General features: G+C 74.8%; 54 protein-coding genes (2 of these 54 only partly in view). 24 read left to right on the forward strand and 30 right to left on the reverse strand.

The features are described 5' to 3' along the window. The 6 genes from UXQ13_RS15035 to chvE all read right to left on the reverse strand — a co-directional run. Window positions 1-93: the beginning of an L-ribulose-5-phosphate 4-epimerase gene (locus tag UXQ13_RS15035; protein ID WP_225234010.1), read on the reverse strand. 630 nt of this gene lie to the left of the window's left edge; only the first 93 of its 723 coding nucleotides appear in the window; the start codon lies at window positions 91-93; the stop codon falls past the left edge of the window. Continuing rightward, window positions 77-1,843, reverse strand: coding sequence for a ribulokinase (gene araB / locus UXQ13_RS15040; RefSeq protein ID WP_225234009.1), 1,767 nt, complete (start codon window positions 1,841-1,843; stop codon window positions 77-79). The genes UXQ13_RS15035 and araB overlap by 17 nt, the downstream gene beginning before the upstream one ends. A gap of 84 nt (window positions 1,844-1,927) precedes the next feature. Next, window positions 1,928-2,965 (reverse strand): LacI family DNA-binding transcriptional regulator, encoded by a 1,038-nt coding sequence (locus tag UXQ13_RS15045; RefSeq protein WP_336392504.1) that lies wholly within the window; start codon window positions 2,963-2,965, stop codon window positions 1,928-1,930. Between the two features lie 26 nt (window positions 2,966-2,991). Next, window positions 2,992-4,257, reverse strand: a complete 1,266-nt coding sequence (mmsB, locus tag UXQ13_RS15050) for a multiple monosaccharide ABC transporter permease (protein WP_225234007.1) — start codon at window positions 4,255-4,257, stop codon at window positions 2,992-2,994. Further along, window positions 4,254-5,792: a multiple monosaccharide ABC transporter ATP-binding protein gene (gene mmsA, locus UXQ13_RS15055; RefSeq protein WP_225234006.1), complete on the reverse strand. Its 1,539-nt coding sequence runs from the start codon at window positions 5,790-5,792 to the stop codon at window positions 4,254-4,256. The genes mmsB and mmsA overlap by 4 nt, the downstream gene beginning before the upstream one ends. A gap of 155 nt (window positions 5,793-5,947) precedes the next feature. Next, window positions 5,948-7,105, reverse strand: a complete 1,158-nt coding sequence (gene chvE, locus UXQ13_RS15060; RefSeq protein WP_225234005.1) for a multiple monosaccharide ABC transporter substrate-binding protein — start codon at window positions 7,103-7,105, stop codon at window positions 5,948-5,950. 403 nt (window positions 7,106-7,508) lie between these two features. Between chvE and UXQ13_RS15065 the strand changes: the two genes are divergently transcribed. Next, window positions 7,509-8,615 carry a GGDEF domain-containing protein gene (locus UXQ13_RS15065; protein ID WP_225234004.1) on the forward strand — a complete coding sequence of 369 codons (1,107 nt, stop codon included), beginning with the start codon at window positions 7,509-7,511 and terminating at the stop codon, window positions 8,613-8,615. Here the strand turns inward: UXQ13_RS15065 and UXQ13_RS15070 are convergent. Beyond that, window positions 8,602-9,540: a DUF5926 family protein gene (locus UXQ13_RS15070; protein WP_336392505.1), complete on the reverse strand. Its 939-nt coding sequence runs from the start codon at window positions 9,538-9,540 to the stop codon at window positions 8,602-8,604. The two genes, UXQ13_RS15065 and UXQ13_RS15070, sit on opposite strands and share 14 nt — an antisense overlap. Here UXQ13_RS15070 and UXQ13_RS15075 point away from each other — a divergent pair. The 4 genes from UXQ13_RS15075 to UXQ13_RS15090 all read left to right on the forward strand — a co-directional run bounded on the left by UXQ13_RS15075 (window position 9,539) and on the right by UXQ13_RS15090 (window position 13,949). Continuing rightward, window positions 9,539-10,774, forward strand: coding sequence for a cytochrome P450 (locus tag UXQ13_RS15075; protein WP_225234002.1), 1,236 nt, complete (start codon window positions 9,539-9,541; stop codon window positions 10,772-10,774). The two genes, UXQ13_RS15070 and UXQ13_RS15075, sit on opposite strands and share 2 nt — an antisense overlap. A gap of 59 nt (window positions 10,775-10,833) precedes the next feature. Continuing rightward, on the forward strand, window positions 10,834-12,435 hold the full coding sequence (locus UXQ13_RS15080) for a long-chain fatty acid--CoA ligase (protein WP_225234001.1): 1,602 nt from the start codon (window positions 10,834-10,836) through the stop codon (window positions 12,433-12,435). Between the two features lie 110 nt (window positions 12,436-12,545). Then, window positions 12,546-13,709, forward strand: coding sequence for an EAL domain-containing protein (locus tag UXQ13_RS15085; RefSeq protein ID WP_225234000.1), 1,164 nt, complete (start codon window positions 12,546-12,548; stop codon window positions 13,707-13,709). 63 nt (window positions 13,710-13,772) lie between these two features. After that, entirely contained in the window at window positions 13,773-13,949 is a 177-nt protein-coding gene (locus UXQ13_RS15090) for a DUF1059 domain-containing protein (protein ID WP_225233999.1), read from the forward strand. A 60-nt stretch (window positions 13,950-14,009) separates the two neighbouring features. Here UXQ13_RS15090 and UXQ13_RS15095 read toward each other — a convergent pair whose 3' ends face one another. Beyond that, window positions 14,010-14,339: a rhodanese-like domain-containing protein gene (locus tag UXQ13_RS15095; protein ID WP_225236054.1), complete on the reverse strand. Its 330-nt coding sequence runs from the start codon at window positions 14,337-14,339 to the stop codon at window positions 14,010-14,012. Between the two features lie 42 nt (window positions 14,340-14,381). Between UXQ13_RS15095 and UXQ13_RS15100 the strand changes: the two genes are divergently transcribed. Together UXQ13_RS15100 and UXQ13_RS15105 are read left to right on the forward strand one after the other, a co-directional pair. Then, the gene (locus UXQ13_RS15100; protein WP_225233998.1) at window positions 14,382-14,873 is read left to right on the forward strand and encodes a PH domain-containing protein; all 492 of its coding nucleotides are present in this window, start codon (window positions 14,382-14,384) and stop codon (window positions 14,871-14,873) included. Further along, window positions 14,870-16,345 (forward strand): PH domain-containing protein, encoded by a 1,476-nt coding sequence (locus UXQ13_RS15105; protein ID WP_225233997.1) that lies wholly within the window; start codon window positions 14,870-14,872, stop codon window positions 16,343-16,345. The genes UXQ13_RS15100 and UXQ13_RS15105 overlap by 4 nt, the downstream gene beginning before the upstream one ends. Here the strand turns inward: UXQ13_RS15105 and UXQ13_RS15110 are convergent. Together UXQ13_RS15110 and UXQ13_RS15115 are read right to left on the reverse strand one after the other, a co-directional pair. Further along, a complete protein-coding gene (locus tag UXQ13_RS15110) occupies window positions 16,329-16,517 on the reverse strand; it encodes a hypothetical protein (RefSeq protein ID WP_225233996.1) in 189 nt (62 codons plus the stop codon). The genes UXQ13_RS15105 and UXQ13_RS15110 overlap by 17 nt on opposite strands. Window positions 16,518-16,565: 48 nt before the next feature. Continuing rightward, a complete protein-coding gene (locus UXQ13_RS15115; RefSeq protein ID WP_225233995.1) occupies window positions 16,566-17,138 on the reverse strand; it encodes a TetR family transcriptional regulator in 573 nt (190 codons plus the stop codon). 118 nt (window positions 17,139-17,256) lie between these two features. Between UXQ13_RS15115 and UXQ13_RS15120 the strand changes: the two genes are divergently transcribed. After that, the gene (locus UXQ13_RS15120; RefSeq protein WP_225233994.1) at window positions 17,257-18,711 is read left to right on the forward strand and encodes an MFS transporter; all 1,455 of its coding nucleotides are present in this window, start codon (window positions 17,257-17,259) and stop codon (window positions 18,709-18,711) included. A 22-nt stretch (window positions 18,712-18,733) separates the two neighbouring features. Continuing rightward, window positions 18,734-19,369 (forward strand): pentapeptide repeat-containing protein, encoded by a 636-nt coding sequence (locus UXQ13_RS15125; protein ID WP_225233993.1) that lies wholly within the window; start codon window positions 18,734-18,736, stop codon window positions 19,367-19,369. 125 nt (window positions 19,370-19,494) lie between these two features. Here UXQ13_RS15125 and UXQ13_RS15130 read toward each other — a convergent pair whose 3' ends face one another. Genes UXQ13_RS15130 through UXQ13_RS15170 form a run of 9 tightly spaced genes read right to left on the reverse strand, consistent with a single transcriptional unit; the run spans window position 19,495 to window position 31,019 of the window. Beyond that, window positions 19,495-20,739 (reverse strand): glutamate mutase L, encoded by a 1,245-nt coding sequence (locus tag UXQ13_RS15130; RefSeq protein WP_336392506.1) that lies wholly within the window; start codon window positions 20,737-20,739, stop codon window positions 19,495-19,497. Beyond that, window positions 20,736-21,323, reverse strand: a complete 588-nt coding sequence (locus UXQ13_RS15135; RefSeq protein WP_225233991.1) for a TetR/AcrR family transcriptional regulator — start codon at window positions 21,321-21,323, stop codon at window positions 20,736-20,738. Before UXQ13_RS15135 ends, UXQ13_RS15130 begins: the two co-directional genes overlap by 4 nt. A 13-nt stretch (window positions 21,324-21,336) precedes the next feature. Further along, entirely contained in the window at window positions 21,337-23,100 is a 1,764-nt protein-coding gene (locus tag UXQ13_RS15140; protein WP_225233990.1) for an acyclic terpene utilization AtuA family protein, read from the reverse strand. Beyond that, window positions 23,097-23,882, reverse strand: a complete 786-nt coding sequence (locus UXQ13_RS15145; RefSeq protein ID WP_225233989.1) for a TIGR03084 family metal-binding protein — start codon at window positions 23,880-23,882, stop codon at window positions 23,097-23,099. Before UXQ13_RS15145 ends, UXQ13_RS15140 begins: the two co-directional genes overlap by 4 nt. Beyond that, a complete protein-coding gene (locus UXQ13_RS15150; protein ID WP_225233988.1) occupies window positions 23,882-24,646 on the reverse strand; it encodes an enoyl-CoA hydratase/isomerase family protein in 765 nt (254 codons plus the stop codon). Before UXQ13_RS15150 ends, UXQ13_RS15145 begins: the two co-directional genes overlap by 1 nt. Further along, entirely contained in the window at window positions 24,643-26,625 is a 1,983-nt protein-coding gene (locus UXQ13_RS15155) for an ATP-binding protein (protein WP_225233987.1), read from the reverse strand. The genes UXQ13_RS15150 and UXQ13_RS15155 overlap by 4 nt, the downstream gene beginning before the upstream one ends. 5 nt (window positions 26,626-26,630) lie before the next feature. After that, complete coding sequence (locus tag UXQ13_RS15160) at window positions 26,631-28,262, reverse strand: acyl-CoA carboxylase subunit beta (protein ID WP_225233986.1); 1,632 nt, start codon at window positions 28,260-28,262, stop codon at window positions 26,631-26,633. After that, window positions 28,259-29,854 (reverse strand): AMP-binding protein, encoded by a 1,596-nt coding sequence (locus UXQ13_RS15165; RefSeq protein ID WP_225233985.1) that lies wholly within the window; start codon window positions 29,852-29,854, stop codon window positions 28,259-28,261. Before UXQ13_RS15165 ends, UXQ13_RS15160 begins: the two co-directional genes overlap by 4 nt. A 10-nt stretch (window positions 29,855-29,864) precedes the next feature. Continuing rightward, complete coding sequence (locus tag UXQ13_RS15170; RefSeq protein ID WP_225233984.1) at window positions 29,865-31,019, reverse strand: acyl-CoA dehydrogenase family protein; 1,155 nt, start codon at window positions 31,017-31,019, stop codon at window positions 29,865-29,867. A gap of 182 nt (window positions 31,020-31,201) precedes the next feature. Between UXQ13_RS15170 and UXQ13_RS15175 the strand changes: the two genes are divergently transcribed. Beyond that, complete coding sequence (locus UXQ13_RS15175) at window positions 31,202-32,896, forward strand: AMP-binding protein (RefSeq protein WP_336392507.1); 1,695 nt, start codon at window positions 31,202-31,204, stop codon at window positions 32,894-32,896. A gap of 103 nt (window positions 32,897-32,999) precedes the next feature. Here the strand turns inward: UXQ13_RS15175 and UXQ13_RS15180 are convergent, their stop codons facing one another. Next, complete coding sequence (locus UXQ13_RS15180) at window positions 33,000-34,625, reverse strand: solute symporter family protein (protein WP_225233982.1); 1,626 nt, start codon at window positions 34,623-34,625, stop codon at window positions 33,000-33,002. Continuing rightward, on the reverse strand, window positions 34,622-34,978 hold the full coding sequence (locus tag UXQ13_RS15185) for a DUF485 domain-containing protein (RefSeq protein WP_225233981.1): 357 nt from the start codon (window positions 34,976-34,978) through the stop codon (window positions 34,622-34,624). Before UXQ13_RS15185 ends, UXQ13_RS15180 begins: the two co-directional genes overlap by 4 nt. A gap of 144 nt (window positions 34,979-35,122) precedes the next feature. Here UXQ13_RS15185 and UXQ13_RS15190 point away from each other — a divergent pair, with 144 nt between their 5' ends. The 8 genes from UXQ13_RS15190 (at window position 35,123) to UXQ13_RS15225 (ending at window position 40,519) form a co-directional block, all read left to right on the forward strand. Then, window positions 35,123-36,403, forward strand: a complete 1,281-nt coding sequence (locus UXQ13_RS15190; RefSeq protein ID WP_225233980.1) for a Rieske 2Fe-2S domain-containing protein — start codon at window positions 35,123-35,125, stop codon at window positions 36,401-36,403. Then, the gene (locus UXQ13_RS15195; RefSeq protein WP_225233979.1) at window positions 36,387-36,581 is read left to right on the forward strand and encodes a hypothetical protein; all 195 of its coding nucleotides are present in this window, start codon (window positions 36,387-36,389) and stop codon (window positions 36,579-36,581) included. Before UXQ13_RS15190 ends, UXQ13_RS15195 begins: the two co-directional genes overlap by 17 nt. Before the next feature lie 24 nt (window positions 36,582-36,605). Beyond that, window positions 36,606-37,064 carry a universal stress protein gene (locus UXQ13_RS15200; RefSeq protein WP_336392508.1) on the forward strand — a complete coding sequence of 153 codons (459 nt, stop codon included), beginning with the start codon at window positions 36,606-36,608 and terminating at the stop codon, window positions 37,062-37,064. A gap of 106 nt (window positions 37,065-37,170) precedes the next feature. Beyond that, a complete protein-coding gene (locus UXQ13_RS15205) occupies window positions 37,171-37,863 on the forward strand; it encodes an HAD-IA family hydrolase (protein ID WP_225233977.1) in 693 nt (230 codons plus the stop codon). 65 nt (window positions 37,864-37,928) lie between these two features. Further along, on the forward strand, window positions 37,929-38,267 hold the full coding sequence (locus UXQ13_RS15210) for a winged helix-turn-helix transcriptional regulator (RefSeq protein ID WP_225233976.1): 339 nt from the start codon (window positions 37,929-37,931) through the stop codon (window positions 38,265-38,267). A 58-nt stretch (window positions 38,268-38,325) separates the two neighbouring features. Beyond that, window positions 38,326-39,546 carry a sensor histidine kinase gene (locus tag UXQ13_RS15215; RefSeq protein ID WP_225233975.1) on the forward strand — a complete coding sequence of 407 codons (1,221 nt, stop codon included), beginning with the start codon at window positions 38,326-38,328 and terminating at the stop codon, window positions 39,544-39,546. Continuing rightward, window positions 39,543-40,256 carry a response regulator gene (locus UXQ13_RS15220; RefSeq protein WP_225233974.1) on the forward strand — a complete coding sequence of 238 codons (714 nt, stop codon included), beginning with the start codon at window positions 39,543-39,545 and terminating at the stop codon, window positions 40,254-40,256. Before UXQ13_RS15215 ends, UXQ13_RS15220 begins: the two co-directional genes overlap by 4 nt. An 89-nt stretch (window positions 40,257-40,345) precedes the next feature. Further along, window positions 40,346-40,519 (forward strand): hypothetical protein, encoded by a 174-nt coding sequence (locus tag UXQ13_RS15225; protein WP_225233973.1) that lies wholly within the window; start codon window positions 40,346-40,348, stop codon window positions 40,517-40,519. A 139-nt stretch (window positions 40,520-40,658) separates the two neighbouring features. Here the strand turns inward: UXQ13_RS15225 and UXQ13_RS15230 are convergent, their stop codons facing one another. The 7 genes from UXQ13_RS15230 to UXQ13_RS15260 form a co-directional block, all read right to left on the reverse strand. Then, entirely contained in the window at window positions 40,659-40,976 is a 318-nt protein-coding gene (locus UXQ13_RS15230; RefSeq protein WP_225233972.1) for a hypothetical protein, read from the reverse strand. A gap of 35 nt (window positions 40,977-41,011) precedes the next feature. Continuing rightward, window positions 41,012-42,040: a D-alanine--D-alanine ligase family protein gene (locus UXQ13_RS15235; RefSeq protein WP_225233971.1), complete on the reverse strand. Its 1,029-nt coding sequence runs from the start codon at window positions 42,038-42,040 to the stop codon at window positions 41,012-41,014. Then, a complete protein-coding gene (locus tag UXQ13_RS15240) occupies window positions 42,040-43,290 on the reverse strand; it encodes an ATP-grasp domain-containing protein (RefSeq protein WP_225233970.1) in 1,251 nt (416 codons plus the stop codon). The genes UXQ13_RS15235 and UXQ13_RS15240 overlap by 1 nt, the downstream gene beginning before the upstream one ends. A gap of 110 nt (window positions 43,291-43,400) precedes the next feature. Continuing rightward, on the reverse strand, window positions 43,401-44,213 hold the full coding sequence (locus UXQ13_RS15245) for a TauD/TfdA dioxygenase family protein (protein ID WP_225233969.1): 813 nt from the start codon (window positions 44,211-44,213) through the stop codon (window positions 43,401-43,403). Window positions 44,214-44,221: 8 nt separating this feature from the next. Next, a complete protein-coding gene (locus UXQ13_RS15250; RefSeq protein WP_225233968.1) occupies window positions 44,222-45,016 on the reverse strand; it encodes an O-methyltransferase in 795 nt (264 codons plus the stop codon). Further along, a complete protein-coding gene (locus tag UXQ13_RS15255) occupies window positions 45,013-46,245 on the reverse strand; it encodes a sedoheptulose 7-phosphate cyclase (protein ID WP_225233967.1) in 1,233 nt (410 codons plus the stop codon). The genes UXQ13_RS15250 and UXQ13_RS15255 overlap by 4 nt, the downstream gene beginning before the upstream one ends. A gap of 10 nt (window positions 46,246-46,255) precedes the next feature. Then, on the reverse strand, window positions 46,256-46,915 hold the full coding sequence (locus tag UXQ13_RS15260) for an HAD family hydrolase (RefSeq protein ID WP_225233966.1): 660 nt from the start codon (window positions 46,913-46,915) through the stop codon (window positions 46,256-46,258). A 195-nt stretch (window positions 46,916-47,110) separates the two neighbouring features. On the opposite strand from UXQ13_RS15260, the gene UXQ13_RS15265 reads away from it, so the two are divergent. The 4 genes from UXQ13_RS15265 (at window position 47,111) to UXQ13_RS15280 (ending at window position 52,802) form a co-directional block, all read left to right on the forward strand. After that, entirely contained in the window at window positions 47,111-48,718 is a 1,608-nt protein-coding gene (locus UXQ13_RS15265) for a hypothetical protein (protein WP_336392509.1), read from the forward strand. Window positions 48,719-48,832: 114 nt separating this feature from the next. Further along, window positions 48,833-49,429: a TetR-like C-terminal domain-containing protein gene (locus UXQ13_RS15270; RefSeq protein WP_225233964.1), complete on the forward strand. Its 597-nt coding sequence runs from the start codon at window positions 48,833-48,835 to the stop codon at window positions 49,427-49,429. Between the two features lie 149 nt (window positions 49,430-49,578). After that, the gene (locus UXQ13_RS15275; protein WP_225233963.1) at window positions 49,579-50,346 is read left to right on the forward strand and encodes an ABC transporter ATP-binding protein; all 768 of its coding nucleotides are present in this window, start codon (window positions 49,579-49,581) and stop codon (window positions 50,344-50,346) included. Window positions 50,347-50,348: 2 nt separating this feature from the next. Further along, a complete protein-coding gene (locus UXQ13_RS15280; RefSeq protein ID WP_225233962.1) occupies window positions 50,349-52,802 on the forward strand; it encodes an ABC transporter permease in 2,454 nt (817 codons plus the stop codon). A gap of 70 nt (window positions 52,803-52,872) precedes the next feature. Here the strand turns inward: UXQ13_RS15280 and UXQ13_RS15285 are convergent, their stop codons facing one another. Together UXQ13_RS15285 and UXQ13_RS15290 are read right to left on the reverse strand one after the other, a co-directional pair. Next, complete coding sequence (locus UXQ13_RS15285) at window positions 52,873-54,453, reverse strand: cation:proton antiporter family protein (protein WP_225233961.1); 1,581 nt, start codon at window positions 54,451-54,453, stop codon at window positions 52,873-52,875. Between the two features lie 240 nt (window positions 54,454-54,693). After that, complete coding sequence (locus tag UXQ13_RS15290; protein WP_336392510.1) at window positions 54,694-55,497, reverse strand: hypothetical protein; 804 nt, start codon at window positions 55,495-55,497, stop codon at window positions 54,694-54,696. A gap of 63 nt (window positions 55,498-55,560) precedes the next feature. On the opposite strand from UXQ13_RS15290, the gene UXQ13_RS15295 reads away from it, so the two are divergent. Next, on the forward strand, window positions 55,561-56,670 hold the full coding sequence (locus UXQ13_RS15295) for an MBL fold metallo-hydrolase (protein WP_225233958.1): 1,110 nt from the start codon (window positions 55,561-55,563) through the stop codon (window positions 56,668-56,670). 109 nt (window positions 56,671-56,779) lie between these two features. After that, on the forward strand, window positions 56,780-56,877 hold the 5' end (the start) of the coding sequence (locus UXQ13_RS15300; protein ID WP_225233957.1) for a YrzE family protein. It continues 958 nt past the right edge of the window; only the first 98 of its 1,056 coding nucleotides appear in the window; it begins with the start codon at window positions 56,780-56,782; its stop codon lies beyond the right edge, outside the window.

Raw genomic sequence — 56,877 nt, forward strand, 5'->3', positions numbered from 1 at the left:
CTCCCGCAGCTCGCGGTGGGTGCCCTGCTCGGACGCCGCCGCCGCGCGCACGGTCAGCCGGGTGGGGGTGCTGCCGTCACACGCCGAGCACATCGGGCTGCTCCTCGATCGCGGGGGCCTCGACCTCGGGGACGACCGGGGTCGAGGTGGTGGGTGCACCGCCGGTGCGGCGGGCGGCGGCCTCGCGGCGCAGCGCGCGCAGCCGGTGCAGGACGTCGTTGCCCCCGCCCGGCTGGTCCTCGCCGCGGCCGAAGAAGTCGTGCAGCCGGCGGTACTCGGCGAACAGGGCGTCGTAGCGGTCGGCCCGCTCGTCGTCGGGGGTGTAGACCCCGCGCAGCACCTTGCCCATGACCCGCGACGCGGCCGGCACGTCGGGGTAGGCCCCGGCGGCGACGGCGGCGTGGATGGCCGAGCCCAGCGCCGGCCCCTGCTCGGAGTCGATCGTGGACAGCGGTCGGCGGCAGATGTCGGAGTACAGCTGCATCAGGAAGGTGTTCTTGAGCAGCCCGCCGGCGACGACCAGCTCGGTGACCGGGACGCCGGACCCCTCGAAGGCCTCGATGATCGTGCGGGTGCCGAAGGCGGTGGCCTCCAGCAGGGCGCGGTAGGTGTCCTCCGGGCGGGTGGCCAGGGTCTGGCCGAGCACCACGGCCGAGAGCTCCGCGTCGACCAGCACCGAGCGGTTGCCGTTGTGCCAGTCCAGGGCCACCAGGCCGTGCTCGCCGACCTCCTGCTGGGCAGCCAGCTCGGTGAGCAGCTGGTGCACGCTGATCCCGCGCTCGCCGGCGGCCTGCACGTAGGCCGGCGGCACCGAGGTGTCGACGAACCAGCCGAAGATGTCGCCGACGCCGCTCTGGCCGGCCTCGTAGCCGTAGCGCCCGGCGGTGATGCCGCCCTCGACGACCCCGCACATGCCCGGGACCTCGGCGAGGGTCTCGCCGTTCATGACGTGGCAGGTCGAGGTGCCCATGATGGCGACCATCTGGCCCGGGTCGATGGCCTGCGCGGCCGGGGCGGTGACGTGCGCGTCGACGTTGCCGACGGCGACCGCGATGCCCTCGGGCAGGCCGGTCCAGGCCGCCGCCTCGCGGGTCAACCCGCCGGCCCGCTCGCCCAGCTCGCCGATCCGGTGGTCGAGCTTGTCGTCGACGAAGCCGGCGAAGTCGGGGTTCAGCGCGGCCAGGAACTCCCGCGAGGGGTAGGCGCCGTCCTGCCGGATGCCCTTGTAGCCCGCCGTGCAGGCGTTGCGGACGTACTTGCCGCACAGCTGCCAGACGATCCAGTCGGCGGCCTCGACCCAGTGCTCGGTGGCGGCGTAGACCTCGGGGTCCTCCTCCAGCAGCTGCAGGCCCTTGGCGAACTCCCACTCGCTGGAGATCAGCCCGCCGTAGCGCGGCAGCCACGGCTCCCCGCGCTGCGCGGCCAGGGCGTTGATCCGGTCGGCGTGCGGCTGGGCGGCGTGGTGCTTCCACAGCTTGACGAAGGCGTGCTTGCGCCCGGCGAACTCCGGCAGCTCGCACAGCGGGGTGCCGTCGGCCGTGGTCGGGACCATCGTGCAGGCGGTGAAGTCGGTGGCGATGCCGATGACGTCGGCCGGGTCGACGCCGGAGTCGCGCACCGCGAGCGGCACCGCCGTCCGCAGCACGTCGACGTAGTCCGCGGGCACCTGCAGGGCCCAGTCCGGCGGCAGCTGCTCACCGGTGCCGGGCAGCTCCCGGTCGACCACGGCGTGCGGGTAGGGGTGGGTGGCGCTGGCCAGCTCGGCCCCGTCGGACACCCGGACGACGACCGCCCGGCCCGACAGGGTGCCGTAGTCGACGCCCACCACGTACTGCTCGCTCACGACGTTCCTCCTGCGCTCGGTGCGGGTCCGGCGGTCATGTTAGCGCTAACAACAGTGGTTCGGAACACACCCGGCCCCTCCGGGTCAGCGCCGGGGTCCCGCCGTCGACCGGCGGACCAGCAGCAGGGGCTGCACCTGGTCGGGCTCGCAGTCCTCCCCGGCCAGGCGGGCCAGCACCAGCTGCACCCCGCGCCGGCCCAGCTCCGCGAAGTCCTGCCGCACGGTGGTCAGCGGCGGGCTGAAGTACGGCGCCTCGGGGACGTCGTCGAAGCCCACGACGCTGACGTCGCCGGGCACGGTGAGGCCCTGCTCGTGCAGCGCGACCATGAGGCCCAGCGCCATCTGGTCGTTGCCGGCGAACAGCGCCGTGATCGGCTCGCCGGCCCGGATGCGCGCGGCCACCGCCGTCCCGACCTCGTAGCCCGACGACGGCCACCAGTCGCCGTGCCACAGCTCCCCCGGCGGGGCGCCGGCCTCGGCGAGGGCGTCCCGCCAGCCCTCCACGCGCCGGCGGGACTCCATGGAGTGCTCCGGGCCGGACAGGTGGTGCACCGTGGTGTGCCCGAGGGCGAGCAGGTGCCGCACGACCAGCCGGGCCCCGGCCTCCTGGACCACGGTGACGGTCGGGCCGAGCTCCTCACCGCCCATCTGGACGGCGACCAGCGGCACGGGCGGGTCGAGGGCACCCAGCGCGGCCACGGCCTCCAGGTCGGCGGTGTGCACGACGACGGCGTCCACGGACTGGCCGACGAACCGGTCCACCGCCTCGGCGATGGTTCCCACCCCGGCGCCCTCGACGATGGCGACCGACAGCGAGTAGCCGGCCACCCGGGCAGCCTGCTCCAGGCCGATCATGGTCTGCGCCGGGCCGTACTGGTTCACGTTCATGGTGACCAGGCCGATGGTGCGCGAGGAGCCGGTGACCAGCGCCCGCGCGGCGGCGTTGGGCCGGTAGCCGAGCTCCTCGATCGCCCGCTGCACCCGGGCCCGGGTCAGCGGGGCGACGTTCGGGTGCCCGTTGACCACCCGGGACACCGTCTGGTGCGACACCCCCGCGCGGGCGGCGACGTCGCTCATCACCAGCGGGCGGGCCGGGGCGGAGCCGTGCGTCTCGGTGGACACCTGCCGCTCCTCCCCGGCCCGGTCGATCAGCGGCTGGAGCCGGCGCGGCGCTTGTTGTAGACGTCGAAGGCGACGGCCAGCAGCAGCACCAGGCCCTTGACCATCGACTGGATCGACTGGTCGATGCCCATGAGCTGCATGCCGTTGCTCATGACGCCGACGAGCAGACCACCGACCATGGCGCCGACGACCGTGCCCACACCACCGGTGACGGCGGCGCCGCCGATGAAGGCCGCGGCGATGGCGTCCAGCTCGAAGCTGTTGCCGGCGCCGGGCTGGGCACCGTTGGACCGGGACGAGAACACGACACCGGCCACGGCGGCCAGGAAGCCCATGTTCACGAAGATCCAGAAGTTGACCGCCTTGACCTTGACGCCCGAGAGCGTGGCCGCGGCCAGGTTGCCGCCGATGGCGTAGACCTGGCGGCCGAAGACGGTCCGCTTGGTGACCACGCCGTAGACCATGATCAGCACGGCCAGGATGACCAGCACGTAGGGCAGGCCGCGGGCGGTGGCCAGCTGGTAGGCGAAGGCCATGACGACGGCCGCGACGACCACGATCTGGGCGACGAACAGCGGGAACGACGGGACCGGCTGGTTGTAGCGGACCCGGGCGACCCGGGTGCGGAACTGGCTGTAGGCGTAGGCCACCACGGCGACCACGAAGATGAGGATGGTGAAGGCGTCGAAGCCGTTGCCGCCCAGCAGCCCGTTGCTGAAGCCCGAGGCGATCTTGCCGTACTCCGGGGTGAACGGGGAGAGCGAGACGTTGCTGAGCACCTGCAGCGTGAGGCCGCGGAACAGCAGCATGCCGGCCAGGGTGACGATGAAGGCCGGGATGCCGACGAAGGCGACCCAGAACCCGTGCCAGGCACCGATCAGCAGACCGACGCCGAGGGCGGCGAGCACGCCGACCCACCACGGCTGGTCGTGCCGGATGACCAGCACCGCGGACGTCGCCCCGGTGACCGCGACCACCGAGCCGACCGACAGATCGATGTGCCCGGCGATGATCACGATGACCATCCCGATCGCCAGGATCAGGATGTAGGCGTACTGCAGGACGATGTTGGTGATGTTGCCCGGCGACAGCGACGTCCCGCCGGTGAGGATCGCGAACAGCGCGACCACCACGACGAACGCGATGTAGATGCCACTGGTGCGCAGGTTGCGGGTCAGCAGCGTCCGGATGTCGCTGGTGCCGACGCCGAGGGCCGCCGCGGGCGCGACGTCCTTGGGCGCGGTGGCGTCCTCTGCCTGGGGCTCCGAGGTGGGGCCGACACTGCGCGTCATCCGACGAGCTCCTTCTCCTGGGTCATGAGGGTCATGAGGCGTTCCTGGGTGGCCTCGGCCACCGGCACCTGGCCGGTGATCCGGCCGGCGGACAGCGTGAAGACGCGGTCGCAGATGCCGAGCAGCTCGGGCAGCTCGGAGCTGATGACGACGACGGCCTTGCCGGCGGCGACCAGCTTGTTGATGATCGTGTAGATCTCGTACTTGGCGCCGACGTCGATGCCGCGGGTGGGCTCGTCGAGGATCAGCACGTCGGGGTCGGTGAGCAGCCACTTGCTCAGCACGACCTTCTGCTGGTTGCCGCCCGACAGCTTGCCGACGATGGACTTCACGGTGGGCGCCTTGATGTTCATCGACCGGCGCCCCTCCTCGGCCGCCTTCGTCTCCTCGTTCGCGTCGACGAAGCCCCGGCGGGACAGCTTGTCCAGCGCCGCGGCCGAGTTGTTGCGGGCGATGTCGTCGATGAGGTTGAGGCCGTACTTCTTGCGGTCCTCGGTGGCGTAGGCGATGCCGGCGTGGATGGCCTCGGAGACCGACCGCGCCTTGGTCTCCTTGCCGTGCAGGAAGATCCGGCCCTCGACGAAGGTGCCGTACGAGCGGCCGAAGATGCTCATCGCCAGCTCGGTGCGGCCGGCGCCCATCAGGCCCGCGATGCCGACGACCTCGCCGGCCCGCACGTCGAAGGTCGCGTGGTCGACCACGAGGCGGTCCTGGCTGGGGTGCTTGACCGTCCAGCCCTCGACCCGCAGGACCTCGGCGCCCGGGTGCGACTCGCGCTCGGGGTAGTAGGAGTCCAGGGCCCGACCGACCATCAGCCGGATGATCCGGTCGATGTCGACGGTGGGGTCGGCCATGTCCAGGGTCTCGACGGTCTGGCCGTCGCGGATGATCGTGGTGTGGTCGGCGATCGCGTCGATCTCGTTGAGCTTGTGCGAGATGATGATCGAGGTGATGCCGCGGTCCTTCAGACCGCGGATCAGCCCGAGCAGGTGCGCGGAGTCGGTGTCGTTGAGCGCGGCGGTGGGCTCGTCGAGGATCAGCAGCTTGACGTCCTTGGACAGCGCCTTGGCGATCTCCACCAGCTGCTGCTTGCCCACGCCGAGCTGGCCGACCGGGGTGACCGGGTTCTCGTCCAGGCCCACGGAGCGCAGCAGCTCGGCGGCCTCGGCGTTGGCCAGGTTCCAGTCGATGAGGCCCAGGCGGCCGCGCTTCTCGCTGCCCAGGAAGATGTTCTCGGCGATCGAGAGGTAGGGCACCAGCGCGAGCTCCTGGTGGATGATCACGATGCCGGCGTGCTCGGAGTCGCGGATGCCGCCGAAGGAGACGACCTGGCCGTCGAAGACGATCTCGCCGTCGTAGTCACCGGCCGGGTAGACCCCGGACAGGACCTTCATCAGCGTCGACTTGCCGGCACCGTTCTCGCCGCAGATCGCGTGCACCTCGCCGCGCGCGACGGACAGCGTCACGTCGGACAGCGCCTTCACGCCGGGGAAGGTCTTGGTGATGGAGCGCATCTCGAGGATGTTGTCGGCCATGGGACTCCGTCGTCTCACTCGGTGGGTCTGTGGTTCGTGAGGTCGTGCTGGTGGGACTCGGTGGCGCGGGTCGTGCTGGGTCGTGCGGCGCCCTCCGTGGAGCCGGCCGGGCCCGGCAGCATGCGCTGCCAGGCCCGGCCGGGTTCAGGGGAGGGTCAGTCGGCCTGGCCGGACTGGACCTCGGACTCGGTGTAGTAGCCGGAGTCCACGAGCACGGACTGGATGTCGGCCTTGAAGACCGTCTCCACGGGGAGCAGGTACGAGGGGACGACCTTGTTGCCGTTGTCGTAGGTCTCGGTGTCGTTCGCCTCGGGCTCGTCGCCCTCGAGGAACGCCTTGGCAGCCGTGACGGCCTGCTCGGCCAGGTTGCGGGTGTCCTTGAAGATGGTCGAGCTCTGGACACCCTGGTCGATCAGGGCGACCGAGGCGATCTCGGCGTCCTGCCCGGTCACGACCGGCAGCGCACGGGGGGTGGAGTCCAGGTTCGGGCCGTAGCCGGCGTTCTGCAGGGCGGTGATGATGCCGCGCGAGATGCCGTCGTAGGGCGACAGGACGCCGTTGACGACCGTGCCGTCGTTGTAGGACCCGGTGAGCAGGGTCTCCATGCGCGACTGGGCGGTCTCCTGCTGCCAGCGCAGCGTGGCGGCCTGCTCGATGTCGGTCTGGCCCGAGGGGACGACGAGCGTGCCGTCGTCGATCAGGGGCTGGAGGACGTCCATCGCACCGTTGAAGAAGAAGAACGCGTTGTTGTCGTCCAGCGAGCCGGCGAACAGCTCGATGTTGAACGGACCGGTGGCCGAGCCGGCCGAGCCGTCGGCGTTCTGCAGGCCGAGGCCCACGAGGAGGGCGTTGGCCTGCGCCTGGCCCACCGCGAAGTTGTCGAACGTGACGTAGAAGTCGACGTTGTCGGTGTCGCGGATCAGGCGGTCGTAGGAGATGACCGGGATGTTCGCGTCGGCGGCGGCCTGCAGCTGCGAGCTGAGGGCGGTGCCGTCGATGGCGGCGACGATCAGCAGGTCAGCGCCCTGGGTGATCATCTGGTCGATCTGCTGCGACTGGGTGGGGATGTCGTCGTTGGCGAACTGGAGGTCCACCTGGTAGCCGGCGTCCTCGAGCTGGGACTGGACGTTGTCGCCGTCGGCGATCCAGCGCTCGGAGGTCTGGGTCGGCATCGAGACGCCGATCGTGAGGTCCTCGGGGGCCGCGTCCGCGGTGTCGTTCCCGCCGCCGCTGCCGGCGCCACCGCCACCACAGGCGGTCAAGCCGAATGCCAGCGCGGCACCCAGTGCGGTCAACCTGAGCTTGTTGCTCACTGCAATCTCCTCTACGAGACGTCTGCCGCCGTACACATCTCGGCGCTCAGGCCCGCATCTGTGCGAGCGCTCACATTGTGAACGCTAACAACACACCCGCGTCAAGGGTCTGGGCGCGTCCAGCGGTCACGTTCTCGTAACGAAGGGGTCGCCCGCGTGAAACCTCGATGTGGGCCCGGATGGTTCCGTTCGTGGGGATCGGCCCGCTGACCTGCGGATCGGATGCCCGCATGCCCACCGGAACGGATCGAAGCGGGCCCCCCACCCGGCGCACCCGACCCACCCGTCCGGGTGGGCCCCGGCGGCCCCGCTCAACCCGGGCCGCGGGCCGGCCGACAACAGCCCCAGCACCAGGACGGGCCCTGAGACGACCGGACCCCGCCCCGCCGAGACCGGAGACCCTGTGACCACCCCGCCCGTGACCGACGCCGCCCCGGATGCCCGGGCACGCGGCCGCCTGCAACGTTGGTTCGGCACCCGCGACCCCCGCTCGGCCGCCCGCCTGGCCGTCTGGGTGATGCTGCCCGCCGCCGCCGTCCAGGCCGGGTTCGCGCTGCTCGTCGACCAGGGCCTCGTCGCCGACGTCGGGTCCTGGCTGACCGTCGCGGTGCTGCTGGCCGCCAGCGCCGCGCTCGCCCGCGTCGACCCGCAGCAGCTGGACGCCCGCGGCGTCCTCGCGCTCATCCCGCTCGGCGGCGCGGTCATCCTGTCCACGCTGAACTGGGTCACCAGCGACACCTCGGCCGCCGCCCAGGTCTTCGCCGTCCTGCCCACCCTCTGGGCCGCCTCGCAGCTGCGGGCACCCGGGGCCTGGCTGGTCGCCGGGCTGTCCGGCATCTCCAACGCCGTCCTCGTGCTGCACCTGGAGCCGCTGGAGCGGGCGATCCCCGACGCCGCCTTCGTGGCCGCCACCCTCTCGATGGCCACCGCGCTGCTGGTGCACGCCGGGCACCGGCAGGAGCGCCTGGTCGCCGAGCTGCGCGAGCAGGCCACCGTCGACGCACTGACCGGCCTGGTCACCCGGCACGTCCTGGACGCGGCCATGGCCGGCGCGGTCGGCGGCGGCTCCGGGCACGGGACCGCGCTCGTGCTGGTCGACGTCGACCACTTCAAGACCATCAACGACCAGCGCGGCCACCCGGTCGGCGACGACGCGCTGCGGCACCTGGCCGAGGTGCTGCGCCGGGCGGTGCGCGACGGCGACGCCATCGTCAGCCGGCTGGGCGGCGACGAGCTCGCCGTGCTGCTCTCGTCGTGCCCGGTGGACGTCGCCGAGCGCCGCGCGCACGACCTGGTCGCCGCCGTGCGGGCCAACCCGCTGCCGCTGGCCGACGGCGGCTTCCTGCCGATGACGGTCAGCGTGGGCGTGGCGCAGTCGCCCACCCACGCCCGGGACCCCCGGGAGCTCTACAGCACCGCCGACCGCGCGCTCTACGAGGCCAAGCGCGGCGGCCGCGACCGCGCCGTCGCGGCCACGACCACCCCGACGGGCCCGCTCAGCGCAGCGTGATCTGGCGGGACAGCAGCCCGGCGCGCGAGCGCCGCTCGTCGGTCGTCAGCGGGTCGGTCACGGCCAGCGCCGCGGTCAGCCGCTGGTCGAGCTCGGCGGCCGGACCGGTCCAGTCGGTGGCCGGCACGTCGGCCGGGACGTCCCACACCGGGACGACGAGGCCGTGCGCCCGGAAGGCCCCGGCGTACTTCGTGCCCTCCCCCAGGGTCAGCTGCTCGGCCGCCCCCAGCCGGGCCAGCGCGTCCAGCAGCTGCTCCTCGGGCTCGGGCCGCACCCAGCGCAGGTGCGCGCGGTCGACGGCCGGCCGGCACCAGTAGGCGGCGCCCAGGCCCTCGAGCCGGACCGTCGGGATGATCGCCTCGTTGGCCTGCTCGAGGCCGGCCATCGCGGCGGCGTTGGCGCCGGTGCCCTCGAGCCAGAAGCCGAAGTCCGGGTGCACGGTCACCTCGATCTCGGCGGCGGGGTCCAGCAGCTCCTGCAACCGCGGGCCGGCCGAGCCCTCGGCACCGATCGGGCCCGGGTCGACCGGGCTGCCCGCCGGCGCGTCGAGGGCGGCGGCCAGGGCGGTGCCCAGGTCGCGGCTGACGTCGTCGGAGGAGGTCGCGAGCTGCACGCCGACGACCACCTCGCCGCCGGCCCGCACCAGCGCCGGCGCGCCGCCGGGCAGGACGCTGGCCAGGGTCGCCGTCCGGCCGTCGGTGGTGGTCAGCACGGCGGTGGCCGCCGGGACCAGCTCGCGCAGGGCGACCCAGTGCACCTCGCCGGGGAGGCCCTCGAAGGGCCGGGTGACCGCCGGGGCGTAGGCCGAGCCGTGGCAGTGCTTGTACTTGCGGCCCGAGCCGCACGCGCACGGCGCCTTGGGGTTCTGCTCCCCGGCGGGTGCGGCGGGGGCGGCGGGACGGCGCTTGGATGCGGTGCGGGCCATGCCCCGACCCTATGCGGCGACCGGCGGGGTGCAGACTCGTGCGGTGCTCGACCTGACCGACCCCGCCTTCGTCCACGACCCCTACCCCGCCTTCGCCGCGGCCCGCGCGCAGGCGCCGGTGCAGTGGGACGACGGGCTGGGCATGTGGCTGGCCTACGGGCACGCCGAGGCCAACGCGGTGCTGCGCACCCGGGCGCTGGGCCGGATCTGGACCGACCGCGCCCCGGCGGAGCGGTTCGGCCAGTTCAACCTGATCCACCGCAACGCCATCCTGGAGATGGAGCCGCCGGACCACACCCGCCTGCGCCGGCTGATCAGCGCCGCGTTCGCCCGCGGGCACGTGGAGCGGCTGCGGCCCTGGGTCGAGGAGCTGGCCGGGTCGCTGGTCGACGGCATGGTCGAGCGGTCGGTGGCCGGCGAGCCGGTGGACCTGTTCACCGGGATGGCCGAGCAGCTGCCGGTCGAGGTGATCGCCGAGCTGCTGGGTGTGCCGCAGGCCGACCGCCCGCTGCTGCGGCCCTGGTCCAACGCGATCGTGAAGATGTACGAGTACGGCCGGACCAGCGAGACCGAGGACGCCGCCGAGGTCGCCGCCGGCGAGTTCGTGGCCTACCTGCGCGACCTGGCCGAGCAGCGGCGCACCGCGCCCGGGGAGGACCTGCTGACCCACCTGGTCACCGCCCGGGACGCCGACGGCGACCGGCTGACCGAGGACGAGCTGGTCACCACCTGCATCCTGCTGCTCAACGCCGGCCACGAGGCCACCGTCAACGTCACGGGCAACGGCCTGCTCGCCCTGCTGCAGCACCCGGACCAGCTGGCCCGGCTGCGCGCGGACCCCGCGCTGCTGCCGACCGCGATCGAGGAGCTGATGCGCTTCGACTCCCCGCTGCAGCTGTTCGAGCGCACCGCCACCGCCGACGTCGAGCTGGGCGGGGTGACCGTGCAGCAGGGCCAGAAGATCGCCGCCCTGCTGGGGTCGGGCAACCACGACCCGGCGGTGTTCGACGCCCCGGACACCCTGGACGTCGGGCGCACCGACAACCCGCACATCTCCTTCGGCGCCGGGGTGCACTTCTGCATCGGCGCCCCGCTGGCCCGGGTCGAGCTGCAGGCCTCCTTCGGCGCGCTGCTGTCCCGGACGTCGTCGCTGGAGCTGGCCGGGGAGGCCCGTCGCCGTCCCGAGTTCGTCATCCGCGGCCTGGCCGGGCTGCCCCTCGCGCTGACCCCCTAGCTACCCACGGGTAGAAGGTGTCGGTCGTCACTGGTTGGATGCCGCTCATGCGCGGCTTGATGCAGCAGACGCCCCTGACGATCGACTCGATCTTCCGCTACGTGGAGCGACACCACGGCGACAAGACGATCGTCACGAACTCCCCCACCGGTCCGGTGCGGACGACGTACGCCGAGTGGGCGGTGCGCACCCGCAAGCTCGGCGGGGTGCTGGACACCCTCGGGATCAGCGCGGACGGCCGGGTGGGCACCTTCGCCTGGAACTCCGCCCGCCACCTGGAGCTCTACTTCGCCGTCCCCAGCACCGGACGGGTGCTGCACACGCTGAACATCCGGCTGTTCCCCGAGCAGCTGACCTACATCGCCAACCACGCCGAGGACGAGGCGGTCTTCGTCGACCGCACGGTCCTGCCGCTGCTGTGGCCGCTGATCGACACGATGACCACCGTGCGGCACGTCGTGGTGATGGACGACGGCGGCGACAACGAGATCCCCGACGACGAGCGCGTCTCCCTCTACGAGGACCTGATCGCCGCCGCGGAGCCGATCGACTTCCGGGTCGAGGACGAGAACACCGCGGCCAGCATGTGCTACACCTCGGGCACCACCGGCAACCCCAAGGGCGTGCTCTACAGCCACCGCTCGACGGTGCTGCACACCATGGCCGTGGTGCAGCCCAACGTGTTCGGGATGGCCGAGACCGACGTCGTCATGCCGGTCGTTCCGATGTTCCACGCCAACGCGTGGGGCCTGGCCCAGGCCGGCCCCGCCGTCGGTGCGGCCATGGTCTTCCCCGGCCCGATGATGCAGCCCAAGGCGCTGGCCGACCTGATCGTCGACGAGGGCGTCACCTTCACCGCCGGGGTGCCCACCATCTGGCAGGGCGTGCTCCCCGAGCTGGCCGGCCGCGACCACAAGCTGCGCGACATCGGCTGCGGTGGCTCCGCGGTCCCCAAGGCGCTGTCGGAGGCCTACCGGGAGCGGGTCGGCCTGCCGATCCTGCAGGCCTGGGGCATGACCGAGACCCACCCGGTGGCCACCTCGGCCCGGCTGCCCCGCCGCCTGTTCGACGGCTCCGACGAGGACAAGGCGACCTACCGCGCCCGCGCCGGCGTCCCGTTCATGGGCGTCGAGGTGCGGATCGTCGAGGCCGGCACCACCGACGAGCTGCCCTGGGACGACGTCGCCACCGGCGAGCTGCAGGTGCGTGGCTCGACCACCGCGCTGGACTACTACAAGCCCGACGCGGGCGTGGAGCTGGCGACGCCGGACGGCTGGATGAAGACCGGCGACGTCGCCGCGATCGACGCCACCGGCTCGGTGCGCATCGCCGACCGGACCAAGGACCTGATCAAGTCCGGCGGCGAGTGGATCAGCTCGGTGGACCTGGAGAACGCGATCATGAGCCACCCGAAGGTCAAGGAGGCCGCCGTCATCGGCATCCCCGACCCGAAGTGGGACGAGCGGCCGCTGGCCTGCGTCGTGGTCGTCGAGGGCGAGGAGCTCAGCGCCGACGAGGTGATCGCGCACATCACCCCGATGGTGGCCAAGTGGTGGCTGCCCTCGGCCGTGGAGTTCATCGACGAGGTGCCCAAGACCAGCGTCGGCAAGTTCTCCAAGAAGGACCTGCGCACCCGGTTCGCGGACTACCAGCCCAGCTAGACCGGGACGGGGTCGCGGCGCCGCCCCGCGGCGCCGCGACCCCCACCCCTTCCGGGCGATCTCGTCCCGCCCGGCTCCAGCCCCGGTGCCGGGCGGCCGACGTCCGGGGGGTGACATCGCTCGCCCCGCTGCCGCCCCCCGCGCCCGCGATCGACTGGGCCGCCGAGCTCGACCGGCTGGCCACCGACCCGGACACCCTGCGGCTGGTCTTCCAGCCGATCGTCGACGTCGCCCGCGGCGTCGTCGCCGGCTACGAGACGCTGGCCCGCTTCCGGTCCGCTGACGGCTCGCCCAGCCCGGCCACCCCGGACCGCTGGTTCGCCGCGGCCGACGCCGCCGGCATCGGGGCCCGGGTCGAGGCGCTGGTCGTGGCCCGCTGCCTGCAGCTGCGCGCCGACCTGCCCCCGAACTGCTTCCTGACGGTGAACGTCAGCCCGCACCTGCTGACCGATCCCGAGCTCGCCGACCTGCTGCTGGGCGCCGGCGACCTGTCCCCGCTGGTCCTGGAGCTGACCGAGCACCAGGCGGTGGCCGACGTCCGGCCGCTGCTGGCCGTGCAGGACGCCCTGCGCGACCGCGGCGCGCTGGTGGCGCTGGACGACGCCGGGTCGGGGTACTCCGGGCTGCAGCAGCTGACCGCCTTCCGCCCCCAGCTGATCAAGCTCGACCGGGCCCTGGTGGACGGCGCCGACGCCGACCCGGTGAAGCTCGCCCTGGCCACCCTGCTCGGTGAGTTCGGTGCCCGCATCGACGCCTGGCTGCTCGCCGAGGGCGTGGAGACCTGGGGCGAGATGGAGGCGTTCTCGCGGCTGGGCGTCCCGCTGGCCCAGGGCTTCCTGCTGGGCCGACCGGCGCCGCCGTGGTCGTCGCTGGACCCCGCGGTGGCCGACCGGCTGCGCCGGTCGCACGCCCAGGGCCTGCTGCGGGAGAACATCGCGAGCCTGGTCGAGCGGGTGGAGCTGGTGGCCGGCGACGCCGAGCCGTCCGGACCCGGTCCGGCCGTCCGGGTCGACGGGCTCGGCCGCCCGGTCGCCGTCCTGCTGCCGCTGCGGCGCGGGGACGACCGACCGGGGCACCGCGCCGCGCCGGTCTCGCTGCGGGCGGCGGCCTCCACCGGGGTGGCCGAGCTCGCCCGCCGGGTGGTCACCCGGCCCGAGGACACCCGCTTCGACCCCGTCGTGTGCGTCGACGACGTCGGCGCCGTGCTGGGCGTCGTCCTCGTCGAGCACCTGCTGACCCGGCTGGCCGAGCAGGACGACCGCCGGACCGGCTGACCCCCCAGACCCCCTCGTGCAGAGACTCGCGAGGTCGAGCACCACAGAACGAGGAGAGACCTGATGAAGAGCTTCGCCTGCGGGGACGTCGTCCCCGGTTGCGGTCGTGCGTTCACCGCCGACGACGAGGACGGCATCCTGGCCCAGGTGGCCGCGCACGCCGCCGCCGACCACGGGCTCGTCGACGTGCCCCCGGCCCTGGTCGCCCAGGTCCGGGCCCGCATCACCGCGGCCGCCTGACGCGCCCGACGGGGGCGCCGGATCCCCGGCGCCCCCGTCGCCGGCTCAGGCCGGGCCGGCTCAGGCCACCGTCGGCGCGGACCCGGTCTCGCTGACCATGGGCCGACCGGCGTCCTGCCACTCGCCCATGCCGCCGCCGACGTTGACCGCGTCGTAGCCGTTCTGGTTCAGCCACGCGGCCACCCGGGCCGACCGGCCGCCGCCGCGGCAGGTCACGTACAGCGGGTCGCCCTCGGGGAGGTCGTCCAGGCGCGCCGGGACCTGGCCCATCGGGATGTGCGTCGCGCCCTCGATGTGGCCGGCCACCCACTCGTCGTCCTCCCGGACGTCGAGCACGACGGCGTCCTCGGGGACCTCGCGGGCGGGCACGGTCGGGACCTGCTGCGGCATCGTCACGCCGCCCATGGTGTCCCACCCGGGAGGATGGGGTCCATGCACCCCGACCCCGCCCGGACGCCGGCCTGGTCACCGGCCCGCAACGCGATCGGCCTGTGGGCCGTCGAGGGGGTCCTCGGCGCCCTGGTGCTGGCCGCCGTCGTCGTCGGCCTGGAGGTCATGCTGCCCTTGCCGACCTGGCTGGCGGTGCTGCTGCCGGTGCTCGTGCTGGTCGAGGCCGTGGTGACCATCGGGTTCCGGCCCCGGCTGCGGTACCGGGTGCACCGGTGGGAGGTCACCGCCGAGGCGGTGTTCACCCGCACCGGCTGGCTGTCCCGCACCTGGACGCTGGTGCCGATCTCCCGGATCCAGACCGTCGACGTCACCCGCGGGGTGGTGCAGCAGCTGTTCGGGCTGGCCAGCGTGGCGGTGCTGACGGCGTCCTCGCAGGGCACCGTCCGGATCCCGCACCTGGACGCCGACATCGCCGCCCGGGTGGCCGACGACCTGGCCCGCCGCGCCGAGCTCGTCCGCGACGAGGCCACGTGACCCCCGAGTGGCACCTGCCCCCCGAGGTGGTGGCGCGGCGGACGTCGTGGCGGATCGTGCTGGCGCACACGATCACCTTCCGGCAGGCCCGGCAGTGGGTGCCGGCCCTGCTGGCGTTCGGCGCCTTCCGCGGCTTCACCGACGGGCCGTGGGCGGTGGTGGTGATCGTCGCGGTGGTCACCGCGGTCTCGCTGGGCTCGGCGGTCCTGGCGTGGTCGCGGTTCCGGTACGCACCCGGGCCGACGGCGGTCGTGGTGACCCGCGGCCTGCTGTCCCGCTCGGTGCGCACCGTGCCGCTGGACCGGGTCCGCGGGGTGGAGGTCGAGGCGCCGCCGCTGCACCGCCTGCTCGGCCTGGTCCGGGTGCGGATCGACGCCGCGGCCGGCGCCGTGCAGTCCGACGAGGAGGAGCTCGTCGTCGACGGGCTGCCCCGGGCCGAGGCCGACCGGCTGCGCACCCACCTGCTCGCCCGCCGGGGCGCCGAGGTCCCGGCGCCGGACTCCGCCGGCGACCCGGCCGAGGAGGAGTTCGCCCGCTTCGACGACCGCTGGTTGCTGTACGCGCCGCTGGTCGGCAGCTACCTGGCCGTCCCGCTGGCCGCGGTGGGGGCGCTGTTCCGGCTGGCCGACGAGCTGCCTCGGCGCTGGCGCCCGGACCTCGGCCGACCGGACCTGACGGACACCGCCGTGCTGGCCGGGGCGCTCGGGGCCATGGCGGTGCTGCTGGTCGTGGGGTCGATCGTCGGCAGCGCCCTGGTCAACTGGCGGTTCCGGCTGGTCCGGCGCGGTGGCTCCCTCATCGCCGTCCGGGGGCTGCTCAACCGGCGGCACACCGAGCTGGAGATCGACCGCATCCGCGGCGGCACGGTCACCGAGGGCCTCGGCATGCGGTGGGTGCGCGCGGCGCGGGCCACCGCGCTGGTCACCGGGCTGGGCGACGCCGCCCGGCGCGGCCAGCTGCTGCCGCTGGGCCCGCGCACCGAGGCCTGGGCGGTGACCGGCCGGCTGGTCGAGGACCCCGGTCCGCTGCGCCCGCACCCGCCGGCCGCCCGCCGGCGACGCCTGGTGCGCGCGATCCTGCCCGGGGCCGTGGTCGCCGTCGCCGGGGTGGTGCTCACCGCGACGCTGGGGCTCTGGTGGGTGCTGCTGGTCGGCCTCGTGCTGGCCGCGCTCGGCGTGCCGGTCGGCCTGGGCCGGTACGCATCGCTGGGGCACGCGACCGGGCCGCGGACCTTCTCGGTGCGCTCGGGCTGGCTGGTCCGCGAGCAGGCGGTCCTGCAGCGCCGGGCGGTGGTCGGCTGGCAGGTGCAGCAGTCGTTCTCCCAGCGCCGGCAGGGTGTGGCCACGGTGGTGGCGGCCGTGGGCGCCGGTGCCGGCGGCTACCAGGCGCTGGACATCGCGGCCGGGGACGCCGTCCCGTTCGCGGTGGCGGCGTCGGGCCGGTGGGCCGAGGCCCTCAGCGGTCCCGGCTGACCGCTTCCCGCATCGGCATCGCGACCGCGGCCACGAGGATGCCGCCGGAGACGCACCAGAACGGGTTGTCCACCACGTCGAGGCCGAGCAGGACCAGCCCGACGAGCAGCCCCACCGCCGCCCCCGCGAACGCCCAGAGGGTCAGCCGGCTCAGGAACGTCGTCCACTCCATGCCCTCACCGTCTCGGAACCCGGGGCCGGGCGCCACCGGAGGAGACGGTCAGGGCGCGTCGAGCACCTCGGCCAGGTGCTGCAGCGGGTCGTCCACGGCCCCGTCGACCAGGTCGTCCAGCCAGACCCGGAACGCCGCCGTCGCCCGGGCGACGAGCAGGCGAGTGCGCCAGTCGGCCGGGGTGCGGCCGGAGCGGGTGGCCAGCAGCTCGGCCAGCTCGCGCTCGCGGTCGGCCAGGCGCAGGAAGGGGTGCGGCCGGGCGGCGTCGCTGGACCGGACCACCCGCAGCAGCCGGGCGGTGCGGTCGGCGTCGGCCACGACCGCCTCGCCCAGGGCCAGCACCGCCGTGCGCAGCGCGGCAGCGTCGGGCTGGTCGACGGGCACGTCCTGCAGCGCCGCCCGCATCCGCGCCGACATCACCCGGGCGGGCTCGGCCAGCAGGTCGTCCTTGGTCGGGAAGTAGCGGAAGAACGTGCGCGGGGCGATGTCGGCCGCCGCGCAGACCTCGGCCACGGTGACGGCGTCGAAGCCGCGCTCGGCGAAGAGCCCGAACGCGGCGTCCACCACCCGGGCCCGGCTCTCGGCCAGCTTGCGCTCCCGCAGGCCCTCGACCGCCCTCACCCCTCCGGTTGTGGTCCACGTCATGCGGCGGACCGGTGCATCGGGCAACCATCTGGCATACGGTGCCATCTGGCAGTTTGTGCCACTTTATCCGTCCGCATCCCCGTGGAGCATGCCCGTGTCCGCACCCACCGTCCCCGGCGCCACCGAGTCGACCCCGGACACCACCGACGAGGGCTGGACCGCGGCCCAGGTCACCGCGCTCACCGTCGTCGCCGTCCTCGGGGTGATCGTCGCCCTGACCACCTCGCTGCTGGTGCCGATCCTGCCCGAGCTGGCCGCGCAGCTCGGGCAGAGCACGCAGTGGCTGCTGACCTCGACCCTGCTGGTCGGCGCGGTCGCCGTCCCGGTCGTGGGCCGGCTCGCCGACCTGTACGGCAAGCGCCGCATGCTGGTGCTGGCCGCCGCCGCGCTCACCGTCGGCTCGCTGATCTGCGCGCTGTCGGACACGTTGCCGTGGCTCATCGTCGGGCGGGCGGTCACCGGGTTGTCCACGGCGGCGATCCCGCTGGGCATCAGCCTGATCGGCACCGTGCTCCCCGCGAAGCGGGCGGGCACCGGCATCGCGCTGGTCAGCGCCACCCTGGGCATCGGCGGGGCGCTCGGGCTGCCGCTGGCCGCCTTCGTCGCCCAGCACACCGACTACCACGTGCTGTTCTGGATCTGCGTCGCCGGCGGGGCGGTCGCGGTGGCCGGGATCCTGGCCGTGCTCCGCGAGGTGCCCACGGTGGCGAGCGGCCGGATGGACCTGCCCGGCGCGGTCCTGCTGGCCGCCGCGCTGGTCTCGCTGCTGCTGCCCCTGGCCCAGGCCTCCCGCTGGGGCTGGGCGGACCCGTGGACGATCGGGCTGCTGGTGCTCGCCGCCGTCCTGCTGGTCACCTTCGTGCTGGTCGAGCGCCGGACGGCGTCCCCGCTGGTGGACATGGTCACCAACGCCCGGCCGGCGCTGCTGCTCACCAACGTGGCCTCGGTGTGCGTCGGCTTCGCCCTGTTCGCCAGCCTGATCGGGACGGCGTCCTACGTCCAGGCGCCGGCCGCCTCCGGCTACGGCTTCGGCTCGTCGGTGCTGGCCAGCGGGCTGTGCCTGCTGCCCTCGGGCGTGGCCATGATCCTGCTGTCGCCGGTCTCGGCGAAGCTCTCGGCCCGCTTCGGCCCCAAGGTCACCCTCGCCCTGGGGGCAGCGGTCATCGCCGTTGGCTTCCTCGGCCGGATCCTGTTCACCGGGTCGTTCACCGAGGTGGTCGTGTTCACCACCGTCGCCGGGGCCGGCACCGGCATCGCCTACGCCGCGATGCCCAGCCTGGTGCTGCGGGCCGCGCCGGCGTCCGAGCTGGCCGCGGCCAACGGCCTCAACACGCTGGCCCGCTCGGTCGGCAGCTCGCTGGCCAGCGCGGTCGGCGGCACGCTGCTGGCCGCCTCGACGATCACGCTGGGGACGGCGGTGCTGCCGTCGCTGACCGCCTACCGGGTGCTGTTCGCCGTCTGCGCCGGGGCCGCCCTGCTCGGTGCGGTGATCGCGCTGCTCATCCCCGGGGTGCGCGCCACCGCCGAACCCGCGCCGTCCGCCGCCTGACCCCGGCTGGGAGGCTGACCCGGTGGACGTCGCCGCACTGCTCGCACCCCTGCCCGACCTCACCGACGCCGGCCCGCACGAGCTGGCCGGCGGGACGGCGGACGGACTGCGGTTCGCCGAGCTGGAGCTGACCGGCGACGCCACCGGGGCGGCGCTGCTGGAGTGCCTGCTGGAGGACTGCGCGCTCGACGGGCTGGCGCTCACCCGCGCCCGGCTGGCCACGGTCGGCCTGCTGCGCTGCCGGTCCACCGAGCTGCTCGCCGGGGACGGCACCTGGCTGGACACCGTGGTCGAGGGCGGCCGGTTCGGCGCCTTCACCGCGCACGGGGCGCACTGGACCCGGGTCACGCTGACCGGCGTCCGGGCCGACTACGTCAACCTGCGCGGCGCCACCCTGGTCGAGGTCGAGCTGGTCGACTGCGTGCTCGGCGAGCTCGACCTGGGCGGGGCGGACCTGCGGCGGGTGACCGTCCGCGGCGGCGAGCTGGGCACGCTGCACACGTCGGGCACGCGCTGCCGCGACGTCGACCTCACCGACGCCGGCCTGCCCGACCTGGACGGCGTCACCGGCCTGCAGGGCGCCACGATCAGCGCCGCCCAGCTGGCCGGCTGGTCCCCGGGGATGGCCGCCCACCTGGGCATCCGCGTCGCCCGCTGACGCCCGGCTCTCTCGCGGCGTGGATCAGCTGGGTTCACCGGCGTGCGTCCTGGCTCACCGACGCCGGTGAGCCAGGACGGCCTCCGATCAGCTGAGCTGATCCACGCCGGTCAGGGCGCGGCCGGTCAGGGCAGAAGGGTGGCGGCGAGGGCGCGGGCGGCGTCGGGGTGGTCGCGGGCCAGCAGGCCGACGGCGGCCAGCACGTAGGCGCTGTCGACGGCGACCTCGGTGCCGCCCAGCACGCCGCCGGCCCCGCCGCGGTCGGCAGCCAGGCGGGCGACGACGGCGTCCCGGTCGGCGGGCGCGGCGTGCCGGAAGACCCCGCCGGACAGCACGACCAGGCCCACCCCCTGGGCCGAGGACCCGCCCGGGCCGTAGGCCGCCTCGGCGCGCAGGTGCCGGCGCAGCGCGACGGTGGCCGCCGCCTCGCCGAGGGCCAGCGCGTCGTCGGCCAGCGGGGGCAGCCCTTCGGCGTGCGCCGCGGCGCGCAGGTCGGCGACGGCGTGGTGCACGCCGAGGTCGCCCTCGACGGTGCGCCGGTGCGCGGGCACGCCGACGGCCTCCCGGCGCAGCGCGGCCTGCTCGGCGTCCAGGTCGGGCACGCAGTAGACGTCGGTGGTCGCCCCGCCGACGTCCAGCACCACCACGCCGGGCACCTCCGCGGCGGCCCGCAGACCGGCCAGCACCACGACGCCGTCCAGCACGGCGTCCGGGGTGACCGCGCGGACCCATTGCCGCAGCCGGGGGTCGGTGGAGAGCTTGTCCCCGCCGATGACGTGCTCGAGGAAGACCGCCCGGATGCCGGCGCGCGCGGACTCCGGGGCCAGCTCGCCGATGTCGGGCAGCACGTTGGCGCAGACGGTGACCGGCAGGCCGCCGTCCCGCAGCAGCACGGCCACCTCGTCCTGGACCTGCACGTTGCCGGCCAGCACGACGGGGACGGACCGGTCCCACCCGGCCAGCGCGCGGGCGTTGTGCCGCAGGACGGCGGTGTCCCCGCCGTCGGTGCCGCCGACCAGCAACAGGACGTCGGGCCGGGCGTCGGCGAGGGCGGCGAGCCCGGTCGCGTCGAGCCGGCCGGCCGCGATGTGCACGACCCGGGCGCCGGCGGACAGCGCGGCCCGGTGGCCGGCCTCGGCGCTGATCAGCTCCTCGTAGCCGACCACGGCCAACCGCAGCCCGCCGCCGGCCGAGGAGCAGGCGAGCACCGGGACGTCGGGGAAGCCGGCGGTCGCGTTCAGCACCCCGCGGACGACGTCGTCCAGCGTGGTCGGCGCCTGCGCGGTACCCAGCAGCTCGCCGGTGCCGACGCCGACCAGCGCCGCCTTGGTGAAGGTGGACCCGATGTCGACGCAGACGACGGTGCTCACGGCGCGACGCCGAGGCAGGCGTAGGCCGCCCGGGTGAGCAGGTCGACCACGTCGTCCCGGGGCAGGCCGCCGTCGTACGTGGCGACCGACTGGACGGCGCCGATGGCGGCGTGCACGCAGGCGCGGGCGACGCCGTCGGTCAGCTCTGGGCGCAGCTCGAGCAGCACGTGCACCCACTCCTCGACGTAGTGCCGCTGCGAACGGCGCAGCCGACGCCGGTCGGTGTCGGGCAGGCTGTGCACCTCGCGCTGGTAGAGCTGCAGCAGCGCCCGGTCGTCGACGGCGAAGAGCACCTGGCCGCGGACCAGGTCGGCCAGCACCTCGCGCTCGTCCCGGCCCGAGCCGGCGGCGTCCGACGCGGTCCGCAGCAGCCGGTCCATGACCTCGTCCAGCAGCGCGACGAGCACGGCGGACTTGCTGTCGAAGTGCCGGTAGACCCCGGACCCCACGATGCCCGCGGCGCCGCCGATGTCGGCCATCGAGACGCCGTGGAAGCCGCGCTCGGCCAGCAGCGAGGTGGCCGCCCGCAGGATCCGCACCCGCCGGTCCGGGTCGCGGGTGCGCACCCCCTCGCTGCTGCTCATCGCGGGCCCCCGGTCACCGCAGCAGTCTGACCGGCACCTCGAGCGTCCGGGACCGCAGGTACTCCCCCAGGCCCTTGGCCTGCGGGTCCGGTCGGGTCGCCGAGGCCACGCCCTCGCCGAGCAGCCCGACGACGACCAGGTTGAGCGCGCGCAGGTGCGGCAGCTCGAACCGGCGGACGGCGAGCCCCTCGGCCTCGGGCAGCAGCTCCCGGAACCGCTCGACGGTCATCGTCGCGGCCAGCCAGGCCCAGGTCTCGTCGTCGCGGGCCCAGAGGCCGACGTTGGCGTTGCCGCCCTTGTCCCCGGACCGCGCCCCGACCAGCCGGCCCAGCGGCACCCGCTCGGTGGGGCCGTCGGCGGACCAGCCGGGCACGGGGACCTCCGCCGGCGCCGACGGCGGCCCCGCGGGCGGGTGCTCGACGACGCGGGACCCGCCGTCGGGGAGCACGACGACGTGCTCGACGAGGTCACGGGGCACCAGCGCCGGCCAGTAGACGCCGTAGGCGCTCTCCGAGGTCGGCGGCGTGGTGGTGTGGAAGCCGGCGTAGCCGCCCAGGGCCAGTTGCATGGTGGCGTCGGAGAACCGCCGGCCGACCTTCTGCCGGTCGCCGTCCTTGACCGTGATCCGCAGGTGGGCGGTGGCCTGCACGTTGGTCGGCGCATCGGGGGTGTCGAAGCGGAGCAGGGAGACGTCGGTGTCGGCGAAGGAGTCCCGGCCGCCGAGGATGCCGAACAGCTCGGCCTCGGCCCAGGCCGCCTTCTCCGCCAGGTCCAGACCGGTCAGCACCAGGGTCATGGTGTTGCGGTAGCCCCCCAGGTGGTTCAGCGCGACCTTCAGCTGGTCCGAGGGCGCCGACCCGCGGGTGCCCGAGATCAGCACCCGGTCCGGCCCCTGCTGGGTCAGCTCGCAGGTGCCGAAGTCGGCGACGACGTCGGGGTTGGCGTAGACCGGGGAGTCGATCTCGTAGAGCAGCTGGGCGGTGACCGTGCCGACCGAGACCAGCCCACCGGTGTCGGCGTGCTTGGTGATCACGCTGGACCCGTCGGCGGCGACCTCGGCGATCGGGAACCCCGGGTACCGGCGGTCCACGACCTCCTCGAGGAATGCGTAGTTGCCCCCGCACGCCTGCGGACCGCACTCGACGACGTGGCCTGCGGCCACCGCACCCGCCAGGGCGTCCCAGTCGGTGCGCGACCAGCCGTGCCACCACGCCGCCGGCCCGACGACGACCGATGCGTCGGTCACCCGGCCGGTGACCACGACGTCCGCCCCGGCGGTGAGCGCCTCGGCGATGCCCCAGCCGCCGAGGTAGGCGTTCGCCGAGACCGGGTCGACCCCGGCCTCGGCCAGCCGCTGCCCGGTGTCCAGGTGCGCCAGGTCCACGCCGTCGGCCAGCAGTTGCGGCAGCCGCGGCAGCAGGTCGTCGCCGTGCACGTACGCGACCCTCGGGTGCAGCCCGAGCCGCTCGGCGAGCGCGCCGATCTGGGTGGTCAGGCCGGCCGGGTTCAGCCCGCCGGCGTTGCTGACCACCTTGATGCCGCGGTCCAGGCAGGTGCCCAGCACCTCCTCGAGCTGGCCGAGGAAGGTACGGGCGAAGCCGGCGTCGGGGTCCTTCTGCCGGGCCTTGTAGAGGATGAGCATGGTCAGCTCGGCCAGGTAGTCCCCGGTGAGGACGTCGATCGGCCCGCCCTCGACCATCTCCCGGGCGGCGGCGAGCCGGTCGCCGTAGAAGCCGGAGCAGTTGGCGATCCGGACGGGTCGGCGGGGCGCGGTCATGCGGGTGCCCTCCCGGGGCCGGGCGGGCCGGCGAAGGCCTGCGCGAGGTCCAGCCAGTGGTCGGCGACCGGGCCGGTGGCGGTCAGGTCGAGGTCGGCGCGGTGCCGGCGCTGGGTGACGAGGAGGCAGAAGTCCAGCGCCGGTCCGGTGACCCGGTCGGCGGCGTCGTCCGGGCCCCAGGTCCAGACGGTGCCGTCGGGGGCGGTGAGCTCGACCCGGACCGGTACGGACGACGGCTCCTCGCCGTGCACCCGGGAGCTCCAGCCGCGGGTGGCGACGCCGAGGTGCGCGACGTTCCGCAGCCGTGACGTGGGCTCGCGGCGGGCACCGACGGCGTCGACGACGTCCTGGCCGTGCGCCCAGGTCTCCATCAGCCGGGCGGTCACCGAGGAGGCCGCGCTCATCGGCGGGCCGTACCAGGGCAGCGTCGTCCCGGGCTCCAGGGCGGCGAAGACCCGCAGGTACTCCGCCCGCGCCGAGCGCAGCCAGCCCAGCAGGTCCGCGGGCGACCGGCCGCGGTTGGCCCGGGCCACCACCTCGGTGAAGTCGTCGCCGTGCGCCATCAGCGCCGCGGCCTCGGCGCGGAACCGGTCGGGGTCGACGGCGGCCGCGGTGGCGGTCTCGTCGAAGTGGGCCAGGTGCACCACCTGGTCGGCGACCGACCAGCCGGCGGCCGGGGTGGCGGTGGACCAGGCGTCGTCCGGCAGGGCGGCCAGCACCCGGTCCAGGTCGGCGGACTCGGCGGCCAGGTCCGCGGTCAACGCGGCCATGTCGGCGGCCATCAGCGGCCGGTCCAGACCGGGGTGCGCTTGTCCCGGAACGCGGCCGGGCCCTCCTGGGCGTCCGCGGAGAGGTAGACCGGGCCCCACAGGGCCTCCGCCGCGGCGTAGGCCTCGGCGAACCGGTCGGCCGCCATCAGCCGCACGGTCTGCTTGGCCGCGGCGACCGACAGCGGCGCGTTGGCCGCGATCCGCTCCCCCAGCGCCTGTGCGGCGTCGTGCAGCTCCGCGGCGGGGTGGACCTCGTTGACCAGGCCGACCTCCCTGGCCCGCTGGGCGGAGATCGGGTCACCGGTGACCAGCAGCTGCATGGCGACCCGCGGCGGCACCAGCCAGGACAGCGGCGCGGCCCACGGCGCCCCACGGCCGACCTTGGCCTCGCTGACGGCGAACCGGGCGTGCTCGGCGGCCAGCACCAGGTCGCACTGCTGGGCCAGCAGGAACCCCCCGCCGTAGGCGATCCCGTTCACCGCGGCGACCACCGGCTTGGTGAGCTCGATGGTCCGGCCGGGCTGGGGCACGAAGTCCGGCGGCGGCACGGTCAGCGCCGTGTCGGCCATCTCCCGCAGGTCGCCGCCGGCGCAGAACGCCTTGTCCCCGGTGCCGGTGAGCACCAGGACCGCGGCGTCCTCGTCGGCGGCGAACCGCTCGAAGCCCTCGGTCAGCAGGCGGCGGACCTCGGCGGACAGCGCGTTGCGGGCCTCGGGCCGGTCGATGGTCAGCCAGGCGACCCGGCGCACCACCTCGTAGGTGACCACCCCGCTCATGCCTCCACCGCCGTCACGACGGCCAGCACGGCTCCGGTGTCCACGGTGTCGCCGACGACGGCCTGCAGCTCGCCGACCACGCCGTCGGTGGGTGCGGCCACCACGTGCTCCATCTTCATCGCCTCCAGCACCAGCACGGTCTGCCCCGCGGTCACGGACTCGCCCTCGGCCACCGCGACCCGGACGACGGTGCCGGGCATGGGTGCCAGCAGCGACCCCTCCCCGGCCTGGCTGCCCGGCTCAGGGAAGCGCGGCCGCTCGGTGAACGACGTCGAGCCGCCCGGCCCGTCCACGAAGACGTCGTCCCCGACCCGGTGCACGGCCAGCGACCGGCGGACCCCGTCCACGGTGAGCACGACCCGCTCCGGTGTCGCGTCCACCGCCTCGACGGCGAGCCGGGTGTCCCCGACCGCCACCCGCCAGCCGTCCCGGGTGCGCCGGTAGCGGACCTCCAGCTCGTCGTCCCCGTGCGCGAGGACCGCGACCTGGTCGCCGCTGGGCACGTTCCGCCAGCCGGTGGGCACCGGGCGCTGCACCCGGGCGGCGTCCCGGCGGGCCGCCTGGTCGGCCAGCACCGCGGCCGCGGCGTGCCGGGCGAGGACGTCGGCGTCCACGGCAGGGGACGTCAGCTCGGGGTGCCGGCCCAGGTAGCCGGTGTCGATCTCGCCGGCCCGGAACTCGGGCTCGCGCAGCACGGCGACCAGCAGGTCCCGGTTGGTGGTGAGGCCGTGCACCCGGGTCTCGGCCAGCGCGCGGGCCAGCCGGCGGCAGGCCTCGTCCCGGGTGGCGCCGTGCGCGATCACCTTGGCCAGCATCGAGTCGTAGTGCACGCCGACCACCGAGCCGTCGGCAACGCCGCTGTCGACCCGGACCCCGGGCAGGGCGGGGACGGCGAACCGGTGCACGGTGCCGGTGACCGGCAGGTACCCGGCCGGGACGTCCTCGGCGTTGAGCCGGGCCTCGATCGCGTGCCCGGTGACCCGGGCGTCGAGCACCTCCGGGGGCAGCGGTAGCCCCTCGGCGACCTGCAGCTGGACCCGGACCAGGTCCAGGCCGGTCACCAGCTCCGTCACCGGGTGCTCGACCTGCAGCCGGGTGTTGACCTCGAGGAAGAAGAAGTCGCCGTCGGGGGCGAGCACGAACTCGACCGTGCCCGCGCCGACGTACCCGATGGCCTGGGCGGCGGCGATCGCGGCCGCGCCCAGCTGGGCGCGCAGCGCGTCGTCCACCGCCGGGGACGGCGCCTCCTCCAGCACCTTCTGGTAGCGGCGCTGGATCGAGCACTCGCGCTCGAACAGGTGCACCACCGTGCCGTGGGTGTCCCCGACGACCTGGACCTCGACGTGCCGGGGCCGCTCGACGTAGCGCTCCAGGAACACCGTCCCGTCGCCGAACGCCGAGACCGCCTCCCGGCGGGCGCTGTCGACGGCGTCCAGGAGCTCGTCCGGGCCGGCGACGATCCGCATGCCCCGGCCACCCCCGCCGAACGCGGCCTTGACCAGCACCGGGTAGCCGATGCCGGCGGCCTGCGCGGGCAGGTCGGTGACGTCCTCGCCCACGACGACGCCGGGCAGCACCGGCACCCCCGCGGCGGCCATCAGCTCCTTGGCCGCGGTCTTGGAGCCCATCGCGTCGATCGCCTCGGGGGTCGGGCCGACGAAGACCAGACCGGCGGCCGCGCAGTCCCGGGCGAACCCGGCGTTCTCGGACAGGAACCCGTAGCCGGGGTGCACCGCCTGGGCGCCGGTGGCCAGCGCCGCGGCGATGACCAGGTCCCCGCGCAGGTAGGTGTCGGCCGGGCTCGCCCCCGGCAGCCGGACGGCCTCGTCGGCGGCGTGCACGAACGGGGCGTCGGCGTCGGGGTCGGAGAAGACCGCGACGGTGGCGACGTCCATCTCGCGGGCGGTGCGCATGACCCGCAGCGCGATCTCCCCGCGGTTGGCCACGAGCAGCTTGGTGATCGGCGGACGGTTCGGCATCGCGCTCACATCCGGAAGACGCCGTAGCCGTGGCGTCCCTCGATCGGGCCCGAGTGGGCGGCGGACAGGGCGATGCCCAGGACGGTGCGGGTGTCCCGCGGGTCGAGCAGGCCGTCGTCGTAGATCCGGGAGGTGACGAAGAAGGAGTGCGACTCGGCCTCGATCTGGGCCTCGATCCCCCGTCGTCGCTCGTCGTCGGCGGCCTGGTCGAAGGGCCGCCCGGACGCCGCGGCCGACGCCTTGCCGACGATGGACATGACCCCGGCCAGCTGGGCGGCGCCCATCACGGCCAGCTTGGCGCCGGCCCAGGCGAACATCAGCCGGGGGTCGTAGGCCCGTCCGCTCATCCCGTAGTTGCCGGCACCGAAGGACGCGGCCGTGTTGATCGTGATGTGCGGGACCGTCGAGTTGGTGACGGCGTTGATCATCTTCGCGCCGTCCTTGATGATCCCGCCCTGCTCGTAGGACTTCCCGACCATGAAGCCGGTGGTGTTCTGCAGGAAGACCAGCGGGGTGTCGACCTGGTTGGCCAGCTGGATGAACTCCGCGGCCTTCTTGGCCTCCTCGCTGAACAGCACGCCGCGGGCGTTGGCGAGCACGCCGACCGGGAAGCCGTGCACCGAGGCGAACCCGGTGACCAGGCTGGTCCCGTACTCCGGCTTGTACTCACCGAACCGGCTGCCGTCGACGACCCGGGCGAGCACCTCGCGGGGGTCGAAGGGCACCCGGATGTCGGCCGGGGCGATGCCCAGCAGCTCGTCGGGGTCGTACCGCGGCTCGTCGGCCGGCAGCGAGGCGCCGGGACCCTGCTTGCGCCAGTTCAGCTCGGACAGGATGCGACGGCCCAGCCGGATCGCGTCCCGCTCGTCCACGGCGAAGTGGTCGGCCACGCCGGAGACCCGGGCGTGCATCGCGGCGCCGCCGAGCTCCTCGTCGTCGGCGTCCTCGCCGGTGGCCATCTTGACCAGCGGCGGGCCACCGAGGAAGACCTTGGCCTGCCGGTCGACCAGCACCGAGTAGTCGCACATGCCGGGCACGTAGGCGCCGCCGGCGGTGGAGTTGCCGAAGACCAGCGCGATGGTCGGCACGCCCATCGCGGACAGCTCGGTGAGGTCGTGGAAGATCTGCCCGGCGTTGACGAACAGGTCGGCCTGGCTGGGCAGGTCGGCCCCGCCGGACTCGACCAGGTTGACCACCGGCAGCCGGTTGCGCCGGGCGATCTCCAGCGCGCGCAGCGTCTTCTTCAGCGAGACCGGGTTCATCGCCCCGCCGCGGACCGTGGGGTCGTGCGCGATGAGCACGCACTCCACGCCGGAGACGACGCCGATGCCGGTGACGATGCTGGCCCCGACGGTGAACGCGGTGCCCCAGGCCGCCAGCGCGGACAGCTCCAGGAAGGCCGCGTCCCGGTCCAGCAGCAGCTCGATCCGCTCCCGGGCCAGCAGCCGGCCGCGGTCGCGGTGCCGGGCTGCGTACCGCTCGCCACCCCCGGCGCGGGCCAGGTCCAGCTGCTCCTCCAGCTGGTCCAGCACGGCGAGGGAGGCGGTCCGGTTGGTCCGGTACTGCTCGCCCCGGGTGTCCAGCCGGGAGGACAGGACCGTGCCCTCGGTGACCCGCGGGTCGGTGACGGCGGTCATCGGGTCCCCTCGGCGTAGTGGTCGGCCAGCCGCTGGCGGAGCACGTTCTTCTGCACCTTCCCGGTGGAGGTCCGGGGCAGGTCGGGCAGCACGACGACGGCCTTGGGCACCTTGTAGCCGTCCAGCCGGGTGCGGACGGCGGCGAGCAGCTCGGCCTCGTCGATGACCGCCCCGGGCTGGGCGACGACCACGGCGGTGATCGCCTCGGTCCAGCGCTCGTGCGGCAGGCCGACGGCGACGACCTCGGCGATCCGGGGGTCCGCGGCGTACAGCGCCCTCTCCACCTCGATCGAGGCGACGTTCTCCCCGCCGGTCTTGATCACGTCCTTGGAGCGGTCGGCGAACCAGAGCACACCGTCGTCGTCGAAGCGGCCGATGTCCCCGGAGTGGAACCAGCCCCCGGCGAACGCGGCCTCGGTGGCGGCCTCGTCGTGCAGGTAGCCGGTGAGCGCCTGCGGGCTGCGGTAGACGATCTCGCCCTCCTCGCCGGGGGCCACCCGCTCGCCGTCCGGGCCCATCAGCGCCACCCGGACGCTGACGGTGGGGGTGCCGACCGCGCCGGCGTGGGTGAGCTGGTGCTCGGGCCGGAAGAGGGTGGTGGTGGGGCTCATCTCGGTCTGCCCGAAGAGCAGGAAGAGCTCGCAGCCGAGGACCTCGATCGCCCGGCGCAGCTGCGACTCGGGCATCGGCGCCATCGCGTAGCAGGCCCGGCGCAGCGTGGACAGGTCGCGGTCGGCGATGTCGGGGCGCTCGGTGAGGGCCCGGAGCATCATCGGCAGCCCGAACACCTGGGTGATCCGCTCGGACTCGATGGTGTCCAGCAGCCGGTCGGCGTCGAAGCCGCGGTGCACGACCAGCGTCGCGCCCAGGATCACCGCGGGGGTGCAGAAGCAGTTGAGCTGGGCGGTGTGGAACATCGGCATCATCGCGACGAACCGGTCGTCGTCGGTCCAGCGCGCCTCCAGCGCCATGGTCAGCGACTCCACGACGACGGCCACGTGGTTGCCCACCACGCCCTTGGGCGCCGACGTCGTGCCCGACGTGTAGAGGTAGGTGACCGGCGCCCGGTCCTCGACCAGCTCCTCGACCGGACCGGCGGCGCCCTCGAACGCGGCCGTCGTCACGGTGGTCCGCCCGGCGAGGGTCTCCGGCACCGGTCCTCCCGTGCCGGGGGCGACGACGACGTCGGTGACGCCGTCCAGACCGTCGAGGGCCTGACCCACCCAGTCGGCGAGCTGGGTCTCGACCACGACCCCGCGGACGCCGGCGTGCCCGAGGACGTAGCCCGCCTCGTCGGGGCGCCAGCCCAGGTTGAGCGGCACGCAGACGACGCCGGCCTTGGCGCAGGCGTAGTAGACGGCGAGGAACTCGGCGCTGTTGCCCGAGGCCAGGGCCAGCGAGTCGCCGGGGGCGTAGCCGCGGTCGACCAGCCCGCGGGCCAGCCGGTCGGTCCAGTCGTCCAGCTCGCGGTAGGTGATCCGCCGGTCCCCGTCGACGACCGCGACCTTGTCCGGCAGCCGGTCGGCGGTGCGGGTGAGGGTGTCGCCGACGTTGACCCGGTGCACCAGGTTGTCCTGCAGGGGGGTGGGCATCGCGGGCTCCTCAGTACGAGCGGGGCAGGCCGAGGGTGTGCTGGGCGACGAAGTTGAGGACCATCTCCCGGTTCACCGGGGCGATCCGCAGCAACCGGGCCAGCCCCCAGTAGGGCACCAGGCCGTACTCGGTGGACAGACCGTTGCCGCCGTGGGTCTGGATCGCGGCGTCCACGGCACCGAGCGCGGCCTCGGCGGCGGCGTACTTGGCCATGTTCGAGGCCTCCCCCGCCGGGACGCCGGAGTCGTGCGCCCAGGCGGCCTTGCGGGTCATCAGCGCGGCCAGCTCGGTCTCGATGGCGGCCTTGGCGAGGGGGTGGGACACGCCCTGGTGGCTGCCGATCGGGGCCTTCCAGACGGTGCGCTGGTTGGCGTAGTCCGCAGCCTTGGCCAGCGCGAACCGCGCGATGCCCACGCAGAGGGCCGCACCGGTGATCCGCTCGGGGTTGAGCCCGTGGAACACCTGCGCGAACCCGGCCCCCACCTCGCCGACCACCATCTCCGGGCCGACCCGGACGTCGTCGAAGAACAGGGTGAACTGCCGCTCGGGCAGCATCGCGTCCACCGGCAACGGCTGGGCCACCAGCCCCGGGGCGTCGGTGGGCACCAGGAACAGCGACATCTGCGCCTTGCCGGTCACCTCGTCGGTGCCGGTGCGGGCCACCACCATGAGCGCCTGCGCCTCGTCGACGCCGGAGATGTAGTACTTCGTGCCCGAGATCAGCCAGTCGTCGCCGTCGCGGCGGGCGCTGGTGGCGAGCTGGTGGCTGTTGGATCCGGCGCCGGGCTCGGTGATCGCGAAGACCACCTTGGACGTGCCGTCGGCCAGGCCGGGCAGCCAGCGCTGCTTCTGCTCGTCGTCGCCGAACCGGGTGATGACCTCGGCCGAGATGGCCGCGGACACCAGGAGCAGCAGCATCGGGCAGCCCTGGGCGGCGATCTCCTCGCAGACGATCGCCAGCTCGACCAGGCCGCCGCCCCCGCCGCCGTACTCCTCGGGCACGTTGATCCCGATGAAGCCGGCCTTGGCCAGGTCCGCCCAGAGCTCGGTGAGCGGCTCGTGCTTCGCAGCGCGCTCCACGTAGTAGGTGCTGCCGTAGCGGGCGGCGATCTGCCCCACGGTCTCGCGCAGGGCCTGCAGCTCCGGCTTCTCGGCGAACTCCACGTGGCCACTCCGATGTGATCGACGGTTCACTAACACCGCCACCGTAGCGCGGTGTGGTCGCCTGCACCACCGCCTGCGGCGACCCAGCTCACATCCGGGGCTTGACGGCAGCCCCTCCAGTGGTCGACGGTTCACTCCCAACGACGCCGCGCGACGACGCCGGCGCGGGACGAGGAGCGCGCGTGGTCATCGACGTGGACAGCCTGTACGACCGCCGGGCCGACGACCGGTGGAACCGGACCAGCGTGGGCGACGTGCTCGAGCGGCTGACCCACAGCCGGCCCGACCGGGTGGCGATCACCGGCTGGGCGGGCGCGTTCGGCGACCCGGGGTACGAGCGGCTGACCTACCGGCAGGCGGCGACGGTCGTGGAGCAGGTGGCCAACGGCCTGCTGGCGGCGGGCCTGCAGCGCGGCGACCGGGTGCTGCTGGTCTGCGAGAACTCCGTCGAGGCCTACCTGACCAAGCTCGGCGCGGCCCGGGCCGGGCTGGTGTCGGTGCCGCTGAACCCGTCCCTGGCCCCCGACGTCGTCAGCCGGTTGGTCGAGCTGGCCCAGCCGCGCTTCGCCGTCGTCGACGCCGAGCTCTGGGCGCACGTGCAGCCGGCGTTCGCCGAGCAGGGGCTGGCGGTCGACGTGACGATCACCATCGGCGGCGGTCCGGCCGCCGGCAGCGTCTCCTTCGCCGACTTCGTCGCCGGTCAGCCGACCACCGACGCCGGTGCCACCGTCCACGGCGACGACATCTGGGAGATCCTCTTCACCTCGGGGACCACGGCCCTGCCCAAGGGCGTGATGCTGTCGCACCACTACGCGTACTTCGGTGCCTACTCCTTCGCCGTGTCCCTGACCCGCGGTCTCGCCCTGGAGGCCGACCTGGTGCAGGTCGCCTTCCTGCCGATCGTCTACCACGTGGCCGACCAGTGCCTGTCCCTGTCGGTGTTCCTGGCCGGGGGCCGCCTGGTCATCGGCCGGCGGCCCGTCCCGGCCGAGATGGCGGCCGCCGTGCAGCGCGAGCGGGCGACCTCGATCTGGGGTGGCTCACCCCAGCTGGTCAAGGCGTTCGCGGCCGAGCTCGCGGCCGCGGTGGGCTCCGGCCCACCCAGCTCGCTGCGCGTCCTGGTCTACGGCTGGGGGGCGGTCGAGGCCGGCGTGACGGCGTCCCTGCGGTCCAGCTGCGGGGGCGACCTGTCGCTGATGGGCATCTTCGGCCAGACGGAGGCGATCAGCTGCCACCGGTTCTGGCCGGCCACCGAGGAGGCGAAGGTCGCCGCGGCCGGGACATCGCTCAACTACGTCGGGATCCCCAACCCGCTGCTGGCCTCGATCGTGATGGACGTCGACGGCAGCTCGTTGATGGACGCCCCCGGCGTCCCCGGCGAGGCGGTCTACCGATCGCCGGCCGTCACGGCGGGCTACTACCGGGACCGGGCCGCCACCGAGGAGGCCTTCCGGTACGGCTGGTTCCACTCCGGCGACAGCTGCGTGGTGGACGAGGACGGCCTGCGGATCATGGTCGACCGCTACAAGGACATCATCAAGAGCGGCGGGGAGAACGTGTCCAGCATCCGGGTCGAGGCCCTGCTGCACGAGCACCCGCAGGTCACCAAGGCCGCCGTCGTCGGGCTGCGGCACGACCGGTGGGGCGAGGCGGTGACCGCGGTCGTCGTCCGCGCGCCCGGGGCGACGATCACCGAGACCGAGCTGGTCGACTGGTGCCGCACCCGGCTGGCGGGCTTCGAGACGCCCAAGGCGGTGCTCTTCAGCGAGGCGCTGCCGGAGACCGTCGGCGGCAAGGTGCTCAAGTACAAGCTCCGCCAGGCGATGTCCGACCTCTACGACGACGCCGCGGCCGACCTGTCCGCAGCCCCCCGCTGACGCAGCAGGGCCCGGCGTCCGAGGACGTCGGGCCCTGCTGTACCGGCCCTCTCGCAGGGTCCCGGGCCGGGCGGAGCGTGGGTCGGGGGGCGAGAGGGTCCTTCTAGTGCGGGGTGGCCTTCTCGGCGCCGATGCCGGTCAGGCTGCGCACCTCGAGCTCGGCGTACTTGTCGACGTCCGGCTTCTCCTTGCTCAGCATGGTGCCGAGCCAGCCGAGGAAGAACGCCAGCGGGATCGACACCAGGCCCGGGTTGTTCAGCGGGAACCAGGAGAAGTCGACGTCCTGGATGAGCGACGTGGACTTGCCGGTCAACGGGTTGACCGGCGCGCCCGAGACCACCGGGGAGAACAGGATCAGCACCAGGCAGGAGATCAGCCCGCCGTAGATCGACCACAGCGCGCCCTGGGTGGTGAACCGCTTCCAGAACAGCGTGTAGAGGATCGTCGGCAGGTTCGCCGAGGCCGCGACGGCGAAGGCCAGCGCCACCAGGAAGGCGATGTTCAGCCCGGCCTGCAGCGCCAGGATGCCCAGCCCGATGGCGACGGCACCGATGACGCAGGAGGTGATCCGGGCGACCCGGACCTCCTGGGTGCCGCTCGCGGTCCCCTTCTTGATCACCGAGTTGTAGATGTCGTGCGCGAAGGACGCCGACGCGGTGATCGTCAGCCCGGCCACGACGGCCAGGATGGTGGCGAACGCGACGCCGGCGATGATGCCCAGCAGCACGGTGCCGCCCAGCTCGAAGGCCAGCAGCGGGGCCGCGGAGTTGACCGCACCGGGGGCGGCGAGGATCTCGTCGGCCCCGACCAGGGCACCGGCGCCGTAGCCGATGACCAGGCTGAACAGGTAGAAGAACCCGATCAGCCAGATCGCCCAGACCACGGACTTCCGGGCGTCCTTGGCCGTCGGCACCGTGTAGAAGCGCATGAGCACGTGCGGCAGGCCTGCCGTCCCCAGCACGAGCGCGAGCCCGAGGGAGACGAAGTCGAGCTTGGAGGTCCCGGTGGCGCCGTACTGGCCCATCGGGGAGAGCACGTCGCGCGGGGTGGCCTGCTGGGCCGCGGTGTCGGCGGCCCCGCCGAGCAGCGAGGACAGGTTGAACCCGTACTTGCCCAGCACCCAGATCGTCATGACGAACGCGCCGATGATCAGCAGCGTGGCCTTGATCAGCTGCACGTAGGTGGTGCCGCGCATGCCGCCGACCAGCACGTAGAAGATCATCAGCGCGCCGACCACGACCACCGTGGCGGCCTGCGCCCCGGCACCGCTGATCCCCAGCAGCAGGGTGACCAGACCACCGGCGCCGGCCATCTGGGCCAGCAGGTAGAACAACGAGACGGCCAGCGTCGACAGCGCCGCCGCCGTCCGGACCGGGCCCTGCCGCATCCGGAAGGCCAGGACGTCGGCCATGGTGAACCGGGCGGTGTTGCGCAGCAGCTCGGCGACCAGCAGCAGCGCCACCAGCCAGGCGACCAGGAAGCCGATCGAGTACAGGAAGCCGTCGTAGCCGTAGACCGCGATGGCGCCGGCGATGCCCAGGAACGAGGCGGCCGACAGGTAGTCCCCGGCGATGGCCAGGCCGTTCTGGGTGCCGGAGATGTTGCGGCCGGCCGCGTAGTAGTCCGCCGCGCTGGCGTTGCTGCGGCTGGCCCGGAAGGTGATGACCAGCGTGATGAGGACGAAGACGCCGAAGATCGAGATGTTGACGGCGGGGTTCCCGATGGTCACTGCTGGCCCTCCGCGCGGTACTCGTGGGCCTCGAGCCGGCCGCGCATCTCGTCGGCGATCGGGTCGGTGTTCTTCGCGGAGTACGCGACGTAGAGCTGGGTGATGAGGAACGTCGTCACGAACTGGCCCAGGCCGAGCAGGACGCCGAGGTTGACGTTGCCGAACACGTGGGTGTTCATCAGGTCCACCGCGTAGGTGGAGAGCAGGACGAAGAGCAGGTACCAGGCCAGGAAGGCCACGGTCATCGGGACGGCGAAGCGCCGGAAGCGGCGCTTGAGCTCGGTGAACTCCGGGGAGTCCTGGGCCTGCCGGTACTCCTCGGGGGTCAGCAGGCGGCGTTCGGGTTCGGTCACGGGGGTGGCACCTCACTGTGGATCCGCTGTGTGATCGCCGACACTAGCGATCGGGCACCGGCGTAGGACCGGTCCTGCCCGGATCGACCCGAACTCGTGATGTGCGGGCAACGCGACGGGAACGCGGAGGCGGTCCACTGGGTCATGGCCCTCTCGAGGACTCCCCCCTCCCCCGGCGGCACCGGCTGGTTCCCGGTCGCCCGGTCCGCCGACGTCGGCACCGCCCCGGTCGCGGTGGGCGCCGGGGACCGGCCGTGGGTCGTCGTCCGGCTGCGGCCCGGCGGGGAGGTCACCGCGCTGTCCCCGCGCTGCCCGCACCGGCTGGCCCCGCTGACGGACGGGACCGTCGTCGATGGCCTGCTGCAGTGCTCGCGGCACGGCTGGCGGTTCACCGCCGACGGCCGCTGCCGGGACATCCCCGCCCTCGGCCCCGACGCCGCACCGCCACCGCGGGCCGACCTGTCGGCGCCGTGGGCGGTCGAGGAGCGCGACGGCTGGGTCTGGATCGCCCCCGACCGCACCCTGCACCACCGCCCGCCGCGGGCGGCGGCCGCGACCACCGCCGAACCGGTGCCCGAGCTGCCCGCCCCGGCCGGTCCGGTGGTGGGCAACCTGGAGCCGGCGCTCGCCCACGCCTGGCACCCCGTAGCCCTGGCGGACCAGCTGGACGACGGCGGCTGGCTCGCCGTCCGCCTGCTCGGCCGCACCTGGACCGTCGAGCGCCGGGAGGGCCGGCTGGACGCCGGGCCCGCCGCCTGGGGGGTGCGCGAGCACCTCGGGGTGGTCTGGCTGGCACCGGACCGGCCGGTCGGCGAGGAGGTGGAGGTCCCCTCCGCCCCGGGCATCCGCTCCCGCTGGCTGTCCCCGGTGCGCACCAGCGCCCCGGCCGCGGTGGTCGTCGACGCCTTCCTCGACCCCGCCCGCGGTGGACGGGTGCCCTCCGTGCCGGCTGTCACCACCGGCCGGGGCGGGTTCACCGCCCGCTGGACGGACGCCGACGCCGCGGTGTCCGTGCAGCTGGGCGCCCCGTTGCAGCTGGTCCGGCGGGAGGACCTCCCGGACGGGTCGGTCCGCTGGGCGGTGCTGCTGGTCCAGCCCGAGGACGCCGACGCCACCCGGATCCACCTCGGCGCCTTCGTCCAGGGCGCCGCCGCACCGGCGTCGCGGGCGGCGCTGGCCGCCGAGGTCGACCGGCTGGGCGCCGAGCTGGCCGACGTCGTCACCGACCGGCGCTGGACGGGCACCGCCGGGTTGCCGCTGACCCTCCGCGAGGAGGTGCACGTCGCGACCGACGCCCCCGGGGTCGCGCTGCGCCGGGTGCTGGCCGACTTCCTGGTCGCCGCCCGACGGGCCGAGGGATCCACCACCGTCCAGGACACCACCGTGCGCACGACCGAGGAGGACACCGATGTGGCCGCTGCCTGAACCCACCCGACCCGAGGCACTGCCCGACGGCGAGGCGCGCTGGGACCCGCCGGTGCTGGTCCGCCTCTCGCTGGACCACGGGCTGGACGCCGGACCCGCGTCCCGCACGACGTCGGCCGGCCGGCGGTCGGCGGACCCGGGCAGCCGCCGACCCGGCGGGGGCACCCGCACCCGGTAGCGGTCCTGGGGGCAGGATCGGGGCGTGGCAGGCGTCGAGGGGGTCTTCGAGCGCGGCACCGACGGACCGAAGGTCGTGCTGGTCGGCGTCGACGGCTCCGACACGTCCCTGCGGGCCGCCGCGTACGCCGCCGGTCTCGCCCGCCGGCAGCACTCCCGCCTGGTGGTCGTGCACGTGCGCTCGCCGTTCACCCCGCTGGCCGGACTGGTGCCCGGGTCGGCGGCGGTCGCGTCGGGCACGGCCGGCGAGATCGCCGACGAGGTGAGGGCGCTGGTGGACCGCGGTGCCGCGCACGTGGGCATCCCGGTGGAGTACGTGGTGGCCGCCGGGGACCCGGCGGTGGAGATCACCCGGGTCGCCGACGAGCTCCTGGCCGACGCCGTGGTGGTCGGCACCTCCGAGCAGGCCGGTCACCGGTGGGTCGGCTCGATCGCCGTCCGGCTGGTGCGGGCCGGGCGCTGGCCGGTCACCGTCGTCCCCTGACCGGTCAACGGTACGAATCGGTCCGGTACATCCTGTCAACCCTTGGTCATCCCCACGCCCCCGCTCGGACACCGACGCACAGGTCGGTGGTGCGACCATTGATCCCGTGCAACACATCTCCGCGCCCCCCGGCGCCTTCCTCGACATCGACGCGCTGACCGGTCGCACCTTCGACGGCGTCCTGTTCGACATGGACGGCACGCTCATCGACTCGATGGGCAGCTCGCTGGCGGCCTGGCGCACCTGGGCCGACGAGCTGGGCGTCGACCCCGCCGCGCTCGGCGCGCTCGGCGGCCTGCCGGCGTCCCGGATCGTGGCCGAGCTGGTCGCCGAGGACCGACAGGTCTCCGCGCTGGCCCGCATCCACGAGCTCGAGGTCGCCGCGGCCGGCGAGGGCATCGAGGTGCTCCCCGGCGTGGTCGAGGCCTTCGGCGCGCTGCCGGCCAACCGGGTCGCCGTCGTAACCTCCTGCACCGGCCCGCTGCTCGCCGCCCGGCTGGCCGCCTCCGGCATGCGCCCGCCGCGCGAGGTGGTCTGCGTCGACGACATCGCCAACGGCAAGCCCTCCCCGGACCCGTTCCTGCTGGCCGCGCACCGGATCGGCGTCGACCCGCACCGCTGCCTGGTCGTCGAGGACGCCCCGGCCGGGCTGGCCGCCGGGCGGGCCGCCGGCTGCGCGACCCTCGCCGTGGGCGCAACCCACCACCACAGCGAGCTGGAGGCCGACGCCTACGCGCCCGACCTCGGGCACGTCCGGTTCAGCAGCACCCCGGCCGGGATCACCGTCACCCTCGCCTGACCGGCCGGCCGGCCCACCGCGGTGGCGGTGGGTCGGTTGGACGTGCAAACCTTGTCGGTGTGGTCGTGCTGTCGCAGCTCCCCGGGCGTCCCTGCCCCGCCGCCGCTGCCCTCGAGGTGGTCGGCGACCGGTGGGCGCTGCTCGCCGTCCGCGAGATCCACCTGGGCGCGCACCGGTTCTCCGACATCCTCGCCGGCACCGGTGCCCCCCGGGACCGGCTGGCCGCCCGACTCAAGGACCTGGTCGCCGCCGGCGTCCTGGAGCGGCGGCCGTACTCCGACAGCCCGCCCCGGTCGGACTACCACCTGACCGAGGCCGGCCAGGAGCTGGTGCCGGTGATCGGGGCGCTGAAGCAGTGGGGCCGGAAGTGGGCCGTCGAGGCCGAGCCTGCCCCTGCGGGCTGACCCCGGCTCATCCCCCAGGGCGACGACGGCGCCCCGCGCACTCCCTACCGTCGGACCCGTGGAGCCCGCCCCGCCGCTGAGCCGGTTCGCCGACCGGCTGCGCGCGCGGCCGTTCGAGGTCGACATCGCCCTGGCGGCACTGCTCGGGCTGGCCCTCCTCGTGCTGTTCGGCTCCACCGCGAGCTACGGACCCGCGGACTGGCTGCTGACCGCGGGCCTGCTGGGTCCGCTGGCCTGGCGGCGGCGGGCCCCGGTCCCGGCCGCCGCCGTCGTGGTGGTCACCGGGCTGGCCGAGCTCCTGCTCACCGACCAGTTCCTCGCCGCGAACGTGGCTGCCCCGGCGATGGTCTACGCGTTGGCCGCCTACGCACCGCGCTGGGCCGAGCGGGCCGGGCTGGCCACCGGCCTGCTCGGGGCCGTGCTGGCCACGGTGCGCTACTACGGCCCGTACTACCGCGACGACTCGGGCGTCTGGATCTCGACCGGGATCGACCCGTTCCAGCTCGCCTTCGTGGCCGGCGCGATCGGTGTGCTGGTCGTCGCCAGCTGGGCGATGGGCCTGGTCAAGCGCGGTCGCCTGCAGCGGGAGGCGGCGATGCGCGAGCGCGCGGTGCTCCTGGAGCTCGAGCGCGACCAGGAGCTGCGGCTGGCCGCCTCCACCGAGCGGGCGCGGATCGCCCGCGAGATGCACGACGTCGTGGCCCACTCCCTGTCGGTGGTCATCGCCCAGGCCGACGGCGGCCGGTACGCCGGCCGCGCCGACCCCGAGGCCGCCGTGGGCGCGCTGGAGCAGATCTCGGCCACCGGCCGGCAGGCGCTGGCCGACATGCGCTCGCTGCTGGGCGTGCTGCGCGAGGGGGACGCCCAGGAGTTCGCCCCGCAGCCCGACGTCGCCGCCATCGGTGCGCTGGTCGAGGACGTGCGGCGCAGCGGGCTGGACGTCGACCTGGTCCAGGACGGCGAGCCCGTCGACCTGCCCTCGGGCCCGCAGCTGGCCGCCTACCGGATCGTGCAGGAGTCGCTGACCAACGTGCTCAAGCACGCCGGCCCGGCCAGCCGGGCGTGGGTCCGGCTGCAGTGGCGGCCCGAGGCGCTGGAGGTCTCCGTGCTGGACGACGGCCGGGGTGCGGCCGCGATGCTGGCCCCCGACGGCGACGGGCAGGGGGTGCTCGGCATGCGGGAGCGGGCCCAGCTGCACGGCGGACGGCTGGCGGTCGGGCCGCGGCACGGCGGCGGGTTCGGCGTGCACGCGGTCCTGCCCTACGGTCGACGGCGATGACCACCCCGCCGTCGAGCCCGGTCCGCGTCGTGCTCGTGGACGACCAGCAGATGGTCCGCGCCGGCTTCCGCATGGTCATCGACTCCCAGCCCGACCTGACCGTCGTCGGGGAGGCCGGGGACGGCGCCGCGGCGGTCGAGCTGCTCCGGCGCACGGCCGCCGACGTCGTCCTGATGGACATCCGCATGCCCGGGACCGACGGGATCGAGGCCACCCGGCAGGTCACCGCGCTGCCCGCCCCGCCCCGGGTCGTCGTCCTCACGACGTTCGACCTCGACGAGTACGTGGTGGCCGCCATCGGGGCCGGGGCCAGCGGATTCCTGCTCAAGGACGCCGCCCCGGAGGAGATGCTGGCCGCGCTGCGCACGGTGCACGCCGGCGACTCGGTGATCGCGGCCAGCTCCACCCGCCGGCTGCTGCAGCACGTCGCCCCGATGCTGCGCGGCGGTGCGTCGACCGCACCCGGCCAGCCCGACCCGGCCCTGGCCGAGCTCACCCCGCGCGAGACCGAGGTGCTGGTGCAGATGGCCTACGGCGCCTCCAACACCGAGATCGCCCGCGGCCTGTTCGTCAGCGAGGCGACGGTGAAGACCCACGTCGGCCGGGTGCTGGCCAAGACCGGCAGCCGGGACCGGGTGCAGGCCGTCGTGCTGGCCTTCCGCTCGGGTCTCGTGCACCCCGGCGACCTGCTCCGCGACGCCGCGGGCTGACCGTCCTGCGGGTCCGCCCGCCGGGGGATCCGAGAACGCACGAATCCGACATCGGCCTGCTCGGCGGGCTGATCGGCGCCGCGGTGGGCGTGTTCGCCGTCCTGGGCATCTCGGTGGTGCGCGGCTGGACGCCGGTGGTGGACCCGTGGATCGCACTGGGCGGCACCTTGCTGGGCGTGGTGCTCGGCCTGCTCGCCGGGGGCATCCCGGCCCGCCGCGCGGCCCGGATCGAGCCGGTCGACGCCCTCCGCGGCGGCACCTGACCGCACCGCCGCCCGCCCCGCCCGGCGTGGATCAGGTGGGACGACGACTGTGCGTCCTCCCTACCCGACGTCGGTGGCGGGGGACGCACACTGCTCGTCCCACCTGATCCACGCCGGGCCCGTGCCGGGGACCCGCCGGTCAGGTGCCGGGGAGCATCCCGCTGGTGCGGGCGGCCCGGCGAAGGGCGCCCAGCTGCTCACCGGTCACCCGCAGCCGGCCGGTGATGACGGCGTCCTCGACGTCGGCCCACTCGACCTCGGCCCACAGCCCGCCGCCGAGCTCGTCGACGTCGGGCTGGACCCGCAGCAGCCCGGCCGACAGCAGCGCGAAGACCCCGGGGCCGTCGTGGACGGCCATGTCCAGGGCGGTCTCCAGCTGCGGGTCGCCGCAGGCGGTCCGGACCAGCGCGACCTCCAGCTCGTCGGCCGTCCAGATCCCGAGGAGCGAGGGCCTCACCGGCGTCGCGGGGTGTGGAGGTGCACCCCGACACCCTACGAGCGGCCCGGCCCGCCCGGACGACGGGCCAGTGCGGCGGCGACCCCGGCGGCGAACAGCTCGGGCAGCTCGACCCCGGCCGCGCGGGCCATCGTCGGGACCACGCTCTGCCGGGCGAAGGAGTTGTAGAGCCCGGCCTCGAGGAACCAGGGGACGCCGTCGGGGTCGACCCGGAAGTCGAACAGCGAGTAGTCCCGGCAGCCCAGGGCGGTGTGGCAGGCCAGCGCCGCCTCCTGCACCACGGCGGTGACCGGGTCGGCGGGGTCGACGATCCACACGGTCGGCGTGTCCTTGGCCATGAGCCCCAGCCGGCCGTCGTCCGCCCGCTGGATCTTGTCCGCGGCCGTGCGGACGGCGGCGCCCTCGGCGAAGCCGTACTCCTCCAGCGGCAGCGCCACGAGCTCCCCGTCCCGGACGACGACGCCGCAGCGCACCTCCCGGCCCAGCGGCACGAACGCCTCCACCAGCACGTCGGTGGACTCCGCGCGGGCGGTGGCCAGCGCGGCGGCGAACTCCCCGGCCGACCGGACGAGGGAGACCCCGGCGGAGTTGTCGGCGTCCACCGGCTTGACCACCACCGGCGGGGCGAGCGTCGGCTGCGCACCCGGGGTCAGCACCTCGCCGGCCGGGACGCGGACGCCGGCCGCGGCGACCACCGCGCGGGCGCGGGCCTTGTGCGCGCCCAGCGCCATGACGTCGGCCGGGTTGCCGACGAAGGGGATGCCGAGCACGTCGAGCAGGGCCCGGTAGGAGGTCATGCCGGGGATGCAGAACATCTGCGGGAGCGCCACGTCGACGTCCAGCGCGGTGAGCCGGGCCAGCGCCGGGCCCAGGGCCAGCGGCTCCGCGTCGGCCAGCGCGTCCAGCGACGCCGGGAACCGCCACGAGCCGTCGGGCGACACGTGCGCCACGACGTGCTCGTGCTCCCCGCCCACGTTGGCCAGGCAGTCCGCGGCGTACAGCCGGGACAGGTCGTCCATGAACGTCGTGGTGGGCGAGCCGACCAGGTGCAGCACCCGGGCCATCAGTCGCCCGCCGGCTGCACGAGCTTGCCGATGTTGAAGTCGATCTTGCGCCAGGCGCCCCCCGCGAGCAGGTTCCCCCACAGCAGCAGCGGGATCTGCACGTGGTGCAGCACGAGGTAGGGCAGCGGGTCGGCCCGGTCGAAGACGGCTTCCTTGCCCGCCCGGACCACCCGCCAGCGGTCCGCCGCGGTCCGCGGTGCGCTCAGCGCCCGCCACAGCTCGTGGTAGAGCCAGTAGGTGGGCCGGCTGCCCGGCAGCGGCTCGAGCGGGGTGTCCCGCGCGGCCAGGTAGGCGTCGGCCAGCCCCGGGCGGGCGGGGTGGTCGTGGAACATCGTGATCGCCGAGTGGGTGCGCGGGTTGCACTCGATGGCGTAGGGCCGGCCGTCGTCGTCGACCAGGAAGTCGAAGGAGACCTGGCCGGTGAGCCCGAGCTCCCGGACGAACGTGGTCACCCACTCCCGGACCCGCGGCCGGTCGACCTGCGCGTAGTTGACCTGGAAGGCCGAGGACGGGCAGCAGCACCAGACGGTGACCACGCCGTCCCGGGCGGTGGAGTGCGTGCAGATCTCCTCGCCGGTGACGAACTCCTGCAGGATCCAGGGGTTCTCCGGGCTGATCGGCTTGCCGGCCAGGAAGCGCTCGGTGGCCGCGTGGGTGGGCAGCGGCAGGTGGGTGAGGTCCAGGCGGTGCACCGGGTCGTAGGCGATCGACTTGAGCACGTAGGGCTTCGTCGCCCCGGTGAAGTCGTGGTCGAGCACCTGCTGCGGGTCGGTGACCAGGTGGGTGTCGGGGACCGAGAGGCCCAGCGAGGCGGCGAGCTCGGTGAACCGGTGCTTGTCGTCCAGCGTGCGGACCATCTCGGCGTCCAGGCTGAGCACCTCGCAGTGCCCGGCCAGCAGGTCGGCGGCCGCGGCGTCGAACTCCGACGCCACCGGGGAGCAGACCGGCACGTACAGGTCCACGCCCTCGGTCCGGACGACGTCCAGCAGGGCCTGGGCGTACCCGGGGTCGCGCGGGTCGGGGACGACGTGGAAGGCGTCCACCGCCCGGGAGAACCGGTGCCCGGTGAACCGGTAGGTGTCCTTCTCCACCAGCACGACCCGGTGCCCCGCGGCGGCGAAGGACCGGGCCAGCTGGAGGGCCTTGGTCATCTTGCCGCCGCTGATCAGCACCGTGCGCGGCTGCGCCGCCGGGGCCGGCCGCGGTGCCCGGGTGGTGGCCAGCGCCACCGCGGTGACCGCGAGGTCCACCGGCAGGGTCAGCGCGAGCCCGGCCAGCGCGGCGACCGACCGCCACGGCGTGGGCCGCGGCCGGGCGGGCGCGCCGCCCGCGGTCCGCGGGGGCGCCGCGGCCGGGGCGGTCAGTGCCCGCTCCCCGCGGCGTCGGCGGCGGCCGGGCCGTGGTCGCGGACCATGCCGCGGTGCATCACCCGGTCGCCGACGACGACGGAGTGGTCGCCGCGGTGCAGCACGCAGGCGTTGTCCCACACCACGACGTCGCCCGGGGACCACGCGTGGGCCAGGCTGTTCTCCGCGGTGGTGGAGTGCGCGTAGAGCTCGGCGACCAGCCCGGCGGAGGTGTCGTCGTCCAGCCCGCTGATGCCGGCGCACCGCTTGGGCGTGGTCAGGTACAGCGCCGGGCGGCCGGTGAGCGGGTGCGGCCGGGCGATCGGGTGCTCGGCCTCCGTCTCGTCGTCCTCGGTCAGCAGCCCGGGGTCGATGCCGGTGACGACGTGCCGGATGCTGCGGCCCTCGACCTGCGCCCGGAGGTCCAGCGGCAGCGTCTCCAGCGCGCGGTACTGGTCGGTGAAGACCGTCTCCCCGCCCTGCGAGGGGATCTGCACCGCCCGCAGCGCGGTGTAGGCCGGCGGCGTCGACAGGTAGGAGCTGTCGACGTGGAAGGTGCTGCGGGGCGGCTCGGCCCGGCCGACGTTGCTGATCACGTTGAGGTCGGGGAACCCGTCGACCGGGGTCTCGCCGGCGGTGAACGTGAGCTCGCCGAAGCTGCGCAGGAAGCCCAGGAAGACGGTGTCGTCGACGTGCTGGTCGCGCAGCACGACGACGCCCCGGTCGGCCAGCAGGCGGCGCAGGGCCACGACGTCCTCGTCGGTGGCCGCGGCGATGTCCAGGCCGGTGACCTCGGCGCCCAGCGGCTGCAGGGTGGTGGTGTGCACGGATCTCCTCAGGTGGTCGCGCGGCGGACCAGCGTGATGCCGTCGCGGAGGGGCACCAGCACCTGCTCGACCCGGGGGTCGGCGGTGACCTGGCGGTTGAACGCGGCGATGGCCTCGCCGTTCGCGGTGCGCTCGCCGGCCCAGGGCTGGCCCTGCATGAGCGTGTTGTCCACCGCGACCAGCCCGCCCGGGGCGAGCAGACCGGTCTCCAGCAGCGCGTCGAGGTAGCCGGCGTACCCGGCCTTGTCGGCGTCGACGAAGACGACGTCGAACTGCTGACCTTCGACGGCCAGCGCGGCCAGGGTGTCCCCGGCCGGCCCGACCCGGACGTCGATCCGCGCCCCGGCGGGGGACTCGGCGAAGCACTCCCGGGCGAAGGCGGCGACCTCGGGGTCCAGCTCGCACGCCACCACCTGCCCGTCCTCGGGCAGCGCCTCGGCCATCGCCAGGGCGCCGTAGCCGGTGAACATGCCGATCTCCAGCACCCGCCGGGCGCGGGTCATCGACAGCAGGAAGGACAGGAACACGCCCTCGACGTGCCCGGAGAGCATCTCGGCCTCCAGGGTGCCGGCCCAGGCCGCCGACCGGGTGCGGTCCGCGAGCCGGGCCAGCCCCGGGGACTCCGGCGAAGAGTGCTCCTCCAGGTAGGGCTCGAAGCCGACCGCGAGGTCGCGGACGGCCTCCAGCTCGGCCCGTAGGTCCGCCGGGAGGCCGTCCGGCCGGGCGCAGAGCGCGTCCAGCCGCGCCGCCAGGATCCCCAGCGGCGTGACCGGACGCAGCCCGTGCGCGGTGGACGACGTCACGGCGCGGCGACGACCGGGCTCGTGCGCGGCACCATGAACGCGTCGACCCCGGCGCCCCCGCGCGGCAGCGCGGCGGCCACCTCGCGGTGCAGCTCCAGGGTCTGCACGAGCTCGTCGTCCCCGACGTCGTTCATGAACGTGCACTCCCCGATCGGCTTGGGCGCCGCCGCGCGGAGCAGCCCGTCCCGGGTCTGCAGGATCGACTTGGTGGAGTCGCGCAGCAGGTCCGCGGTCAGGTAGGGGCTGTCCACGGTGAGGCCCAGCCGGCTCATCAGGGCGTGGATCCGGTCCCGGTCGGCGACGGAGATGTAGCCCCGCTCGGCGGCCAGGGTGGCCGAGTACGCCATGTCGACGGAGATGGCGTGCCCGTGGAAGTACGGGATGTCCGGCGTCAGCTCGAGCGTCGGGCTCCAGGTGTGGCCGTAGGCGATCACCCGGTCCAGGTCCAGCTCGGCGAGGTTGGGCACCTCGAGCTGGAGCATGGTGTCGATCGCCTCGTCGGTCACCTGGTCGGCGACCTTGCGGATCTCGGGGTTCCCGTCGAGGTGGCCGAAGCGGGTGCGCAGCAGCTCCTCGCCGTGCTCGTCGAGCAGGTCGAACACCGTCCGGTTGGCGACCACCGCGATCTTGATCAGCTCGGCCATGCCGTTGCGGACCTGGTCCTCGGCGAGGCTGGCCAGGAACGAGAAGTCCAGGAACACCGTGGACGACGCGTGGTAGGCGCCGAGCCGGTTCTTGGCCTTGCCGTGGTTGACCGCGACCTTGATCGAGACGCTGGCGTCGATCAGCCCGATGAGCGTGGTGGGGATCCGGATGTAGGGCGTGGACCGCTTGTAGGACGCGCAGGCGAACCCGGCCACGTCGGTGACCAGCCCGCCGCCGACGACCAACGGGGCCTCGGTGCGCAGCAGGCCGTAGGCGCCGAACGCGTCGACCAGCCGCTCCAGGGTGCTCATCGTCTTGTCGGTCTCGGCGATGGCCACCGGGATGATCGTGAGCTCGACCCCGGCGGCGTCGAAGTAGGCCTGCATCGCGTCGCGGTGGCGGGCCAGCACGTTCTCGTCGACGACGGCCAGGCAGCGGCCGGCGGCGCGGTAGCAGTCGGCCAGCTGCGGGTTGTGCAGGGCGAAGACGCCGTCCACCGGCACCAGGCGGTACTCGGTGCGGTGCACGGCCTCGACGGAGAACCCGCCGTCGGTGCGGGTGACGGACGAGCTGACGGTGGTCATCCCCGGTCCCTCAGGCCTGCAGCCCGGCGGGCAGGTCGGCCGGGTCCAGCCGGTCGACCACCCGGGCGTCGCCGAAGTCGTGCCCGGCGGTGTTGGTGTTCGGGAAGGCCAGGCAGGTGACGCCGGCGGCGGTGGCCGACTCGACACCGCCCACGTTGTCCTCGACGGCCACGGCGTCCGCGGCGTCCTCGCCGAGGGTCTGCAGCGCGTAGGCGTAGGCGGCCGGGTCCGGCTTGGACTGCTGCACCACCGAGTTGTCGACCACCAGGTCGAAGTCCGACAGCTGCAGGTCGTCGACGCCCTGCACCAGCGCGACGACGTTCTCCGGCGAGGTGGTGGTCACCAGGGCGACCTTGCCGCCGGCCTGCTTGGCGCTGCGGAGGGCCTCGAGCACGCCCGGGCGGGCGGTCAGCCCGCCGCGGCCGAGCTTCTGCTGGAACAGCTCGGACTTGGTGGCGTGCACGGCGGCGGCGTCGACGTCCTGGCCGCGCTGCGCGGCGTAGCCGGCGACCCGGTCGGCCCCGCCGTTGCCGCGGAGCATCTCGCGGTAGTCGTCGGTCTCCCAGCGCCAGTCGAGGTCGTGGGCGGCGAACGCCTCGTTGAACGACTCCCGCTGGAGCTCGGAGGTGTCGGCGATGGTGCTGATGGAACCGAACAGGAGAGCGGACACGCAGGACCTCGCTTGTCTGTGGCCGGGCACGCTCGATCGGCCGCGGCGGTGCGAGGACTGTAGCCAGGTAAGGCCTGTTTAAGCAGGCTGAGCGGGAAATGTTCAGCTGGTTGCCAGACGGGCGACGGGCGGTCCGACCTCAGTGGACCACCGGAGGGCCCCCTCCGCCCGCCGGAGCGGTGCACCATCGCGGGTGTGGACGTCCCCGCGGTCGTGCGCCGGCACCGCACCGCGCTGCTCGGGACGGCGTTCCTGCTGACCGGCGACGAGCGGTCCGCCGAGGAGCGGGTGGACCGCGCGCTGGCCCGCCTGTCCCCCGCCGACGACCACGCCGCGGCGGTCCGCGCCCTGCTGCGGACCCGGCCGGGACGGGGCCGGATCACCGAGGCCGGCCCGGATCCCTGGTGGGTCTCCCCCGCCGAGCTGACCGCCGCCCGGCGCACCGCCGCCGTCCTCGCCGGGCTGGCACCCGCCGACCGGACCGCGCTGGTCCGCGCGCACGAGGACCTGCCGGCCGACCCCGACCGGCTGGCCCGGGCCCGGGCGGCGCTGCCCGACCCGTCGGCGGCGCTGGCCGGCCTGCTGGCCGTCCGCCGCCCCCCGGTCCGGGACGACGCCGCCGCGGTCCCCGTCGTCGCCGCCCACCGGCGGGCGCGGTGGGCACGCCCGGCGCTCGCGGTCGCCGTCCTGGCGGTGGTCGCGGTGCTGGCCACCCAGCTCCCGCGTACGGCCCCGACCCCCGCGGCCGCCGCGGCCGCCGGCCGGTTCGACGGACCGGCCCGGGGCTCGCTGGCCGACGACACCGCCTTCCTCGCCGCCGCCCGGGACGCGCCGTGGGCCGGGCGGGCGGCGCCGGCGGACCGGCGCGTCGTCCTCGCCGGCGACCTGCTCGACCGCCGCGTCGTGCTGGTGGTCGGCGACACCGCCGACGGCCTGGTCGGCCAGTGGTCCACCGCGGCGACCGGCGCCCCCGCCGCCGACCTCGAGCCGGCCAACCAGCCGGTTGCCCTGCGCGCCGACCGCCCGGCAGCCCTGCTGCTGGACACCGCGCTGGTCGTGGTCGCCGACCCCGACGAGGGCGTCCGGGTCTCGACCGGCCAGGTCGTGGGCCCCTCCGGTGCGGTGCAGCGGGTCTACCGCGCCCAGCCGGTGGACGACGGCGTGGCGGCGCTGCAGCTGGCCGCACCCGACCCCGGCGGCCTCGCCGTCCGGGTGCAGGTGGCCCGGACCGGGGAGGTCTCCCCGGTCGCCCTGGCCGACGTGCCGGTGACCCGGGCCGGGTCCGCGGGCGCGACGGCGCCGGCCGCGGTGGGTCCGCCGCTGCGCGGGTCGCCCGCCGACGGGGGCGCCCGGCAGGCGGCCGCGGACGCCGCGCTGGGCGCCGTCACCGCGCCCACCGGGCTCGACCCCGCGGCGCTGGCACCGGTGCTGGTCTGGGCCGGCCCGCTGCCGCGCCCGGTGGGCGGCGAGGTGGACGCGGTGGTGCTCGCCGTCCCGCTGCCCGGCGGAGCCCTGGTGGTGAGCACGGCCTGGGCCGACCGGCTGGCCGACGGCACCCTGCAGCAGGTCGGCTGCGGCTCCCGGGCGTTCCCGGCCGGCACCGACCCGGCCGCCGTCGTGCTGGCCGCCCGCTGCGTCGTCGCCGACCGTGAGTCCGGGACCTCCCAGGTCACCGTCCTGCTCACCGGCCCGGGCGGCACGACCACGACCCCCGACGACGGACGCCGGCTCGACGTGCTGCCCGTCGACGGCGCCCCGGTGCCGGTGACGCGCACCGGCCCGGGGGACCTCTTCGACGAATGACCCCGGTCGTCGTATCGTCGCCCCACCGGCGTGGCCGGGGCGTCAAGAGCCTGGCGTCGGCGAGGTGGTGCACCCACCTCTGACGAGGCGCGCGGCGCCTGGGAACGAGTCTCCGTGACGCAGGAGCTGGGCCGGCCGGGCGCGCGCCTGGGCCGCCCCCGGGACGCCGGCCTGACCGACCGGTTGCTGACCGGCGCCCTCGACCTGGTGGCCGAGGTGGGCCTGGACCGGTTCAACGCCGACGCCCTGGTGACCGCCACCGGCGCCGGCAAGGCCGCGGTCTACCGACGCTGGCCCAACACCGAGGTGCTGCTCGCCGAGGCACTGCGCCGCTGCCACCCGGTGCCCGCCGTCCCCGACACCGGGTCCCTGCGCGGTGACCTGGTCGCGCTGCTCGCCCCCTGGACCCGGGCGATGGACCGGGACGAGCGGGCCCTGGCCGCCGTCGTCGGCCAGGCCCGGCACAGCGAGGAGCTGCGCGTGGGCCTGCAGGTCGCGGTGGTCGAACCGCTGGACGCCGCGGTCACCGCCGTGGTCGACCGGCACGCCGCCCGGGGGCACCGGGTCTCGGACCGGCAGGGGGCGCTGCTGCGCCGGCTGGTGCTGGCGCTGTGGTGGGACCGCTCGGCGGCCGACCCCGCGCCGCGCACCGCGGCCGAGGTCGGCGAGCTGGTGGACCGGGTGCTGCTGCCGGTCGTGCCCGTCGGCTGAGCTCCGGGGCGTCCCCCTGCGGGATGACCCGGGTCCGCCCACGGGGGCAGCACAGAGTCCCGACGGTGAGGACCCAGCTCCGACGCGGGTGGAGGGTGTCCACGGCCACGCTGGACGGCGACCGAGATCCCCGTCCGAGGAGAGCCCCGATGTCCGTGCCCGTGATGACCGTCCCCGGCGAGGCGCCGCCCACCACGGCCGCCGTCCGCGCCGTCGACCTGCGCAAGACCTACGGCAAGGGCGAGACCGCCGTGCACGCCCTCGGCGGGGTGGACGTCGGGTTCGAGCGCGGCCGGTTCACCGCGATCATGGGCCCGTCCGGCTCCGGCAAGTCCACCCTCATGCACTGCCTCGCCGGGCTGGACACCGCCACCGCCGGCCAGGTCTGGCTGGGCGACACCGAGCTGACCAGCCTGCGCGACGACCAGCTCACCAAGCTGCGCCGGGACCGGATCGGCTTCGTCTTCCAGGCCTTCAACCTGCTGCCGGTGCTCACCGCCGCGGAGAACATGACGCTGCCGATGCAGCTGGCCGGCCGGCGCCCCGACCGGGCCTGGATGGACGACGTCGTGGCCCGCCTGGGGCTGCGCGACCGGCTCGGGCACCGCCCCTACGAGCTGTCCGGCGGCCAGCAGCAGCGGGTCGCCGTCGCCCGGGCCCTGCTCCCCCGCCCCGACGTCGTCTTCGCCGACGAGCCGACCGGCAACCTGGACTCCCGCGCCGGCGCCGAGGTGCTGGGCCTGCTGCGCTCCAGCGTCCGGGAGACCGGCCAGACCGTCGTCATGGTCACCCACGACCCGGTCGCCGCCGCCTACGCCGACCGCGTCGTGCTGCTGGCCGACGGGCAGCTGGCCGGCGAGGTCCACCACCCCACCGCCGACGCCGTCATCGACGCGCTCCGCGGGCTGGGTGGCTGACCGTGAACCAGGTCCTCCTCGCCCAGGTCCGGGCCAACGCCGGGCGGCTGATCGCCTCGATGACCGCGATCGTCATCGCGGTCGCGTTCGTCGTCGCCACCCTCGTGCTCAACCAGACCGCGAAGTCCACCGTGCTCGACTCCGTCGGCGCCCAGTACGCGGGCACCGACCTGGTGCTCACCTCCACGGACGGGGAGTCCCTGGCCGACGTCGTCGGGCCGGTGTCCGGCGTGCCCGGGGTCCGGGCCGTCGCCCCGGAGTGGGACACCTCCGTGCAGGCCGTGCTGCCCGACCGGGCCGGTGCGCGCTACGTCGCCGTCACGGCCCTCGCCGACGACCCGCTGCTGCGCTGGCAGCAGCTGTCCGCCGGCGCCTTCCCCACCGGCCCGGGGGAGATCCTGCTCGGCGAGACCGAGGGGGTCTCGGTCGGCGACACCCTCCCGGTGACCACCTACGACGCCGCCGGCGACGAGATCACCGACGAGCTCACCGTCACCGGCCTGGTCGACCTGTCCGGCTCGGTCACCGCAGGCCTGTTCACCCAGGGCTTCGTGACGCCGGAGCAGGCGCAGGCGTGGGACGCCACCGTCACCGAGCTGCGCATCGCCGGCGACCCCGACCGCACCGAGCTCCAGGCGTCCTACGCCACGCGGTACACCCGGCTGACGACCGGCGAGGAGGCCGCCGAGCTGGCTGCCGCCGCCATCACCGGCAGCTCGGACGCCCTCGCCGTCGTCCTGCTGGTCTTCGCCACCGTCGCGGTGCTCGTCGCCGGGCTCGTCATCGCCAACACCTTCGCCGTCCTGCTGGCCCAGCGGACCCGCGAGCTGGCGCTGCTGCGCTGCGTCGGGGCCACCTCGCGGCAGATCCGGCGCAGCGTGCTCGGCGAGGCGGCGATCACCGGGCTCGCCGCCTCCGTGCTCGGCGTGCTGGCCGGCATCGGCCTGGCCGCCGGCGTCTCCGCGCTGGCCGGGGCGCTGGACTCGCCCATCCCCCTGTCCGGGGTGTCCGTGCCGTGGATCGCCGTCGTCGCCGGGCTCGCCGTCGGTCTGCTGACCACCGTCGTCGCCGCGCTGGCCCCGGCCCGGGCCGCCACCCGGGTCGCCCCGCTGGCCGCCCTCCGACCCACCGACGCCGCCCCGCTGCGCTCCCGGAGCGGCGTGCTGCGCCTGGTCGTGGGCCTGCTGATGCTGGTGCCCGGCGTCGCGCTGCTGCTCTACGGCGCGGAGGTCGGCCAGGTGCTGATCGCCCTGCCCGGCGGGGTGCTGAGCTTCCTGGGTGCCCTGCTGCTCGCCCAGCGCGCCGTCCCGCCGGTGGTGGCGCTGGCCGGCCGGCTGCTCGGCCGGTTCGGCGGCGTGCCCGGCCGGCTGGCCGCGGGCAACGCCACCCGCAACCCCCGCCGGACGGCGGCCACCGCGACCGCGCTCGTCATCGGGGTGACCCTGACGACGGCGATGGTGGTCGGGGCCGCCTCCACCCGGGCCACCGCCTCGGCCGGGCTGGACGCCGCCTACCCGACCGACGTCGTCGTCCAGGACTTCGGCGCCGGGCTGCCGGCCCCGCTCCTGGGCCAGCTCGAGGAGGTCACCGGGGTGACCGCCGGCGTCGGGGTCACGACCGCCGAGCTCACCGGACCCGACGGCCAGCCGTGGCAGGCCGACGGGTTCGACACCGCGGCGACCCTGCCGGTGCTGCGTTCGACCACCGACCAGCAGCTCCCCGCCCTCGGCGAGGTCGTGCTGCCGCCGTACCTGGCCGAGCAGTTCGGGGTCTCCGGCGGCGACCCGGTGACGTTCACCGCGGGCGACCGGTCGCTGACCCTGACCACGGTGCTGGGCAGCGACGACGTCTCCTCCCCGCGGCTGACCGGCACCGAGCTCTCCGCCCTGGTGCCTGACGCCGGCATCGGCCAGGTCTGGCTGCGGCTGGCCGACGGAGCCGACACCGCCACCGCGGTCGAGGACGTCACCGAGCTGGCCGGCACCGCCGTCCCCACCGCGTTCGTGACCGGCATCGCCAGCGAGCGCGCCGCGATCGACGACATCCTGGACACCCTGCTGCTGGTGGTCACCGGCCTGCTCGGCGTGGCCGTGCTGATCGCGCTGATCGGGGTGGGCAACACCCTGGCGCTGTCGGTGGTCGAGCGGCGCCAGGAGAGCGGATTGCTGCGGGCGCTGGGGCTCACCCGGGGCCAGCTGCGCGGGCTGCTCGCCTGGGAGGCCGTGCTGGTCGCCGGGGTCGCCGCGGTGCTGGGCGTGCTGCTCGGCGGCGGGTACGGCGTGGTGGGCGCGGCGTCGGTGCTGGGGTCGCTGTCCGCCGACGGCACGGTGATCTCGGTCCCGTGGCTGCAGGTCGGCGCGATCGTCGTGGTCGCGACCCTGGCCGGGCTGCTGGCCAGCGTGCTGCCGGCCCGCCGCGCGGCCCGCACCGCCCCGGTGGCCGCCATCGCCGGCTGACCCCGGCGGCGGCCCGGGGCAGAGGAACCTCTGCACCCCCTGACGGTCCGGTCCGGGGGTGCGGAGGTTTCTATGCCTGCGTGGGGGGCAGGCGTCCGACGGCGCGGTCGGCCAGCTCGGCGCCGGCGCCCTCGTAGAGCTGCAGGCCGATGTCCGCGCCGCCGGTCAGCACCTCGGCCAGGTCGTCGTCGAACTGGGTGACCGCGGCGACCGTGCCCTCGAAGCCGTGCGCCCGCAGCCGGGTGAGCGTGGCCAGGTTGGCGTCGTGCGCGGGCATCGCCAGCAGGACGAGCTCGACGTGGTGCAGCTCCAGCTCCTCCCACAGCCGCGGGTCGGTGGCGTCGCCCTCGATCACGTGCACGCCGTCGGCGGCCAGGTCGGCCACCCGCAGCCCGTCGGCCTCGATGCCGATGGCCCGCAGCCGGTACTCCTCGGTCAGCCGGCGGTGCGCGGCGTACCCGACCCGGCCCATCCCCAGGACGACGGCCTGCGCGTCGCCGAGGTCCAGCGGCCGGTCGTCGGGGTGCAGCCGCTCGTCGGGACGGTCCGGCAGCCACCGCCGGAGCAGGTCCACCAGCCGGTCGGGCCGGTCCCCGATCAGCGAGGGCAGCACGAACGACGCCGCCACGGCCGCGGCCAGCGGCGCGGCCCAGCCGGGGTCGAGCAGGTCGTCGGGCAGCGCCACGGCCACGATCAGCCCGAACTCGGAGAAGTTGGTGAGGACCGTCGAGGTGAACACCGCGGTCCGCCGGCGCAGCCGGGCCAGGTAGAACAGGACGACGAACACCAGGGCCTGCACCGGCAGCACCAGCAGCAGCGCCGCGGCGATGACCAGCTCGCCGCCGGTGGGCAGCCCGGCCAGCCCGATCGAGACGAAGAACCCGACCAGCAGCAGGTCCTTGATGCTGAACAGCGACTTCGCCAGCTCCGCCGAGCGCGGTTGACCGGCCAGCAGCACGCCGAGCAGCAGGGCGCCCAGGTCGCCCTTGACCCCCAGGGCCGAGAACAGCGCGTACCCGGGGACCAGGGCCAGCACGATCCCGTAGAGCGGCAGCATCTCGTCGTGCCCGAGCCGGACGAGCACCCGGCGCAGCAGCGGGGCGGCGGGGATCAGCAGGACCAGCAGCAGGGCCCACGGGCTGGGCACCGTGCCCTCGGCGACGGCCAGGAACACCACGGCGAGCAGGTCCTGGACGACGAGCACGCCGATGGCCAGCCGCCCGGTCAGCGTCTGCGTGGCCCCGCGCTCCTCGAGCACCTTGACCACGAACACCGTGCTGGAGAACGACAGCGCGAACCCGATGAGCAGCCACGAGCGCAGCCCGCCCTCGGCGGCCAGCCCCACCCCGAGGACGGCGAGCAACCCCAGCAGCCCGGCGGTGATCCCGGTGCTGACCAAGGCGTGCACGCTGGAGGTCAGCCACACCTCGCGGCGGACCAGCGCCCGCAGGTCGACCTTGAGCCCGACGCCGAACAGCAGCACGGTGACCCCGAGGTCGGCGATCGTCCCCAGCGCGGGCGGCGCCTGCACCCCGAGCGGGTACAGCACGAAGCCTGCGGCCAGGAAGCCCAGGAGCGGGGGCAGCCGGACCAGGGCGGCCAGCACACCGCCCACCAGGACGGCCAGCAGGATGGCGGAGACGTCGTCCACAGGGCTCCTCTCGCAGTGGTCCCCGGTGATCCTGGCCCACCCGGTGCCGGTCCGGGCGCCCGCCGCGCCCACCGGACGGTGACCGACCGTGGACGCACAGCGACAAATGCGCAGGTCAACGGGCGTATCGGCGCGATCCGTGGTGCCATGGAGAGGTATCCAGGACGGGGGGTAACACCTGATGAGCGCACCGGACGAGGACGACGCACGCCAGCCGTGGCTCGACGAGGACGCCGAGGTCTACGGCAAGCACGCCGACACCGGCCCCCAGCCGGTCATCACCCCCGCGGCCGTGCTGCCGCCCGCGGTCCCGGTCCGGGTCACCCGGCGCCCGAGCGCCCGCCGGCTGCGGCGTCGCGCGGCGGCCCCGGTCGCCGCGATCGGGCTGGGTGCCGTGGCCGTGGGCGGGCTGACCCTGCTCGCCGCGGCCGCCCCGGAGACCGCCGCCCCCGTCGACGCGCCCCGGGCCGTGGCCCCGCCGTTCAGCGGCTCCCCGGCCGCCAGCTCGGTGTCCACCACGCCGGTGGCCACCCAGCCGGCCACCACCGCCGCACCGCCCTCGTCCGCCGTCCCCACCGGGTTGCCGCCGGCCGGCACCACGTCCGCTCCGCCGTCCTCCGTGCCGACCGCGGCCCCCCGCACCCCGGCCGCGGGCACCGCCGGGTCGGTGCCGTCGCCCGAGGGCGGCGACACCTCCGCGCCGGTCACGACGGCCCCCGCGACGACGGAGCCCACGGAGTCCGCGCCCGCCGCTGCGACGACCGCCCCGACGACGACCACGCCGCCGGCCCGCGGGACGGTGACCAGCCCGACCCCCACCACGACGCCGCCCACCACCACGCCGCCGACCACGACGCCGCCGACGACCACGCCTCCCACCACCACGGCGCCCCCGACGACGACGGCGCCGACCACGACCGCACCGACGACGACGCCCCCCACCACGACGGCACCGACCCCCACGCCGTCCACCAGCTCGCCGTCCACCAGCTCGCCGTCCACCAGCTCGGCCCCGACGACCACCTCGACCCCGACGACGGGCACCGGCGGCACCAGCAGCGCGGGCTGACCGCGGCGGCCCGGCGCACGGGTGGGGACACTGGTGGGGTGCCGTCCCTCTCGCGCCTCGTCCGGAGCTACGCGCTCACCGCCGCCCTCGCCGTCCCGGCCGTCGCGATCGCCCGCGCCGCCTGGGGCGTGCCCGTCTCGATGGGCGCCTCGCGCCGCCGGGTGCGCCCCGTGGTCGCCGGCTCGCCGAACTTCTCCGAGGGCAAGTTCCGCAACACCGTGCCCAGCAAGACCATCGAGGGCGACCGGGTCGAGATGTTCCGGGACCTGACGCAGAGCCGGCGCTCCGGGGTGCCCTCCCGCCCGGTGCCGCTGGTCACCCCGCAGGTGCCCGCGCAGGCCACCGAGCTCGCCGTCACCTGGTACGGCCACGCCAGCGCGCTGCTGGAGGTCGACGGCGCCCGGGTGCTGGTCGACCCGGTGTGGGGCGAGCGGGTCTCGCCCTCGACGCTGGTCGGCCCGAAGCGCCTGCACCCGGTGCCCGGTCCGCTGGAGGACATCCCGCCGGTCGACGCCGTCCTGATCAGCCACGACCACTACGACCACCTCGACCTGCCCACGGTCCGCCGGCTGGTGCGCGAGCAGACCGCCCCCTTCGTCGTGCCGCTGGGGATCGGCCAGCACCTGCGCGGCTGGGGCGTGCCCGAGGACCGCATCGTGGAGCTGGACTGGGACGGCTCGCACACCGTCGGCGGGACGACGTTCACCTGCGCCGAGGCACGGCACTTCTCCGGCCGCGGCCTGTCCCGCGACGACACGCTGTGGTCCTCCTGGGTCGTCGCCGGCCCACGGCACCGGGTCTTCTTCGGCGGCGACACCGGCTACCACCCGGCGTTCGCCTCGATCGGCGCCCAGCACGGCCCGTTCGACCTCACCCTGCTGCCGGTGGGCGCCTACGGGAAGCAGTGGCCGGCGATCCACATGGACCCGGAGGAGGCCGTGCGGGCGCACGGCGACCTCGGCGGCCGGGTGTTCCTGCCGATCCACTGGGCGACGTTCAACCTGGCCTTCCACGCCTGGGCGGAGCCGGTGGAGCGCCTGCTGGCCGCGGCCGGCGACGTCCAGGTCGTCGTCCCCCGGCCGGGCGAGCGGCTGGACCTGACCGACGCCACCCCGACGACCCCCGACTGGTGGTCCGCCGTCGTCTGACCCGGTCACGGTCCGGCGTCGACGGGGTTGACCGGTTCCCCCAGCGGGCACCCCTCACCGACGACCGGGGCCGCCATGGCCCCGGTGCCCACCGACTGGAGGTCGCACGATGGCCGACGACACCCGGGGGACCACACCCCCCGCCACCGGCTCGAGCGCTGCTCCGCTGGACCCCACCGGCACCGGCCGGCACGAGGCCGCCGCCCC

Origin of the sequence: Klenkia terrae (assembly GCF_037083865.1) — a bacterium.
GTDB lineage: Bacteria > Actinomycetota > Actinomycetes > Mycobacteriales > Geodermatophilaceae > Klenkia > Klenkia terrae.

Coding starts and splice junctions, on each gene's coding strand:
- mmsB (WP_225234007.1), bottom strand. CDS start 4,257: ATGACGCGCAGTGTCGGCCCCACCTCGGAGCCCCAGGCAGAGGACGCC.
- mmsA (WP_225234006.1), bottom strand. CDS start 5,792: ATGGCCGACAACATCCTCGAGATGCGCTCCATCACCAAGACCTTCCCC.
- UXQ13_RS15075 (WP_225234002.1), top strand. CDS start 9,539: ATGCCCCGACCCTATGCGGCGACCGGCGGGGTGCAGACTCGTGCGGTG.
- UXQ13_RS15070 (WP_336392505.1), bottom strand. CDS start 9,540: ATGGCCCGCACCGCATCCAAGCGCCGTCCCGCCGCCCCCGCCGCACCC.
- UXQ13_RS15080 (WP_225234001.1), top strand. CDS start 10,834: ATGCAGCAGACGCCCCTGACGATCGACTCGATCTTCCGCTACGTGGAG.
- UXQ13_RS15090 (WP_225233999.1), top strand. CDS start 13,773: ATGAAGAGCTTCGCCTGCGGGGACGTCGTCCCCGGTTGCGGTCGTGCG.
- UXQ13_RS15095 (WP_225236054.1), bottom strand. CDS start 14,339: ATGCCGCAGCAGGTCCCGACCGTGCCCGCCCGCGAGGTCCCCGAGGAC.
- UXQ13_RS15100 (WP_225233998.1), top strand. CDS start 14,382: ATGCACCCCGACCCCGCCCGGACGCCGGCCTGGTCACCGGCCCGCAAC.
- UXQ13_RS15110 (WP_225233996.1), bottom strand. CDS start 16,517: ATGGAGTGGACGACGTTCCTGAGCCGGCTGACCCTCTGGGCGTTCGCG.
- UXQ13_RS15135 (WP_225233991.1), bottom strand. CDS start 21,323: ATGAGCAGCAGCGAGGGGGTGCGCACCCGCGACCCGGACCGGCGGGTG.
- UXQ13_RS15140 (WP_225233990.1), bottom strand. CDS start 23,100: ATGACCGCGCCCCGCCGACCCGTCCGGATCGCCAACTGCTCCGGCTTC.
- UXQ13_RS15145 (WP_225233989.1), bottom strand. CDS start 23,882: ATGGCCGCCGACATGGCCGCGTTGACCGCGGACCTGGCCGCCGAGTCC.
- UXQ13_RS15150 (WP_225233988.1), bottom strand. CDS start 24,646: ATGAGCGGGGTGGTCACCTACGAGGTGGTGCGCCGGGTCGCCTGGCTG.
- UXQ13_RS15155 (WP_225233987.1), bottom strand. CDS start 26,625: ATGCCGAACCGTCCGCCGATCACCAAGCTGCTCGTGGCCAACCGCGGG.
- UXQ13_RS15160 (WP_225233986.1), bottom strand. CDS start 28,262: ATGACCGCCGTCACCGACCCGCGGGTCACCGAGGGCACGGTCCTGTCC.
- UXQ13_RS15165 (WP_225233985.1), bottom strand. CDS start 29,854: ATGCCCACCCCCCTGCAGGACAACCTGGTGCACCGGGTCAACGTCGGC.
- UXQ13_RS15190 (WP_225233980.1), top strand. CDS start 35,123: ATGGCCCTCTCGAGGACTCCCCCCTCCCCCGGCGGCACCGGCTGGTTC.
- UXQ13_RS15195 (WP_225233979.1), top strand. CDS start 36,387: ATGTGGCCGCTGCCTGAACCCACCCGACCCGAGGCACTGCCCGACGGC.
- UXQ13_RS15220 (WP_225233974.1), top strand. CDS start 39,543: ATGACCACCCCGCCGTCGAGCCCGGTCCGCGTCGTGCTCGTGGACGAC.
- UXQ13_RS15235 (WP_225233971.1), bottom strand. CDS start 42,040: ATGGCCCGGGTGCTGCACCTGGTCGGCTCGCCCACCACGACGTTCATG.
- UXQ13_RS15255 (WP_225233967.1), bottom strand. CDS start 46,245: ATGACCACCGTCAGCTCGTCCGTCACCCGCACCGACGGCGGGTTCTCC.
- UXQ13_RS15275 (WP_225233963.1), top strand. CDS start 49,579: ATGTCCGTGCCCGTGATGACCGTCCCCGGCGAGGCGCCGCCCACCACG.